The organism is Streptomyces sp. NBC_01635 (assembly GCF_045209715.1).
Lineage (GTDB): Bacteria > Actinomycetota > Actinomycetes > Streptomycetales > Streptomycetaceae > Streptomyces > Streptomyces hirsutus.
Map to the genome: position 1 here is coordinate 3,018,912 of NZ_CP109277.1, position 54,999 is coordinate 3,073,910.

Annotated in this window: 54 protein-coding genes and 3 pseudogenes (2 of these 57 running past the window's edge); 29 read left to right on the top strand and 28 right to left on the bottom strand. The window is 71.3% G+C overall.

Going from position 1 to position 54,999, the window contains the following annotated elements; translation table 11 throughout:
* A protein-coding gene (locus OHB56_RS14220) for a phosphotransferase family protein (protein ID WP_406353615.1) crosses the window boundary here: on the top strand, positions 1-458 show its final stretch. The gene continues 526 nt to the left of window position 1, outside the view; only the last 458 of its 984 coding nucleotides appear in the window; the start codon falls outside the window, past its left edge; it ends in the stop codon at positions 456-458.
* Between the two features lie 121 nt (positions 459-579).
* On the opposite strand, the gene OHB56_RS14225 is transcribed toward OHB56_RS14220, so the two are convergent.
* Positions 580-1,401: a sirohydrochlorin chelatase gene (locus OHB56_RS14225; RefSeq protein WP_406359056.1), complete on the bottom strand. Its 822-nt coding sequence runs from the start codon at positions 1,399-1,401 to the stop codon at positions 580-582.
* 235 nt (positions 1,402-1,636) lie between these two features.
* Between OHB56_RS14225 and OHB56_RS14230 the strand changes: the two genes are divergently transcribed.
* Together OHB56_RS14230 and OHB56_RS14235 are read left to right on the top strand one after the other, a co-directional pair.
* Complete coding sequence (locus tag OHB56_RS14230; RefSeq protein ID WP_055595496.1) at positions 1,637-2,371, top strand: vancomycin high temperature exclusion protein; 735 nt, start codon at positions 1,637-1,639, stop codon at positions 2,369-2,371.
* A 569-nt stretch (positions 2,372-2,940) separates the two neighbouring features.
* On the top strand, positions 2,941-4,146 hold the full coding sequence (locus OHB56_RS14235; protein WP_406353616.1) for an esterase/lipase family protein: 1,206 nt from the start codon (positions 2,941-2,943) through the stop codon (positions 4,144-4,146).
* A 512-nt stretch (positions 4,147-4,658) separates the two neighbouring features.
* Here the strand turns inward: OHB56_RS14235 and OHB56_RS14240 are convergent.
* Both OHB56_RS14240 and OHB56_RS14245 read right to left on the bottom strand, forming a co-directional pair.
* Positions 4,659-6,728: a PA14 domain-containing protein gene (locus tag OHB56_RS14240; RefSeq protein WP_406353617.1), complete on the bottom strand. Its 2,070-nt coding sequence runs from the start codon at positions 6,726-6,728 to the stop codon at positions 4,659-4,661.
* Between the two features lie 501 nt (positions 6,729-7,229).
* Positions 7,230-7,349 (bottom strand): annotated as a pseudogene (locus OHB56_RS14245) (IS5/IS1182 family transposase); the annotation flags it as partial.
* Between the two features lie 275 nt (positions 7,350-7,624).
* Between OHB56_RS14245 and tap the strand changes: the two are divergent.
* Complete coding sequence (gene tap, locus OHB56_RS14250) at positions 7,625-9,781, top strand: telomere-associated protein Tap (RefSeq protein WP_406353618.1); 2,157 nt, start codon at positions 7,625-7,627, stop codon at positions 9,779-9,781.
* Positions 9,782-9,784: 3 nt separating this feature from the next.
* The gene (tpg, locus tag OHB56_RS14255) at positions 9,785-10,342 is read left to right on the top strand and encodes a telomere-protecting terminal protein Tpg (protein WP_406353620.1); all 558 of its coding nucleotides are present in this window, start codon (positions 9,785-9,787) and stop codon (positions 10,340-10,342) included.
* Between the two features lie 382 nt (positions 10,343-10,724).
* Here tpg and OHB56_RS14260 read toward each other — a convergent pair.
* Positions 10,725-10,886 (bottom strand): annotated as a pseudogene (locus OHB56_RS14260) (IS5/IS1182 family transposase); the annotation flags it as partial.
* Between the two features lie 117 nt (positions 10,887-11,003).
* Positions 11,004-11,243, bottom strand: a pseudogene (locus tag OHB56_RS14265) (transposase); the annotation flags it as partial.
* Between the two features lie 269 nt (positions 11,244-11,512).
* Between OHB56_RS14265 and OHB56_RS14270 the strand changes: the two are divergent.
* The gene (locus tag OHB56_RS14270) at positions 11,513-11,659 is read left to right on the top strand and encodes a hypothetical protein (protein ID WP_355304951.1); all 147 of its coding nucleotides are present in this window, start codon (positions 11,513-11,515) and stop codon (positions 11,657-11,659) included.
* A 295-nt stretch (positions 11,660-11,954) separates the two neighbouring features.
* On the opposite strand, the gene OHB56_RS14275 is transcribed toward OHB56_RS14270, so the two are convergent.
* The 5 genes from OHB56_RS14275 to OHB56_RS14295 form a co-directional block, all read right to left on the bottom strand.
* Positions 11,955-12,356: a hypothetical protein gene (locus OHB56_RS14275; protein ID WP_406353623.1), complete on the bottom strand. Its 402-nt coding sequence runs from the start codon at positions 12,354-12,356 to the stop codon at positions 11,955-11,957.
* 108 nt (positions 12,357-12,464) lie between these two features.
* Positions 12,465-12,617: a hypothetical protein gene (locus tag OHB56_RS14280; protein WP_406353625.1), complete on the bottom strand. Its 153-nt coding sequence runs from the start codon at positions 12,615-12,617 to the stop codon at positions 12,465-12,467.
* A gap of 73 nt (positions 12,618-12,690) precedes the next feature.
* The gene (locus tag OHB56_RS14285) at positions 12,691-13,149 is read right to left on the bottom strand and encodes a peptidoglycan-binding protein (protein ID WP_406353627.1); all 459 of its coding nucleotides are present in this window, start codon (positions 13,147-13,149) and stop codon (positions 12,691-12,693) included.
* Between the two features lie 205 nt (positions 13,150-13,354).
* Positions 13,355-13,669 (bottom strand): hypothetical protein, encoded by a 315-nt coding sequence (locus OHB56_RS14290; RefSeq protein ID WP_406353628.1) that lies wholly within the window; start codon positions 13,667-13,669, stop codon positions 13,355-13,357.
* The gene (locus OHB56_RS14295) at positions 13,666-14,148 is read right to left on the bottom strand and encodes a hypothetical protein (RefSeq protein ID WP_406353630.1); all 483 of its coding nucleotides are present in this window, start codon (positions 14,146-14,148) and stop codon (positions 13,666-13,668) included. The genes OHB56_RS14290 and OHB56_RS14295 overlap by 4 nt, the downstream gene beginning before the upstream one ends.
* A 265-nt stretch (positions 14,149-14,413) precedes the next feature.
* Between OHB56_RS14295 and OHB56_RS14300 the strand changes: the two genes are divergently transcribed.
* The 3 genes from OHB56_RS14300 to OHB56_RS14310 all read left to right on the top strand — a co-directional run bounded on the left by OHB56_RS14300 (position 14,414) and on the right by OHB56_RS14310 (position 18,236).
* On the top strand, positions 14,414-16,570 hold the full coding sequence (locus OHB56_RS14300; protein WP_406353631.1) for a molybdopterin oxidoreductase family protein: 2,157 nt from the start codon (positions 14,414-14,416) through the stop codon (positions 16,568-16,570).
* A gap of 287 nt (positions 16,571-16,857) precedes the next feature.
* Positions 16,858-17,457, top strand: a complete 600-nt coding sequence (locus OHB56_RS14305; RefSeq protein WP_406353632.1) for a hypothetical protein — start codon at positions 16,858-16,860, stop codon at positions 17,455-17,457.
* Between the two features lie 113 nt (positions 17,458-17,570).
* Positions 17,571-18,236, top strand: coding sequence for a class F sortase (locus OHB56_RS14310; protein WP_406353633.1), 666 nt, complete (start codon positions 17,571-17,573; stop codon positions 18,234-18,236).
* A gap of 78 nt (positions 18,237-18,314) precedes the next feature.
* Here OHB56_RS14310 and OHB56_RS14315 read toward each other — a convergent pair whose 3' ends face one another.
* Positions 18,315-18,671, bottom strand: coding sequence for a winged helix-turn-helix transcriptional regulator (locus OHB56_RS14315; protein WP_406353634.1), 357 nt, complete (start codon positions 18,669-18,671; stop codon positions 18,315-18,317).
* A 152-nt stretch (positions 18,672-18,823) separates the two neighbouring features.
* Between OHB56_RS14315 and OHB56_RS14320 the strand changes: the two genes are divergently transcribed.
* Complete coding sequence (locus tag OHB56_RS14320) at positions 18,824-19,750, top strand: NAD(P)-dependent oxidoreductase (RefSeq protein WP_406353635.1); 927 nt, start codon at positions 18,824-18,826, stop codon at positions 19,748-19,750.
* An 11-nt stretch (positions 19,751-19,761) separates the two neighbouring features.
* Here OHB56_RS14320 and OHB56_RS14325 read toward each other — a convergent pair whose 3' ends face one another.
* Positions 19,762-19,986, bottom strand: a complete 225-nt coding sequence (locus OHB56_RS14325) for a DUF2283 domain-containing protein (protein ID WP_406353637.1) — start codon at positions 19,984-19,986, stop codon at positions 19,762-19,764.
* 23 nt (positions 19,987-20,009) lie between these two features.
* Entirely contained in the window at positions 20,010-20,966 is a 957-nt protein-coding gene (locus tag OHB56_RS14330; RefSeq protein ID WP_406353639.1) for a DUF4258 domain-containing protein, read from the bottom strand.
* A 268-nt stretch (positions 20,967-21,234) separates the two neighbouring features.
* Here OHB56_RS14330 and OHB56_RS14335 point away from each other — a divergent pair, with 268 nt between their 5' ends.
* Positions 21,235-21,891, top strand: coding sequence for a response regulator (locus OHB56_RS14335; RefSeq protein ID WP_406353641.1), 657 nt, complete (start codon positions 21,235-21,237; stop codon positions 21,889-21,891).
* Complete coding sequence (locus OHB56_RS14340; RefSeq protein WP_406353643.1) at positions 21,891-23,177, top strand: sensor histidine kinase; 1,287 nt, start codon at positions 21,891-21,893, stop codon at positions 23,175-23,177. Before OHB56_RS14335 ends, OHB56_RS14340 begins: the two co-directional genes overlap by 1 nt.
* Positions 23,178-23,204: 27 nt before the next feature.
* Here OHB56_RS14340 and OHB56_RS14345 read toward each other — a convergent pair whose 3' ends face one another.
* Positions 23,205-23,987 carry a sulfite exporter TauE/SafE family protein gene (locus tag OHB56_RS14345; protein WP_055593165.1) on the bottom strand — a complete coding sequence of 261 codons (783 nt, stop codon included), beginning with the start codon at positions 23,985-23,987 and terminating at the stop codon, positions 23,205-23,207.
* 217 nt (positions 23,988-24,204) lie between these two features.
* Between OHB56_RS14345 and OHB56_RS14350 the strand changes: the two genes are divergently transcribed.
* The 3 genes from OHB56_RS14350 to nirD are packed head-to-tail and all read left to right on the top strand — an operon-like array spanning position 24,205 to position 28,393.
* Positions 24,205-25,425, top strand: a complete 1,221-nt coding sequence (locus tag OHB56_RS14350; protein WP_406353645.1) for an NAD(P)/FAD-dependent oxidoreductase — start codon at positions 24,205-24,207, stop codon at positions 25,423-25,425.
* On the top strand, positions 25,422-28,046 hold the full coding sequence (gene nirB / locus OHB56_RS14355) for a nitrite reductase large subunit NirB (RefSeq protein ID WP_406353647.1): 2,625 nt from the start codon (positions 25,422-25,424) through the stop codon (positions 28,044-28,046). Before OHB56_RS14350 ends, nirB begins: the two co-directional genes overlap by 4 nt.
* On the top strand, positions 28,043-28,393 hold the full coding sequence (nirD, locus tag OHB56_RS14360) for a nitrite reductase small subunit NirD (protein ID WP_406353649.1): 351 nt from the start codon (positions 28,043-28,045) through the stop codon (positions 28,391-28,393). Before nirB ends, nirD begins: the two co-directional genes overlap by 4 nt.
* A gap of 28 nt (positions 28,394-28,421) precedes the next feature.
* Here the strand turns inward: nirD and OHB56_RS14365 are convergent, their stop codons facing one another.
* Entirely contained in the window at positions 28,422-29,351 is a 930-nt protein-coding gene (locus OHB56_RS14365; protein ID WP_406353651.1) for an oxidoreductase, read from the bottom strand.
* Between the two features lie 203 nt (positions 29,352-29,554).
* Here OHB56_RS14365 and OHB56_RS14370 point away from each other — a divergent pair, with 203 nt between their 5' ends.
* Both OHB56_RS14370 and OHB56_RS14375 read left to right on the top strand, forming a co-directional pair.
* The gene (locus OHB56_RS14370; RefSeq protein WP_406353653.1) at positions 29,555-30,712 is read left to right on the top strand and encodes an alkaline phosphatase PhoX; all 1,158 of its coding nucleotides are present in this window, start codon (positions 29,555-29,557) and stop codon (positions 30,710-30,712) included.
* A gap of 210 nt (positions 30,713-30,922) precedes the next feature.
* The gene (locus OHB56_RS14375; protein WP_406353655.1) at positions 30,923-31,378 is read left to right on the top strand and encodes an LAETG motif-containing sortase-dependent surface protein; all 456 of its coding nucleotides are present in this window, start codon (positions 30,923-30,925) and stop codon (positions 31,376-31,378) included.
* A 112-nt stretch (positions 31,379-31,490) separates the two neighbouring features.
* Here the strand turns inward: OHB56_RS14375 and OHB56_RS14380 are convergent, their stop codons facing one another.
* The gene (locus OHB56_RS14380; protein WP_326752639.1) at positions 31,491-31,757 is read right to left on the bottom strand and encodes a hypothetical protein; all 267 of its coding nucleotides are present in this window, start codon (positions 31,755-31,757) and stop codon (positions 31,491-31,493) included.
* Between the two features lie 47 nt (positions 31,758-31,804).
* Between OHB56_RS14380 and OHB56_RS14385 the strand changes: the two genes are divergently transcribed.
* Together OHB56_RS14385 and OHB56_RS14390 are read left to right on the top strand one after the other, a co-directional pair.
* Positions 31,805-31,987, top strand: a complete 183-nt coding sequence (locus OHB56_RS14385; RefSeq protein ID WP_326752640.1) for a hypothetical protein — start codon at positions 31,805-31,807, stop codon at positions 31,985-31,987.
* A gap of 223 nt (positions 31,988-32,210) precedes the next feature.
* Positions 32,211-32,879: a hypothetical protein gene (locus OHB56_RS14390; protein WP_326752641.1), complete on the top strand. Its 669-nt coding sequence runs from the start codon at positions 32,211-32,213 to the stop codon at positions 32,877-32,879.
* A 178-nt stretch (positions 32,880-33,057) separates the two neighbouring features.
* Here the strand turns inward: OHB56_RS14390 and OHB56_RS14395 are convergent, their stop codons facing one another.
* From OHB56_RS14395 to ppdK, 4 genes are all read right to left on the bottom strand, one after another.
* A complete protein-coding gene (locus OHB56_RS14395; protein ID WP_406353658.1) occupies positions 33,058-33,198 on the bottom strand; it encodes a hypothetical protein in 141 nt (46 codons plus the stop codon).
* A 303-nt stretch (positions 33,199-33,501) separates the two neighbouring features.
* Positions 33,502-33,699 (bottom strand): hypothetical protein, encoded by a 198-nt coding sequence (locus OHB56_RS14400; protein WP_326752643.1) that lies wholly within the window; start codon positions 33,697-33,699, stop codon positions 33,502-33,504.
* Between the two features lie 14 nt (positions 33,700-33,713).
* A complete protein-coding gene (locus OHB56_RS14405) occupies positions 33,714-34,292 on the bottom strand; it encodes an ArsR/SmtB family transcription factor (RefSeq protein WP_406353660.1) in 579 nt (192 codons plus the stop codon).
* A 209-nt stretch (positions 34,293-34,501) separates the two neighbouring features.
* On the bottom strand, positions 34,502-37,249 hold the full coding sequence (ppdK, locus tag OHB56_RS14410) for a pyruvate, phosphate dikinase (protein WP_406353661.1): 2,748 nt from the start codon (positions 37,247-37,249) through the stop codon (positions 34,502-34,504).
* Between the two features lie 597 nt (positions 37,250-37,846).
* Between ppdK and OHB56_RS14415 the strand changes: the two genes are divergently transcribed.
* The gene (locus OHB56_RS14415; protein ID WP_406353663.1) at positions 37,847-39,694 is read left to right on the top strand and encodes a CDP-alcohol phosphatidyltransferase; all 1,848 of its coding nucleotides are present in this window, start codon (positions 37,847-37,849) and stop codon (positions 39,692-39,694) included.
* A gap of 30 nt (positions 39,695-39,724) precedes the next feature.
* Here OHB56_RS14415 and dusB read toward each other — a convergent pair whose 3' ends face one another.
* The gene (dusB, locus tag OHB56_RS14420; protein ID WP_326752646.1) at positions 39,725-40,915 is read right to left on the bottom strand and encodes a tRNA dihydrouridine synthase DusB; all 1,191 of its coding nucleotides are present in this window, start codon (positions 40,913-40,915) and stop codon (positions 39,725-39,727) included.
* A gap of 78 nt (positions 40,916-40,993) precedes the next feature.
* Here dusB and OHB56_RS14425 point away from each other — a divergent pair, with 78 nt between their 5' ends.
* Together OHB56_RS14425 and OHB56_RS14430 are read left to right on the top strand one after the other, a co-directional pair.
* Positions 40,994-42,439, top strand: a complete 1,446-nt coding sequence (locus tag OHB56_RS14425) for an MFS transporter (protein ID WP_326752648.1) — start codon at positions 40,994-40,996, stop codon at positions 42,437-42,439.
* Between the two features lie 183 nt (positions 42,440-42,622).
* On the top strand, positions 42,623-42,829 hold the full coding sequence (locus OHB56_RS14430) for a hypothetical protein (protein WP_055592244.1): 207 nt from the start codon (positions 42,623-42,625) through the stop codon (positions 42,827-42,829).
* A gap of 109 nt (positions 42,830-42,938) precedes the next feature.
* On the opposite strand, the gene OHB56_RS14435 is transcribed toward OHB56_RS14430, so the two are convergent.
* Positions 42,939-44,321: a glycine--tRNA ligase gene (locus tag OHB56_RS14435; RefSeq protein ID WP_055592243.1), complete on the bottom strand. Its 1,383-nt coding sequence runs from the start codon at positions 44,319-44,321 to the stop codon at positions 42,939-42,941.
* Between the two features lie 184 nt (positions 44,322-44,505).
* On the opposite strand from OHB56_RS14435, the gene OHB56_RS14440 reads away from it, so the two are divergent.
* The 4 genes from OHB56_RS14440 (at position 44,506) to OHB56_RS14455 (ending at position 47,732) form a co-directional block, all read left to right on the top strand.
* Entirely contained in the window at positions 44,506-45,489 is a 984-nt protein-coding gene (locus OHB56_RS14440) for a metal ABC transporter substrate-binding protein (RefSeq protein WP_406353666.1), read from the top strand.
* Between the two features lie 43 nt (positions 45,490-45,532).
* On the top strand, positions 45,533-46,336 hold the full coding sequence (locus OHB56_RS14445; RefSeq protein ID WP_326752650.1) for a metal ABC transporter ATP-binding protein: 804 nt from the start codon (positions 45,533-45,535) through the stop codon (positions 46,334-46,336).
* 6 nt (positions 46,337-46,342) lie between these two features.
* Entirely contained in the window at positions 46,343-47,245 is a 903-nt protein-coding gene (locus OHB56_RS14450; protein WP_055592251.1) for a metal ABC transporter permease, read from the top strand.
* Between the two features lie 64 nt (positions 47,246-47,309).
* On the top strand, positions 47,310-47,732 hold the full coding sequence (locus OHB56_RS14455) for a Fur family transcriptional regulator (RefSeq protein WP_406353669.1): 423 nt from the start codon (positions 47,310-47,312) through the stop codon (positions 47,730-47,732).
* A gap of 67 nt (positions 47,733-47,799) precedes the next feature.
* Here the strand turns inward: OHB56_RS14455 and OHB56_RS14460 are convergent, their stop codons facing one another.
* The 6 genes from OHB56_RS14460 to OHB56_RS14485 form a co-directional block, all read right to left on the bottom strand.
* A complete protein-coding gene (locus tag OHB56_RS14460) occupies positions 47,800-48,636 on the bottom strand; it encodes an isoprenyl transferase (RefSeq protein ID WP_326752652.1) in 837 nt (278 codons plus the stop codon).
* A 34-nt stretch (positions 48,637-48,670) separates the two neighbouring features.
* Positions 48,671-49,417 carry a DNA repair protein RecO gene (gene recO, locus OHB56_RS14465; RefSeq protein ID WP_055592238.1) on the bottom strand — a complete coding sequence of 249 codons (747 nt, stop codon included), beginning with the start codon at positions 49,415-49,417 and terminating at the stop codon, positions 48,671-48,673.
* 57 nt (positions 49,418-49,474) lie between these two features.
* Positions 49,475-51,577 (bottom strand): glycoside hydrolase family 3 N-terminal domain-containing protein, encoded by a 2,103-nt coding sequence (locus OHB56_RS14470; protein WP_406353671.1) that lies wholly within the window; start codon positions 51,575-51,577, stop codon positions 49,475-49,477.
* Positions 51,578-51,673: 96 nt separating this feature from the next.
* Entirely contained in the window at positions 51,674-52,657 is a 984-nt protein-coding gene (locus tag OHB56_RS14475) for a LacI family DNA-binding transcriptional regulator (RefSeq protein WP_406353673.1), read from the bottom strand.
* Between the two features lie 289 nt (positions 52,658-52,946).
* On the bottom strand, positions 52,947-53,162 hold the full coding sequence (locus OHB56_RS14480) for a hypothetical protein (protein ID WP_406353674.1): 216 nt from the start codon (positions 53,160-53,162) through the stop codon (positions 52,947-52,949).
* Positions 53,159-53,377 carry a hypothetical protein gene (locus OHB56_RS14485; RefSeq protein WP_055627470.1) on the bottom strand — a complete coding sequence of 73 codons (219 nt, stop codon included), beginning with the start codon at positions 53,375-53,377 and terminating at the stop codon, positions 53,159-53,161. Before OHB56_RS14485 ends, OHB56_RS14480 begins: the two co-directional genes overlap by 4 nt.
* Positions 53,378-53,503: 126 nt before the next feature.
* Here OHB56_RS14485 and OHB56_RS14490 point away from each other — a divergent pair, with 126 nt between their 5' ends.
* From OHB56_RS14490 to OHB56_RS14500, 3 genes are all read left to right on the top strand, one after another.
* On the top strand, positions 53,504-54,337 hold the full coding sequence (locus OHB56_RS14490) for a helix-turn-helix domain-containing protein (RefSeq protein WP_406353676.1): 834 nt from the start codon (positions 53,504-53,506) through the stop codon (positions 54,335-54,337).
* Positions 54,319-54,531, top strand: a complete 213-nt coding sequence (locus tag OHB56_RS14495) for a DUF397 domain-containing protein (RefSeq protein WP_406353678.1) — start codon at positions 54,319-54,321, stop codon at positions 54,529-54,531. The genes OHB56_RS14490 and OHB56_RS14495 overlap by 19 nt, the downstream gene beginning before the upstream one ends.
* 66 nt (positions 54,532-54,597) lie before the next feature.
* On the top strand, positions 54,598-54,999 hold the start of the coding sequence (locus OHB56_RS14500; RefSeq protein ID WP_406353679.1) for an alpha/beta fold hydrolase. It continues 1,110 nt past the right edge of the window; only the first 402 of its 1,512 coding nucleotides appear in the window; the start codon lies at positions 54,598-54,600; its stop codon lies off the right edge, out of view.

Below are 54,999 nucleotides of genomic sequence, written 5' to 3' on the forward strand. Positions count from 1 at the left end.
CCGAGCGGCCCGAGCTCTGGCAGCGGGCTTTCGACGTCATCCGCCGGGAGCCTCCCGTCCATCGGGGGTGCTTCCTGCACCGGGACTTCCATCCCGGCAACGTTCTCTTCACAGGCACCGGCGGTGATCTTCGGATCAGCGGTGTCGTGGACTGGGTGGAGACCTCTTGGGGGCCGGCCGACCTGGACGTGGCTCATTGCTCGACGGCCCTCGCCCTGCTGCACGGGATTCCCGCAGGCATGCGCTTCGCCGATCGCTACGTCGCCGCGGGAGGGACCCTGGCCGAAGAGGGCACCGCCCATCTTTACTGGCGGCTGCTGGACGCGTTGGGTTTCGCTCCGGACCCGGAGAAGGTCGCTGTCCCCTGGCGTGAGCTGGGCCGCGTCGATCTGACCGTCGGTGTCCTGACGCAGAGGCTGGAGGGGTACATCGAATCCCTTTTCGGCCGCTACGCCTGAACCGTCGCCGCTGGGACGAACGCCTCCGGGCAGGAGTTCCGCGGTGGCGCCGACGCTCCGTCGAGGCATCGTCGCCCCGACGTTCGCGACCGGCCGCGCGGGCGGGTCCTGGGCATCCGGTTCAGACGGGGGCCGGGCTCGTGGGCGCCGGGGCGGGGGCCGTGCGTGCCTGGTGGTAGCGGTGCAGGAGGAGGCGGGCCAGGGCGGGATGGGTGCCGAGGGGGGCCGCGGTGATCCAGGGGGAGGCTGCCGCGCACTCCGTGGCGAAGCGGCCGGGGGCGGTGAAGCAGGAGGCGACGGCCACCCGGTGGCGGCCCCGGCCGGCGAGGGCGCGCAGGGCCTCGGGGACGGTGGGGGCGGCCGCGGAGGCGTAGGCGGGGACGACGGGGACGCCGAGGCGCTGGGCGAGCAGCTCCGCGGTGCGGGCCGTGGCGGCCCGCGACTCGGGGTCGCGCGACCCGGCGGCGGCCAGCACGACCGCGCTCGCGCGGCGGGTCGCCCCGTCGGCCGGGGTGTGCCAGCCGGCCTCCGTCAGGCGGGCCTGCAGGGCGTCGACGAGCAGCGGGTGCGGGCCGAGCGGGGCGGCCACGCGTGTGGGCAGCGGCGACGCGGCGGCCGTCCCGGGGATGTCCTGCTTGACGTGGTGGCCGCGGCCGAACAGCAGCGGCACGAGCACGGCGCGAGCGGTCCCCCGTGCGTGCAGGCCGGTGAGGGTGTCGGTCAGGAGCGGCTCGTTCAGCTCGAGGTGCCCGAGGTGCACCGGCAGGCCGGGGCGGAGTGCGCGGACGCGCTCCAGGAGCGCCCGTACGGTGCTCAGCGCGCGCGGATCACGGCTGCCGTGGGCCACTACGACGAGGGCCGGGGGCGGGAGCGGGCGACGCCGGCCGCTCCCGCCGGGCGCCCCGTGGCCGGGCGGCCTGCTGCTGAGCGAGGTCGAGGTCATGAGGTGCGCCGTCATGCCCCGATCGTCCCCGGGGGACGTTGCCTCCTCGTTGCGCAGGCGTGACGGGTGTTTTCCGGTGGTTCACGGAACGGGCCCCGCGCGGTGTGAGCCCGTTCCGTGAACCGCGGCTTCGCCCCGCCGCGTACCGTGCCGCTGATCACACGGCGCGGCTGAACCGGAGGACGCGCGGGGGCGTCTTCGACGTCGAGGACCGACCGGGGAGGGTGCCCGTCCCATGCTTCACCTGTTGCGCCGTGCGAGGGCGGGCGGGGCCCGATGGCTCCGCCGGCCGCACCTGCCGCGGACCCGGGCCGGCCGGCGGCGGCTGGTGCAGGCGGGGATGGCGGCGTGCGTCCTGGCGCTGCTGCCGGCGACGTGGCTGCGCCTGGCGGCGGACGGCCGGCTGCACACCACCGCCGACGTGCCCCGCACCGAGGTCGCCGTGGTCTTCGGCGCGGGCCTGTGGGAGGGGGAGCCGTCGCCGTATCTCGCGCACCGGCTGGACGCGGCGGCCGAGCTGTACCGGGCGGGCCGCATCGAGGTGGTCCTGGTCACCGGCGACAACAGCCGTGAGGACTACGACGAGCCGGACGCGATGCGCGCCTATCTGACCCGGCACGGCGTGCCCGACGCGCGGATCGTCAGCGACTACGCGGGCTTCGACACCTGGGACTCGTGCGTCCGCGCGAAGAAGATCTTCGGTGTGGAGCGGGCCGTACTGATCAGCCAGGGCTTCCACATCCGGCGCGCGGTCACCCTGTGCCGGGCGGCCGGCGTCTCCTCGTACGGCGTCGGCGTCGACGACCGGCACGACCTGACCTGGTACTACGGCGGCACCCGGGAGATCCTCGCCGCGGGCAAGGCGGCCCTGGACGCGGCCTTCCGCCCGGACCCCCACTTCCTCGGCCCGAGGGAGCCGGGGGTGCGGCGGGCGCTCGACGGCACCCGCGCCCCGTCGGCCGCACGGTGACCGTGCCGCGCATATCGCAGCATGCTCGTGCCATGGCAGACCCGACACGGATCACGGTCGCTCTCCCGGCCGAACGGGCCGCCGAGCCGGGCAGGCCCACCGGCTCCCCATCGGCGGCCTGAAGGCGGAAGCCGACCGCTCGGCCGGTCTGCACGACGAGGGCCCGCCGTCCCGGCCGGCCTTCACCAGTCCGCTCGGCCGCTTCTCCTGTCGCAGCGAAGGTCGAGCGTTCTCGTCGAAGGTTGAGCTCCACGTCACGCGAGACCGGACGGGTGTCGGGTCGACCGGTGTCCTTGTGGCGATCGGGTGCCTCCGGCCCTGCGGCGCGCACGGCGGAGACGTGGTCGCACGAACGGTTCTCCTCGGCTGTGTCATGCCTTCTCGGCGTGCGATCGGTGGAGGACCGACGAGCGATGAGAACAGGCCGGCAGCACATGCCGGGTATGCCAAACACTTCCCGTGCTCGCTCCATCAGATGTGGTGAACCCCGCAGGTCAGAAGAGCAATACGCCCGGATTTACCCCCATGATGACGTCGTCTCACCCACCCCCCACGCAAGGAGGACGAGCATGTCCGAAACGACCGAGCCCAACGTCGGTACGTTCACCCTCGGCGGTTCGCTGACCGCCGAACCCGCCGGACCGGTCGAGGTACCGGAGCACGACGAGTGGACCCTGCCCAACGGCTTCGCCTGGGTCTTCCCCGGCGAGGGCAACCGCGGCGGTCTCGTCCGGCCCGTGATCATGGCCGACGGCTTCAATCTCGGCCGGAGCAGGCTCGACGCGCTCTACCAAGGGCTGGAGAGCGGCTACCCGTTCATCACCGAGCTGCGCCGACGCGGCAGGGACGTGATCCTGCTCGGCTTCGAGGAGCGCAGCGCGTCGATCCTGGACAACGCGCAGGCGGCCGAGGCCGCCATCATGCGGGCCATCGCCGAGCAGCAGGGCGACGCCCGTCTGATCGTCGGCGGTTTCAGCATGGGTGGCATCGTCACCCGCTACGCACTTGCCCATCTGGAGACGCAGCGGATGGACCACCGGACCGCGCTGTACTTCTCCTACGACAGCCCCCACCGCGGCGCTTCCATCCCGGTCGGTGTGCAGGCGTTCTCGCACTTCATCCCGCTCCCGAACAACTTCGCGAAGCAGATGAACAGCCCGGCCGCGCGCCAGATGCTGTGGCAGCACTACGACAAGGACACCGGCAAGATCGGTGTCGCCCCGGAGCGCACGGAGTTCCTGGCCGCCCTGGACCGGGTCGGACGCTGGCCGATGATCCCGCTCAAGGTCGCCGTGGCGAACGGTCGCGCCGACGGGGTCGGCCTGCCGGACGTGAAGCCCGGCGACGTCGCGCTGCGGGTCGACCGGATCTACCCGGGCACCACCTTCTACACCCAGGCCCAGGGCGACGACGTGACGGCCGCCTACCTCAACCGCAGGCTCCCCAAGGCCGAGAAGACCATCACGACCAGCGGCTTCCCGGAACTGGACGGCGCGCCGGGCGGAACCCTGCACACCTACAAGATCCTCGCCGAGGCGATGAAGAAGCTCGGCGGCAAGGCGGACCTGCGGCACGAGGACGTGTGCTTCGTCCCCTCGGTCAGCGCGGTCGCGATCCGCGACATCGAGACGCAGGACGACCTGTACGCGGACATCAACGGACTGGACCTGGACGAGAGCGAGCTGGACGACTTCCTCTGTTCGTCCACGACCACCGCGCACACGGCCATCACCGAGGAGCTGTGCACCTGGCTCATGGACCGGCTCCCCGACTGATCCCTTGTCACCGTCGGCCAGGACCGCCGTCCGCTCACACCAGGCGGACGGCAGCCCCTTCGTCGATCCGCGCTCTGACCGGCCCGCTCAACCTTTCGAGGCGTTTGACAGCGAACCCAGTCGTTGCGGCTTTCTTGCCAGTCAACCTGGTCGTGTGAAGTGAACCCGCTCGGGGTGCCGTGTGTCTGTACCGGCTGGGCTGGGTCGTGGGGTCCCGGTAGTTCTCACCGAAAAAACAATGCCAAGCGGCTGCGGCCCAGTTCAGAGGCCGGATCGAGGCTGAGAATCCCGGTGGGTTCGTCACCGGGCGGGCTCCGCCGTGTGCGCCGTGCGTGGCGCGGGGAGTTCGCCGGTCCGGACGGCGACGAAGTCGGCGTGGCCTGACGAGGATCGAGTGCTGGGGCATGGAGGTCGACGCCGACCGAGCGACCCACACTTGAGCACCCGCTCCTGAAGGACCAGGCACGTGTGCGAAGGGGCCCGGAGATGTTCTCCGGGCCCCTTCGCAGTGCTTACTCGGACTGCTGAGGAGCCAGGGCGGCCCAGGCGTCGCCGGGGGCGGATTCGATGCCGTCGGCATGGAGCGCCGTCACCCAGTAGAAGTGCGTGGTGCCGGCAGTGGCCGTGGTGTCGGTGTACGACAGGCCGGTGACCGGGTCCGCGGTCAGCGGCTCGTACGCGGCGGTGGCCGGGTTCCAGCGGTAGACCCGGTATCCGGTGATGTCCGTCCGGTTGTACGCGGAGGACAGGTCCCAGTCGAGCTGGACCGTGCCGGCGGCGGGATCGGCCTTGGCCTTGACGGAGACCAGCCAGTCGGCCGGCGTCTCCGCGGTGGGCCGCAGGTCGTACTCGGTGACGGTGGTGTGCGCCGTCTCGTAGGGGTCGCCGGCCGAGTTGTGGACGGAGTTGCCCGAGGTGTCCAACGCGTCCACGAAGTACGTGTGGTTCTCGCCGTCCTGGAGGTTCTCCGTGTCGACGAACCGGGTCGTTCCCGGCTTGGTCTGTCCCACCCAGGTGTACTCGGTGCCGTCGTCCTTCGTGCTCTTCCGGAATACGCTGTACTGGGCGAGGTCGGCGGCCGGGCTGTCCTCCCAGTCCAGGACCGTGCCGTACTCGGTGGCGGTGGCCGTGAACCCGGTGACGGCCGGCGGGGCGGTGCCGTCACGGTAGGAGAGCGAGTGGGCGGCGGACGGCCCCGACTCCCGCCCGAGCGCGTCGACGGTGGTCACCCAGTACACGTAGAAGCTTTTGGACGGGCTCGGGGTGGCCGTGGTGTCGGTGCAGGCGTACGTGTGGCGGATGCCGTAGGCGGTGTCGGTGAGCGTCGGGGCGCAGGGCACCACCCGGGAGTCGACGACGTCGAACGTGCCGGTCGCGTCGTCGAAGCGGCGCTCCTCGCGGTGGACCCGGAACTCCGTCGGTGCGTACGGCGACACCTGCCAGGACAGGTCGACGCCGCCACCGTCCTCCGGCCGGTTCTGCGACCTGCTGAAGTAGGGCACGGCGAGCGGCCGGGCGAACGACACCACCGACGAGTACCCGGTGTTGCCCGCCGGGTCGGTCGCTGCGACCTTGTAGTAGGAGGTCTCCCCGTACGGGGCGGTTTCATCGGTCGCCGAGTTGCTCAGATTGCTCTTGGCCACCGTGAACGGCCCGTCGGGCGAACTGGCCCTCAGCAGCTTGTACTTCAGCGACCCCTCGTCGGACATCCACCAGAAGCCCACCCCCTCCAGGGAGGTCTCGTTGAGGACCTTCAGATCACGGACGGTCGGCGCCAGCCGGTCCACCGTGGTGACACCCTGGTCGGCAGTGCCGGTGGACTCGTTGCCCGCCTTGTCGTAGGCGCGGACCTCGTAGTAGAAAGTCGCGCCCGACTTCGGGAGGTTGGTGTCGGTGTACGACGTGGAAGTGGTCGTCGCCAGCGGCATGCCGGGGAAGGAGCCGCCCTTGCCGCGCCGGTAGATCCGGTATCCGGCAAGGTCCATCTCCTTGTTCTTCGCCCAGGTGAGCTTCGCCTTGCCGGTGGCCTGGTCGTACAACACCGAAGTCCCGGTCGGCACCAGCGGCTTGGTCTTGTCGATGGTGGCGGCGGTGCGCGGGGCGTACGTGAACTTGACCTTGGCGCTGCCGGTCCAGTTGACGTAGTCGACGCGGAGGGTGTGCTTGCCGGAGGGGATGGTGACGTCGACGTTCTTGGAGACGGTCGTCGAGACGTTCTTCCAGAGGTCGATCTTGCGGACGCCGTCGAGATAGACACGGATGCCGTCCAGCCCCGAGGCGCTGAAGGAGAAGGGGCCGCCGGAGCCGAAGTCGCGGGTCACGCTCCAGCGGACGCCGAAGTTGTCCCTCGGGAGGCCGGTCACGGGGGCGCCGCTCCAGCTCTGGTCGACGGCCGAGTCGCAGTCGGTCTTCTTCGGCGTACCGGAGAACTTGGTGTTCGCGTAGAACTGCCGCTTGAACACCGGGGAGGTGCAGGTGGTCGCGGCGGAGGCGGGCACCGTGGTCACGGTGAGCAGGCCGCCGGCGGTGGCGAGCACGACGGCGGTCGCGGCCGCGGTGGTCGTGCGTCTGGCTGGGTTCATGAAGATCATGACTCGCGAGGAGCGGAGACGGTTGTACCGCCGGCCCGCACGGACACCCGGCGGCCACCATCGGCGCTGAGCTGGTGCACGGTGACCCACAACCTGTGCCACCATCTGGAAAGGCAGTGAGGTGCTTGGCCGGTCAATCGGTGGAATCTGAGACCTCATCGACCGGGGAGCCGGTCCCGAGGGTCCGGCGAGGGCTCGTCGACCGGGGAGCGGGGGCCAACGACTCCGCACGCTCGGATCTCGTGAAGGTCTGGCAGACGTACGCCAGGGAGTACGTCGAGAAGGTCGGCCTGGGCGGCGCGGATACTGCTTCGCGCGGGAGCCTCGGGGCCGACGCCAAGGGCACGGTGGGCAGTCACGGTGATCATCGTACGGCGGGGTCGCGGGCGCTTTCGGGCCATGAACGAGGCTGCGTGCGCCAGATCTCGCGGAGTCACCTTGACCTGGCATCAACCGCATTGACGCCTGGGCAGGACGGGCGAATGACCTTCACATGGGCTTCAGACCCTGGCTGTCGTGGGTGTTGGCGGCAAAGAGCCCCGCGACCAGGGGCAGTCCGGCCGCGTCGGACAGGACATGCATCTCGGAACCGGGCTTGCCCCGCTCCGATGGCCGGCCCGGCTCGCCGCGGGCCCGTCTGTCCGGATCAGCAAGGAGCTCGGCGTGGCCGTCGAGCCGGCCCGGTCGGGGCACCCGGCCCGACCGGACCGACGGGCCGGACCATCGTCGGGTGCAAAAAAATGGCCCACGTCCGTCTGCCGTGTCGATCCGCACCGCAGACGGACGTTGAGGACCCCGCCACCCTCCCTGCCGCTCGAACGGGTTATATGAGCAGGTTAAACGGGAGGGTAAGGTCCGCTAGGGTCGAGGCGCGGAAGGAGAGCGCCATGGCCACCGAGGAAGAGCTGTTCGCGTCGGTCGACGCGCTGCTGGAGGAGGAGCCTCAGCTCCCGTCCCCGGCGGAGCGCGCCCGGCTGCGCGAGGCCGCCGGCATCACCCAGGCCCGTCTCGCGGCCGCGCTGAAGACGTCGACGCAGAGCGTCAAGAACTGGGAGAACGGCCGTTCCGAGCCCAAGCCGCCCCGCCTGGAGGCGTACCAGCGGCTTCTGAAGGGCTGGGCGGCGAAGTATCCCGCGCCCGGTGTTGCCAGTGCGCCCGGTGTTCCCGGTGTGTCCACCGCCGCGCCCGCCCCGGCCGTCGCGCCGCAGCCGGAGGTGTCGGCCACGGTCGCCGGACCGGCCGCGCCCGGGCCGGCGACCGCCACGCCGGTGGAGGCGCCCCTCGCCCAGGCCGCCCGGACCGCCCCCGCCCGTCCGGCCTCGCGCCCGGCGGTGTCGTCGGGTCGTCCGGCGGCGAAGAGGACCGTGAAGCCCGTCGACGACCCGCGTTTCCCGCACGGCCCGCTCGCGGTGCTGGACGGCGACGGCTCCGCGTACGGCGTCGACGGCATCGTGCTCGACTGCCCGGCGGCCACCGTGCCGGAGCTGGTGGAGTGGACGCTGCGCGAGTCCGGCCTCGGGGCCGCGAAGCTGAACCGCCACGGCAAGGACTCCGACCCGCTGATCGTGCTCACCGCCTCCGCCGCCGTGAAGCTCGGGCTGCCGGAGCGCCTGGAGGGCCACGAGCAGCGCCGCTCCCTGCGTCTGCCCGAGGACCACCCGGTGGTCAAGCAGGTGACGAAGGCGAAGTGGCAACTCACGCAGCGCGGCTTCGGCCCGTGGGCCCGCGTCTACCGCAAGGCGCAGGGCCGCGAGCGGCAGTGCGTGCAGTTGGCCATCCTCTCCTGGGACGCCCTCGACGAGCGGTCCTGGCCCGGCGTCGCGGAGATGGAGCCGGCCGACATCGCCCGCGTCCTCGGGGTGTACGCCCAGCGGGTCATCACCCCGCGCGGCTCCACGGCCGTCTCGGGGCTGGAGTTGATGACGGCGCTGCGCCCGCCCACGAGGGCCGTGCAGGACCGGGGGACCGGGAACTGGGTGCCCGGCCACAACCCCGGCTCGCTGGGCACGGAGCCGATGGACCCGGCGCCGCCGGAGGCCACCCCCGAACACCCCGTGGTCGTGAACAGCGGCTGGACCGGCGGGTTCCTGGACGAGGAGGCGTACCAGTGGGTCCGCGACGTCGATCTGCTCACGGATGAGGAGTGCACGCTGCCGTACGCGGTCGGCCTGGACCTGAACACCGCGTTCCTCGCCGCCGCGAACCGCCTGGTCGTCGGCCTGTCCGCCCCGGACCACTTCCACGCCCCGGCGTTCAACCCGAAGATCCCCGGCTCCTGGCTGGTCGACCTGTCCCCCATCGAGCCGGACCCGCGCCTGCCGTCGCCGTTCACGCCGTCCGGCGAGCGTCCGACCGGGCCGGCCTGGTACCAGACGCACACCGTCGCCTACGCCCAGGAGCTCGGCCACGACGTGCATCCGATCGAGGCGTACCTGCGCCGGGAGACCGGCGCGTACCTGGATCCGTGGCACGACCGGCTCAGGTCGGCGTACGTCGACACGCTCGCCGACCTCGGCGTCACCAAGGACCTGTCGGACACGGAGTTCCTCGCGGCGATGGAACGCCACAAGGACGTCGACCCGGCCCTGACCGCCGTCCTCGCCGCCGTCAAGGCCACGGTCAAGGGCGGCGTGGGCAAGCTGCGCGAGCGTCCGCAGGGCCGCCGCTACCAGGAGGGGGAGCGGTGGCCGGCCCTTCAGCGGCCGACCTGGCGCCCGGACATCCGCGCCGCCGTCATCTCCAGGGCGCGGGTCAACATGCACCGCAAGCTGCGCAACATGGCGGCGATGACGGGCCTGTACCCGCTCGCCGTGCTGTCCGACTGCGTCGTCTACCCCTCGCCGGGCGACAGCCCGCTGGACTTCCTGCCCTACGCCGCCAGCGGCAAGCCGCAGCCCGGCGGCTTCCGCCTCGGGCCCACCCCGGGCCTGGCGAAGCTGGAGGGCGTCCAGTCGATGCTGTGGGCGGTCGGCCTGATGGAGCAGGGCCTCAACCCGGCCCGCCACATCAAGGGCGGCGACGCCGTCCTGGACGAAGGGGAGTGACCGGTGGGGGAGATCGAGGACGCCATCGAGCGGGCCGACCGGGAGAGCTTCACCCGTGAGCCGCCGAAGACGCTCAAGAGCCAGATCCGCTACCTGCTCAAGCAGTTGGGCAGCGCGAAGGCCGTCGCGCAGGAGATCGGCGTCACCGCCGACTCCGTGAACCGCTATCGGCGCGGCGCCCGCAAGCACGCCCGCGCCGACGTCGCCGCGAAGATCGACGACGCGGTGCGGGCCCGCTGGCAGCCGCAGGTGCGTAGGCGCCGGCAGAAGCAGGCCGCCGCCACGGGTGGGATCACGGTGGAGACGAGGGCCCGCTTCGGATACACGGCACCGGTCGGCACGACCGACGACGGACGCTTGCGACGGCTCACCGTGCACCTCCCCCCGGCGTACGCACAGCGCCTGTTCGACGCCCGCGCCGCGGGGGCCGGCGACCGGGAGATGCGCGGGATCATCGCCGAGGGGTTCAAGGACGTCTACTTCCAGGACGGCGGCGGCCGCGCCACGGGACTGTCGGACGTGGCCATCAACGACATCGACTACCTGGACCTGGACTACTGAAGGGACGGACGGCGACGGCTCGACCGCCGGATTCCCGGCGGTCGAGCCGTCGCCGTTGAGCCAAGGCACGGTAGTTGTCACATAGGCAGGCTTGTTGTCACCTGCGAGGTTTCGTTGGTGACAACCAGACTGCTTCGTGCACCAACCTGAACCGACCTACGACGCTCCGGCAAACCGTCACTCGCCTCTACGCGCCTGGCAGTATTCCCGATCACTCCAGGTCCTCCCACGTCCATGAAGCAGCGGCATTCCCATCGGGCTCGCGTCCGAATCTGAAGTGTTCCCGACGGTTAGCGACCTTGGTGTATAGATCGAAATGTTCGGCGGCAGGGAGCCGTTCAGCCAGAGCCACCATCTGCTGATGGGGACTGCTGCAGGGTTCGGTGACACCGCACCTCAAGTGGGCCAGGGCGAGCAGGGCCTGCCGGCCCACCGGCAGCCGCCGCCACCGCGTTCCGATCTCGCGCTGCCGTGTCCGGAGTTGTCCTGTCAGATAGCGCAGGGTGTGGCTGGACAGATCGATCGACGACGGGTAGACAAGCACGCGAAGCTCCTGGCGGACACGGGTGATCTTGGTCGTGAACCCGTCTACCAGGAGCTTCTTCGCGTTGTACAGCAGTCCACCTCGACGACGCCGCCCTCAGATTGGAAAGGGCTCCATGTCCCGGGCCACCGCCAGCGGCAGAGCACCGATGGAGGCCGGCTGGTCGACCACGACGAGCACGGTCCCATGCTTGGCCTGCAGCTTTCCGAAGACCTCACGGAGCTTGGGTTCGCTGTTGGGTAGCCGCTTGTCGAAGGCATTCTTCCCGGCTGGCGTGACGGTGGTGGCGTGGTGCTCGCCCTTGCCGACGTCCAGGCCGAGGAAGGCGCCGATGTCACTGGTGTCGATCACGCGCATCCTCCGGTCGCATTCACCCGGCCGTCCCACGGCACCGATCGCCACATCCACATTACGAAGAGCCTCCCGACCTGCGAAGAAGCCGGTGGTCATGCCCCTAATCAGCGGTCTGTCGATGTCTCCGGAGCTGGTGACACCACCCCCCAGGCCATGCGTTCGACAAGGGGAGAAAGTCATGCCGACTCCGAAGGCCGGGCGCCCCTTTGCGGGGCCACCAAGAAGGTAATGGGGAGCCGGGTCCGGGTGTTCTGCGGTATGAGGGACCGAGCGTGATCCAGTTGGAGGCTCTGGACGACCGGCTCGCCTACCGGGTGACGGTGGCCGAGGGCAGCGCCGGGGAGCACACGTTCCAGTGGCCGGGCCGCGGCTACTACCAGGTGCGCTCGGCCGGGGCATGGAGTCTGTCCGCCGCGTGACGTGAAACGCGGATAGATCGCTGCCCTCCGGCCAATCGTGATGCGCAAAGTGGCCAAGTTACCGAAAGGCGCTGGGCTCGTCGGGATCCTGCACGCCAGTCGCCCGGGTCACGCCGCCCGCAGACAGCGCTCGCGGCCCTGCTCCATCGAAACCGGCGAAGTGGGGCGTCTCCCCCAGGAAACACCCCACTTCGGCTGTCCAGCGTCAGGCCGCTTGTTCGACCTGGAGCAGGAGCAGGTCGTACTCCGGGCCGCCGGGCTCGTTACGGATGGGTAGCCTCCTGCCCTCGCGAAATCAGGCTGCCCAACTCCCGTTGGACAACGCAGCCGAGCGGAAATTGAAGTAGAACTGCGTGCCGGCGTCGACGCGGTACTTGAGCACGTTCCACACACCGCCCTGCACGAGCGTGTAGTCCGAGGGGCAGGAACTACCCCCGGATACCGTCTCGGTGCACACCATGATGTAACGGTTGGTCTTGGGTTTGATGTTGATGTCGGCGCAGTTGCCCGACGCCACGAACAGCCGACCGGCTGGGAGATCGACGTCACCGTCCGGCTTGGAATAGCTGATCGCGCTTCCGTAGCAGGACGCGGCCGTCTCCTCGCCAGCCTGGGCCGTCGGCGCGAGGGCCAGGGCCCCGGTGAGCAGCGCGGCCGCGATCGTGCTGCATGCGAGGCGTTTTCGGACATTCACCATGAGTCCTCCAAGGGGTGGTTGGCTCTTGCATGGCCAGTGAAGGCCCCGCCGCCCGGATCGGCGGCGGGGCCGTAAGCACTGTGGGTGCGCGGTCCCGTCGGGCGTTGCCTACGCGTACGCGACGTCGGAGGCGCAGCGCACCCCGGACTGGTCAGGGCGCTTCAAGCCGAGGCAGACGTAGACACGGACGTAGGTGTTGCCCGTGATCGTGGAGTCCCAGGAGCCCAGGTCCTGGCCGCCGGACGTGGAGGTGTCGTCCACGGCGAGCGGTCCGTGTACCCGAACCGGAGCCGGATTGCGGAGCGAGCTGGACGAGCGGTAGCGACGCCCCGAATCAAGCTGCGCGCAGAGCCCTCCAGGTCTCCGGCCCGACGACACCGTCCACAGTGCCCCTGCCCCAATTTTCCTGAAGCCTTTTGACTGCCCTAGTGGTTGCACTGCCGTACTGCCCGTCGACCGCCACGTCAGGGCCATCGTAGTAGGCATGATTGTTGACGAGGCACTGGATCTCCCGGACCCGGTCGCCGGTGGCTCCCGGACCGACCACGACGTTCCACGCCCAGCTGTAGCCTGCGGTGAATCCATGGTAATTCTCGGTCGTCCGCCAGGTAATGGTGCACGAAGCCTGCGCCGAGACTGCTGCGGAGCTCCCCTCCACCGCCATCGAGGCGACGGCTGCGCCGGGACTTGCCAGCATGGCGCCGAAGGCGAGGACAGAGCAGAGGGCGGCTCCGGTGAACGCGCCACGGAGGCGCATTAAGGACCCGTCACTCCGTTGTACCCGCGTGATCATTAGTACCTCCTGCTTGGTCAGGGTTGTCAGGTGTGACTCAACCGGACTGAGCCCGGCTGATGCGGCAACATGCTGGCCCGGCAAGAAGCTGCACAACAATGGCTTCGGCCTGTCCCGGACAGGCCGAAGACGTCCGGGCTGGTCAGGGCGTTGTCCGGGACAGGCAGCGTGCTGTCTCGGACACGGCCGTAGTCTGACCGGCCACCTACCAGCCGTCGGACTCGCGCAACCTGCGACACGTCCCCCACGGCCGCAACGTGCCCCGCGAGTTCCGGGCGATGGCCGCCCACCGTTCCCGCAGGGAGGCGCCAGCGGCAGGGAGCTCCCAAGCCCGCTCGGTGACCAGCGAGCCGATCGCGGCACCAAGCCCCATCGGCTCGCGCCCGTCGCGCCGCACCGTATGGACCGGCTGCGGCTTCTGCTTCGCCTTCTGGCTGCTGCCGTTCTTCCGCGCCGCCTCCATCGCGGCCCGCAGCGCGACCCGGGCCAGGTCGACCCCGGACGCCTCGCCGCCGCTCATGCCTGCCCCCAGGTGGTGTGCCCGAGGACCAGGTGGTGGGTGCCGGACAGGCGCTGCGCCTGGTTGACCAGCTGGTGGCTGAACAACCGCCTCGCGGACGTCTCGCCGTGCCGGTCGATGTGGTCGAAGATGACCTGGTGGTCCTTCATCCCCCGCACCCGCCAGTCGCGGACCTGCTCGCGGGTCAGCTCCTCGAGGACCAGCTCCTGGTCGTCGTCGACGTCAGCGGTCTCCGTCTCCGGGGCGGGGGTGACGGCGGCCGGGCGGGGTGCGGGCAGCACGACCGGGGCCACCGGCGCGGCCGGGACGACGTCGGCCGGCTGCGCGGCCGCGGCTTCGGCACAGGCCTGAGCTGCGGCGGCCTGCCGGGCGCGGACCTGCTCCCACTCGTACGCCTTCGCCCACGCCCTGGCCGTCACGTCCTGGTGCAGCTGCTGCTCGGTCGCCGCACGGCGCTCGGTCTCGGAGGACCCGGGCATCGCTGCGTCGACGGCGGCCGCGACTGGCGCCCCACAGCGCCGTGCAGCTCAGCTGGCCGACGGGCCACCGGAGCCGCTGACAACTATCGAGCCTCGTCGCGCCAGGACCGCAGGTCAGTGGCCGCCGATGGTGACAACTATCGCGCTTCGGCACAGCCGTCCGCCCCGGCCTCACCGCGCTCCCCCGGCCCGGGGGAGGTGGCCGTACCGGGGGCGTAACAGGGGCCGGTGCGGTGCGTAACACGTGCGGCGCACGCTGGACGGCATGCAGAGCACCGTGACGCCCACGCACTGCCCGTACTGCGCCCTGCAGTGCGGGATGAATCTGACGCCCGCGCCGGGCGGGACCGTCCGGGTGAGCGAGCGCGCGGACTTCCCGGTGAACCGGGGCGCGCTGTGCGGCAAGGGGCGTACGGCACCGGCGGTGCTCGACCCCGGCGTGCGGCTGACCTCGCCCCTGGTGCGGTCCCCGGAGACGGACGCGCTGGTGCCCGCCGGCTGGGACGAGGCGCTGGACCGGATCGCCGAAGGGCTGGGACGGACGCGCACCGGGTACGGGGCGGACGCGGTCGGGGTGTTCGGCGGCGGCGGGCTGACGAACGAGAAGGCGTACGCGCTGGGGAAGTTCGCGCGGGTGGTGCTGGGCACCTCCCAGATCGACTACAACGGCCGCTTCTGCATGTCGTCCGCCGCGGCCGCGGGCATCAGGGCGTTCGGGCTGGACCGGGGGCTGCCGTTCCCCCTGGAGGACATCCCGAGGACCGGCTGCGTGATCCTCGTCGGCTCGAACCCGGCGGAGACCATGCCGCCGGCGCTGCGCTACTTCGCCGAGCTGAAGGAGAACGGCGGCACGCTGATCGTCGTCGACCCCCGCCGTACGAGGACCGCCGAGCAGGCCGACCTGCATCTGGCGCCCCGCCCCGGCACCGACCTCGCGCTGGCGCTGGGCCTGCTGCACCTGGTCGTCGCCGAGGGCCGTACCGACGAGGCGTACATCCGGGAACGCACCACCGGCTGGGAGGAGACCCGGGCCGCGGCGATGGCGCACTGGCCGGAGTACGTGGAGCGGATCACCGGCGTGCCCGTGCCCCTGCTGCGGGAGACCGCACGGCTGTTCTGCGAGCCGGAGGCAGCCATGGTGCTCACCGCCCGCGGACCCGAGCAGCAGGCCAAGGGCACCGACACCGTGGGCGCCTGGATCAACCTGTGCCTGGCGACCGGCCGCGCGGGCCGTCCGTTGTCCGGGTACGGCTGCCTGACCGGTCAGGGAAACGGACAGGGTGGGCGTGAACACGGCCAGAAGGCCGACCAGTTGCCCGGCTACCGCAAGCTGACCGACCCGGCGGCCCGCCGGCACGTGGCGGGGGTCTGGGGCGTGGACCCCGACGCGCTGCCCGGCCCGGGGCGCAGCGCGTACGAGCTGCTGGACGCGCTGGGTACGGACATCCGCTCGCTGCTGCTGATGGGCTCCAACCCGGTGGTGTCGGCACCCCGCGCGGCGCACGTCGAGGAGCGCATCAGGTCGCTGGACTTCCTGGCGGTCTGCGACGTCGTGCTGTCGGAGACGGCCGCGCTCGCCGATGTCGTCCTGCCGGTGACGCAGTGGGCGGAGGAGACGGGCACGACGACCAGCCTGGAGGGCAGGGTGCTGCTGCGGCGGCGCGCGCTGCCGGCCCCGGACGGGGTGCGCAGCGACCTGGAGGTGCTGCACGAGCTGGCCGCCCGGCTCGGCGGCGGGCCGAGTCCGGAGAAGAGGTTCCCGACCGATCCCGAGGAGGTCTTCGAGGAGCTGCGGCGGGCGAGCGCGGGCGGGCCGGCGGACTACTCCGGGATCAGTTACCGGCGGCTCGCGGAGGAGAACGGCGTGTTCTGGCCGTGCCCGGCGCCCGAGCCCGAACCCACGCCGGTGGCGGCGGTCGCGGCGGCACCGGCACCGGTGGCAGCGGACAGCGCCGTGCACCCCGGTACCCCCCGGCTGTTCCTCGACCGGTTCGCCACCGAGGACGGGCGGGCCCGGTTCGTGCCCGTCGCGCACCGCGCGAACGCCGAGGAGCCCGACGACGACTACCCCGTCCTGCTGACCACCGGCCGGGTGGTGGCGCAGTACCAGTCCGGCGCGCAGACCCGGCGCGTGGACGAACTGAACGCGGCCGCGCCCGGCCCGTTCGTGGAACTGCATCCGCGGCTCGCGGAGCGGCTCGGTGCGGCCGAGGGCGATCCGCTGGCCGTGGTGTCCCGGCGGGGCCGGGCGGTGGCACCGGCCCGGATCACCACCGCGATCCGTCCCGACACCGTGTTCATGCCGTTCCACTGGGCGGGCGAGGGCCGCGCGAACACCCTCACCCATCCCGCTCTGGACCCCACGTCGCGGATGCCGGAGTTCAAGGTGTGCGCGGTGCGGGTGGAGCCGGTCCGGTCCTGAGCCCCGTCCCGATCGGCGGCCGCTCCCGCCTCACCCGTTCACCGCCGGCGGCGCACCCATCGGGTTCTTTCCCCCGGCCGGGCCCGCGGCACGGCGTTGACCTGCTGAAACGGGCGCGGAAGGGGCTTCCGCCGGGGCCGGCCGACACCCGTTCACCGCATTTCTGACGCCCCTTCAGAGAGCGAGCCGCGCCCGCCGGCCTTTACCTCGGACCAGTGGGGACGCGACTGACGGCGGCACATGGGGGTGCCGCGGGCGTGTCCCCTTCGTGAGCCCGAGGAGCATCGATGCGAGGTACCGCCCGGCGGCTGCCCGGCCCGACCGCCCTGATCGGACCCGCGCTCGCCGTGGCCGCCGCGGGACTGCTCATGGCGGCCGCCGCACCAGCCGCGTACGCCGAGGAGTCCGCCGCCCCCGCGGGCCCCCCTTACGACGCGCCGGCCGGGAGGCCCGCCGGGAGCCTGGAACTGCACCCGGACATGGTCGTGGCCGGTGCGCAGGTGACGGTGAACACCGCGGCGTGCAGCGACGACGACACGGTCGCGGGCGACGCCACCGCCGTGGGCGCCGGCCGTTTCACGCTGGCTCCGGGCTCGGACGAGCCGGACTCGACCGGACGGTTCCGGGTGCCGCCGGGGGCGCAGCCGGGCACGTACGAGATCACCGCGACGTGCGAGGCGGGCGGGCAGCGGGTGACCGGCGACCTGGTGGTCAGTCTGACGCCCGCGGCGCAGCAGGTGCATCCCCGGGGCAGTGTGAAGACGGGGGTCGGTGGCGCTCTGGGTCCCGATCCCGTGCAGACCACGGCCGGTGTGGCGGCTCTCGCCGTCGCCGCCGCGGGCGGTACCTGGCTCCTGCATCGCCGGGCGAGAGGCGACGGGTTCTGACGGGCGCCCTCCACCGCCCGTCCGCCGTACCGCATGTCCCCTCCCCCTCCGGGTCCGACGCCCCTCGCGGCCCGGAGGGGCATGGGGGCCGACTCCGGAGAGGTCAGTCCGCGATGCGCCGCATACGCCGCAGGTCCAGCCGGGTCGGGAGCCCGGGCAACACGGTCATAGGGTCGGTGAGCGTGTTCGCCCTGTGCTGCGGCCTGTGGCTGCTGGGCGACGGGGCCGCGACGGACGCCCCGCCCCAGCCGTCCACCGCCCAGGCGTACTCCGCGCCCGACGGACGCGGCTCCGGGCGCCCCTCCGAGCAGGCCGCCGCGCTGCCGCCCTCCCCACCCGACCGGATCCGCGTCCCCGCGATCGGCGTGGACGCGCCCCTGACGGGCCTCGGGCTGACCAGTACCGGCAGCCTCGACGTACCGCCGCCCGAGCGGACGAACCTGGCCGGCTGGTACGAGGCCGGCACCACTCCCGGCGAGACGGGCACCGCGGTCGTCGCGGGCCATGTCGACAACGCCGAGGGCCCCGCCGTCTTCTACTCCCTGGGCGCCCTGCGCAAGGGCGACACCGTCGAGGTGGGCCGGCGCGACGGCGGCACCGCCGTGTTCACCGTGCACGCCGTCGAGGTGTACGACGCCCGGGACTTCCCCGACGAGAAGGTGTACGGCGCGGCGAAGCGCCCGGAACTGCGGATCATCACCTGCGGCGGAGGCTACTCACGCACCACCGGCTACCGGGGGAACGTCGTCGTCTACGCCCACCTGACGGACAGCCGCTGAGCCTTGAGCAGCCGGGCCCTCAAGCGGCCGGTTCTTCGAGCGGCCGAACCGTCCTGCGCGGCCGGCCGGCACCGCGCCTCACGCCACCCGGTGCGGGTCGGGCTCCGTCTCCCCCAGCACGTTCGTCCTCCCCCACGCGCCCAGCGGTTCCAGCGCCTCGTTGAGCGCCGTCCCCTTCGGCGTCAGCGAGTACTCGACGCGCGGCGGGTTCTCGTCGTACTGCTCCCGGTGCACGATGCCGTCGGACTCCAGCTCCCGCAGATGCGAGGCGAGCACCTTCTCGGTGATCCCGGGCAGCTCCCGGCGCAGGGCGCCGAAGCGGTACGGCCGTTCGTGCAGCGCCCAGAGGATCAGCACCTTCCACTTGCCGCCGATCACGTCCATCGCCGCGTCGATCCCGCACAGATACGCCCCCGGCCGCCGTGCCCTCCCCATGCCCGTCATCCTGTCCTCCGCTTCGTCGTCGCCACCGCTGCCACCACCACGGCTGCCGCCACCGCCCGCACGCCGGATGCTTTCCCCTAGGTGAGCACCCACTTCGAAGTACGTACTTGAGCGGGTTCCTCCCCGGGGCGAGCCTGGGGAGCATGACCGACAACACCCGCTCCCCCGTTCCTGTTTCCCTGACCCTGCTCGGCGCCGGCGCCATGGGCACCGCCCTCGGCCGCGCCTGGCTCGCCGCTGGCCGTGCGGTGACCGTCTGGAACCGTACCCCCGCCCGCACCGCGGCCCTCGCCGCCGAGGGCGCGGCGGTCGCCGCGACCGCCGCCGAGGCGGTGGCCGCGAACCGTCTGGTGGTCGCCTGCCTGCTCGATGACGACTCAGTCGGCGAAGCGCTCGAGGACGCCGACCTCACCGGGCGGGACCTGGTGAACCTCACCACCGGGACCCCGGCCCAGGGCCGTGCCCGCGCCGCCTGGGCCACGGCGCGCGGTGCCCGTTTCCTGGACGCCGGGATCATGGCGGTGCCGCCGATGGTCGGGGCCCCGGAGTCCGGGGCATACGTCTTCTACAGCGGCTCGCGCCCCCTGTTCGAGGAGCACCGGGACACGCTTGCCGTCCCGGCCGGTACCCGGTACGTGGGCGAGGACCCGGGGTTCGCCTCGCTGCACGACGTGGCGCTGCTGAGCGCGATGAGCGGGCTGTTCGCCGGGATCACGCACGCCTTCGCGCTGATCGGCGGGGAGGACATCGCCCCCAAGGACCTCGCACCGCTGCTCGCCTCCTGGCTCACCGCCATGACCCCGGCCGTGCACGAGACCGCTGAGCGGCTGCGCAGCGGCGACTACACCTCGGGGGTGGTGTCCCACCTCGCCATGCAGGCCGCGGGCAACGGCACGCTGCTGCGCACGGCCGAGGAACAGGGCGTGAGTGCCGAACTGCTGCTGCCGTACATGGACCTGATGGCCCGCCGCGTCGCCGCCGGACACGGCGACGAGGACGGCGCGGGCCTGGTCGGACTGCTCCGCCTCCCGCGGGCGGCGACGCGGGAGGAGGGCGCCGACCGGGTCTGAGCCCCGTCGTCTCAGCCGGTGGGAGCGGCCCGGTCGAGGAGCTCGGCCGGGAGGCCGGCGCGGGCGCCGATGACCTCGAATCCCAGCAGCCGGCCGGCCTCGTCCACGTCGAGGACCACCTCGGCCTCCGCCGCCAGTCCCTCGACGGTGACCTGACGGACGGCGGCACCGTCCGGGATCCGCGCGACGAGGGAGACGTACGCGGTGTCGCCGTCCCGGTCGTATGAGATGTGCATGGTGTCCCTCCGAGGGATCGAGGTCAGTTGCGGCCGACGGACACGACGTTTCCGGCCTTGTTGACCACGACCCAGATCTTGCCGCTGACGTACTTCCACGTGCCGGCCGTCTTGCCCTTGGTCTTCTTGCCGTTCTTCACGGTACGCGCGACCATCTCCTGGCTGATGCCACGCTGTGCCATGCGCTGTGCGGCGTGCTTGGAAATGCTCTTCACACCGGTGGAGAGCAGGAGGCGTCCGGCGACGATCGCGAGGGGGATGAACCACGCGGGGTCGGCCACCACCGGGAAGACGGTGTCCGGTCCGGGCCGCACGCTCTGGACGAGAACGCCGCCCTCGATGCGGTAGCCGGTCGGTACGGCCTCGCCACGCGCGTCCTTCGCCCACGGCGCGTCGAAGGTGCCGAGGTACTCCTCGCCCCTGCCGACCAGGATGGTGCCGTCCTCCATCGGCTCGGTGGTCGCGTCCGCGGGCAGCCCGAGGGGGAACCGGTACTCGGTCGGAGCCTTCGCGTCCTTGAGCGTGACCAGGGTGCGCACTCCGTCCCGGTTGGGCTGGACGGCCAGGTCGACGTCATCACCGGCGCCGGGATACACGACGGTGCCGTTGGCGCTGGGGGCGGCCGTGGAACCGGCGTTGCCGGGCAGGGTGAGGCGAAGCACCTCGTCGCCGTAGGCGAATTCCACGGTTCCGTCGGCGGCGGCGGGCGCGGTGATGCGTGCGGCGGACGTTCCGGTGGTCACCTCGGCGCGGGTGGCCCCGTCGCCGAGGAGGGTTCCGGGCACGAGGTCCGCGGTTCCCGTGACGCGCTCGACCGTCTCGGCCGCCTGCGCCGCACGGGCGGACCGCGCCTCCCGGTCACCCGAGTCCGCGTGGGCGGACGCGGTGGTCAGGAATACGGCTCCGGCGGTGCAACCTGCCACCAGGATGCGGGCGGTGGCGCGGTGGCGGCGGGCGGAGCGGTTCTGGGTGGGATGCATCTGCGTCCTTGCTGACGGCCCGGCAACGGGCGCGGTGATCGGCAACGCATCGGATCGTCGCAGCGGGACACCGGCCCGGAACATCCGTCCGGCGGGCCGACTCGCCCCCGCCGGACGGCGGGGTGGGGGCGCCGTTCCGGGCCGGTGCCCGGACACCGCCGAGGCGTTCTGTCGTGTGGCAGGCGGCACACTTCCTTCGGGCAACGCCGCGCAACGGGTGGCCGTCGTAGTGAGGGTGGCGGGAGTTCAGGCGGGCGAGGAGCAAGGGTTGATCCGTGTCGTGGTCGTGGACGACGAGCCCTTGGTCCGCGCCGGGCTGCGCGTGATCCTCGAGTCGGCGAAGGACATCGTCGTGGTGGCCGACTGCGGAGGTGCGGACGCCGTCGAAACCGTACGGAGCCGGGGCGCGGACGTCCTGCTGCTCGACATCCGCATGCCGGTGGTGGACGGCCCGACGGTGCTGCGGCAGGTCCTCGGGCTGCCCGATGCTCCCGCGGTGTCGATGCTGACCACGTTCGACGCCGACGGGTTCGTGGACGAGGCTCTGTGGCTGGGCGCGGCCGGGTTCCTGATGAAGAACACCTCGCCCGAGCAGTTGATCCACTCGGTGCGGGTCCTGGCCGCCGGCCGCCGGGTGCTGGCACCCGAGGCGTTGGAGGAGGTGGTCGGCGGCTATCTGACCGCCGGCCGTGACGACGAGGCCGCGCGACGCGTCCGCGCCCTCAGCGAGCGCGAACGGCAGGTACTCGCCCTGGTCGGAGCCGGGCTGAGCAATCGTGCCGTCGCACACCGGCTGCATCTGGCGCACAGCACGGTCAAGGACCATGTGAGCTCGGTACTGGCGAAGCTCGGCGGCCTCAATCGTGTGCAGGCCGCGGTGCTCGCCGACCGGGCGAACCTGATCGATCCCGTGCCGGACCGGTGATGAGCACGTATCCGGCCGCGCGGTGGTCACCCGGAATGCCGCCCGCCACGGACCGGCCCGGACGACGGGACGGTGACGCGGCGGCGGACCTGACGGGCGTGACGGACCGTCCGCCCGCTCCGGGGGGCCGGTCCGCCACCTCGGTGGTACGGCGCACCGCCTCGCGGGCGCTTCCGATGGTGGTCGCCGTCCTCGACGGCCTCGTGGTCAACGGGGTGTCCACCGGTCACGGGACCTGGCTCGCGTTGGCCGCCGCAGCCGCGCTGCTGGTGCGCCGGAGTGCCCCCGAGGCGGCTCTGCTCACCGGAGTGCCGGGGCTGTACCTCGGACACATCGCCTTCGCACCGCTGATCGCGCTGTACTTCGTGGCCATGCGGCGCCGCCGTGCCCTGGCGGGCTCGGTGGGAGCGGTGGCGGTTGTCCTGGCCTGGTCCCTCCCCCACCCGGTGACGGATCTCGCGTCCCTCCCGGTCGACCGGGAGACCGCCCTGACGGCACTGGACTGCTGTGTGGTGACGGGGGGCGCGCTCGTGCTCGGCCGGTCCGCCCGGTCACGGCGAGAACGGCTGAAGGAGGCGAGCACCAGGAAGGCACGGGAGAAGCAGGCCCTCACCGAGCGGGTGCTGCGCGCGGAACGCAACCGGCTCGCCCGGGAGATGCATGACGTGGTCGCCCACAAGGTGAGCCTGATCAGCCTGCAGGCCGGGGTCCTCCAAGTCGGCCGGCCCGACGATCCGGACGTCCAGGAGAGCGCCCGGCTGATCCACGACCTGTCGGCGCAGACCGTCACCGAACTGCGGCACCTGGTGGGAGTGCTGCGGACGGCCGGGGGCACCGGCCCGGAGGGCGTCCCGCGACCGCGCGTGACCGACATCGCCGACCTGGTCCGCATGAGCGGCGTTCCGGCCGACCTCGAACTGCCCGCAGCCCCCTTCGAGCTGCCCGAAGCCCTCGAGCGGGCCGCGTACCGCACCGTGCAGGAGGCCCTGACCAACATCCGGAAGCACGCTCCCGGCGCGCGGGCGAGCATACGGGTACGGGTGCGGACGCGTGCGGGAGCCCGAAGTCTCTGCGTCGAGGTGCGCAGTTTTCCCGACGCGCAGGCCGTGCCCGACTCCACTCCGTGCGCCCCCGGCGGCGGGCACGGTCTCGTGGGACTGCGGGAACGGGCCCACCTCCTCGGCGGCGGGTTCCATGCCGGGCCCACGGCCGACGGCGCCTTCGTGGTGCGCGCGTACTTTCCCGTCGGTCGTTCGCCGGCCGGCCCGCCCCCTCCGCCTGGCTGAGCCGCACGAGGCGTCAGGTTCCGGCCCTCAGGCCAGCCACTGTTCGTACGCCATGTTCGCCACCAGGGCGAAGACGACCGTCAGCAGGACGACGCGGACGAAGCCGCTGCCCTTCTTCAGGGCCGTGTGGGCGCCGAGGGTGCCGCCCGCCAGGTTGAACACGGCCATCAGGCCCGCCAGCTGCCACAGCACCGCGCCCTGCCAGGCGAACATCGCCAGCGCGCCGGCGTTGGTGCAGCAGTTGACGATCTTCGCGGTGGCGGACGCGGTGACGAGGTCGAGGTGGAGCAGGGCGGTGAGCGCCAGGACGAGGAACGTACCGGTGCCGGGGCCGATGAGGCCGTCGTAGAAGCCGATGCCCAGGCCGCCGAACCCGATCGCGGCGAGGACGCGGCGGCGGGAGACCGGGCCGGGCTTCGGTGCGGTGCCGAAGCTCGGGCGGAGGATGACGAAGGCCGCGACGGCGAGCAGCACCACCATGATCACCGGCTTGAGGACCTCGGTGCTCATCCCGGCGGCGAGGAAGGCCCCGCCCGACGATCCGGCGAGGGCGGCCAGGCCGATGCGTACGGCGGTCCGTACGTCGACGGGTGCCTTGCGGGCGTAGGTGATCGCCGCGCCGGTGGTGCCGACGATGGCGACCGCCTTGTTGGTGCCCAGGGCGTGCGCGGCGGGGGTGCCGGCGGGCAGGCCGAGCAGCAGCGCCGGCAGCAGCAGGAGTCCGCCACCACCGACCACCGCGTCGATCCAGCCTGCCGCCAGTGCCGCGAGGCAGAGGAGAACGACCGTGGTCAGGGAGATGTCGGGCATAGGCGTGACCCTACGAAGCGGATAGTTGTGCCGTCCATCAAGATGAGCGTTTCCTGAGGTTGAGGCTCCTCACAGTGCCTCCTCGCAGTGCCCCTCGCCCCCTCCGGCGCGTGCCCCGCACCCTCACAGCCGCCCCCGGCCCCCGCTGAGGGCAGCGTTCCGAGCGGGAAACAGAGGGGATGCCGCCGGGTAACACCCGCACCGCACGCTCGGGGACATGACCTCGAACTCGCGTGTGGTGGTGATCGGCGCCGGCCTGGCGGGCGTGACGCTCGCCCGGCGGCTCGGCGAGCTCGGCACGCCGGTGACGCTGATCGGCGAGGAGGAGCACCGCCCGTACAACAGGGTGCTGCTCGCCGAGGTGCTGGCCGGGCGGTACGGCCCCGAGGTGATCGCACTGCCGGCGCCCGCCGGGCTGACCCGCGCCCGGGTCACCGGCATCGACCGGGCCGGGCGGACCGTCCAGTGCGCCGACGGCCCCCCGATCGCCTACGACACGCTGGTCCTGGCCACCGGTTCCCACGCCGTACTGACTCCCCTGCGCGGCCTGTTCACCCCGGACCACGAACTGCCCGAGGGCGTGCACGCGTTCCGGACCATGGACGACTGCCTGGGACTGTCCGGGGCGGTCCGTCCGGGAATCCGGGCGGTCGTCATCGGTGGCGGGCTGCTCGGGGTCTCCGCGGCCCGCGCGCTGGCCGTGCGCGGCGCGCAGGTCGTCCTCGCCCAGCAGTCCGAGCGGCTCATGGAACGCCAACTCGACCCGGCCGCCTCGCGGCTCGTCCGGCGGCATCTGGAGGACCTGGGCGTCGAGGTGCACACCGAGTGCCGGGTGCGGGACGTGCGCTCGGCCGGCGGCGCGGTGCGGTCGGTGGAGATGGCCGACGGCTACGCCCTCGGAGCCGACCTGGTCGTCCTCGCGTGCGGGGTCCGCCCGCGCGTCGGCCTCGCGCGGGCGGCCGGCCTGGAGATCCGCACGGGCGTGGTCGTCGACGACGGGCTGCGCACCTCTGACCCGCGCATCCACGCGATCGGCGACTGCGCCCAGCACGCGGGGCAGATCTACGGGCTGGCCGCGCCCGCCCTCGAACAGGCCGACGCCCTGGCCGGGCTGCTGGCCGGCGACCCCGCCGCCCGCTACACCGGCACCCGGTCCCTGACCCGGCTCACGCTCACCGGGCCCCACGGCCCCTTCGACCTCGCCGCGTTCGGCGAGACCGATCCCCGCCCCGGCGACGACGTCGTGCAGCTCGCCGACGCCACCCGGGGCACCTACCGCAAGGTCGTCGTCCGCGACCACCGGCTGGTCGGCGGGGTCCTGGTCGGCGAACTCGGCACCGTCGGCGCGCTCGCGCGCGCCTGGGAGGGAGCGGAGCCGCTCCCCTCCGACGGCGGCCCCCTGCTCCACCTGCTCACCAACGAGGGAGACTCCCGATGACCACCGCCCCGGAGGCCACCCCCACGATCGTGCTCGTCGGCCACGGCATGGTCGGCCAGCGCTTCCTCGAGGCGCTCGCCGAGCGCGGCCTGACCGCCACGCACCGCGTGGTCGTGCTGTGCGAGGAGCCGCGTCCGGCGTACGACCGCGTCCGGCTCACCTCGTACTTCTCGGGGAGGACCCCCGAGGACCTGTCCCTGACGGACCTGCGGTTCGTCGAGGACCACGGCATCGAGCTGCACGTCGGCGACCCGGCCGAGAGCATCGACCGCGAGGCCCGCGAGGTGACCGCCCGCTCCGGGCTGGTCGTCGGCTACGACCTCCTCGTCCTGGCCACCGGCTCCTCCCCCTTCGTTCCGCCGGTCCCCGGCAAGGACGCCCGGGGCTGCTTCGTGTACCGCACCCTCGAGGACCTGCTCGCCATCGAGGAGTACGCGAAGAACGCGACGACCGGCGCGGTGGTCGGCGGCGGGCTCCTCGGCCTGGAGGCGGCGGGCGCGCTCGACGGGCTCGGACTCACCACGCACATCGTGGAGTTCGCGCCGCGCCTGATGCCCGTGCAGGTCGACGACGGCGGCGGCAGCGCGCTGCTGCGCACCATCGAGAACATGGGCCTGACCGTCCACACCGGCACCGGTACCCAGGAGATCGTGGCCGGCGACGACGGCGCCGTCACCGGCATGAAGCTGTCCGACGGCTCCGAACTCGCCACCGACCTGGTGGTGTTCAGCGCCGGCGTCCGTCCCCGTGACCAGCTGGCCCGTGACTGCGGCCTGACGGTCGGCGAGCGCGGCGGCATCGCGGTGGACGAGCAGTGCCGCACGGTCGCCGATCCGCACGTCTTCGCGATCGGCGAGTGCGCGCTGGCCGCGGACGGCCGGGTGTACGGCCTGGTCGCCCCCGGCTACGAGCAGGCGCAGACCGCCGCGGCGACGATCGCCGACGACGAGACCGGCCGGTCGACGTTCACCGGCGCCGACCTGTCCACCAAGCTGAAGCTGCTCGGCGTCGACGTGGCGTCCTTCGGCGACGCGCACGGCACCACCGCCGACTGCCTGGACGTCGTCTACTCCGACTCCCGCGCCGGCCTCTACAAGAAGCTGGTCATCGGCAGCGACGGCACGCTGCTCGGCGGCATCCTGGTCGGCGACGCGGAGGCGTACGGCACGCTGCGCGCCTTCACCGGGTCGGTCCCGCCCGTCCCGCCCGAGTCCCTCGTCCTGCCCGCCGGGGCCGGGGCCCCGGCCCCGCTGGGCCCGTCCGCGCTGCCGGACGAGGCCCTCGTCTGCTCCTGCCACCACGTCACCAAGGGCACCGTCCGCGGCGCGGTCACCGAGCACGGCTGCACCACCGTGCCCGAGGTGAAGAAGTGCACCAAGGCCGGTACGGGCTGCGGCAGTTGCGTGAAGGTGCTCGGTCAGCTCGTCACCGCCGAGCTGGAGGCGAGCGGCCTCGAGGTCGACAAGGGCCTGTGCGGCTGCTTCGCGCAGACCCGCGAGGAGCTGTACGAGATCGTCCTCGCCCTGCGCGTCGCCTCCCACCGGGACCTGCTGGACCGGTACGGCCGCGAGGAAGCCCGGGGCGGCGACGGCTGCGAGGTCTGCAAGCCGACGGTCGGCTCGATCATCGCCTCCCTCGCCCCGGTGATCGGCGCGAGCGGCTACGTCCTGGAGGGCGAGCAGGCCGCCCTCCAGGACACCAACGACCACTTCCTCGCCAACCTCCAGAAGAACGGCTCGTATTCGGTCGTCCCCCGCATCCCCGGCGGCGAGATCGCCCCGGAGAAACTGATCGTGATCGGCGAGATCGCCCGCGACTTCGGCCTCTACACGAAGATCACCGGCGGCCAGCGCATCGACATGTTCGGCGCCCGCGTCGAGCAGCTCCCGGTGATCTGGGCCCGGCTGGTGGACGCCGGTTTCGAGTCCGGCCACGCGTACGGCAAGTCGCTGCGTACGGTGAAGTCCTGCGTCGGACAGACCTGGTGCCGTTACGGCGTCCAGGACTCCGTGCGCATGGCGATCGACCTGGAGCTGCGCTACCGGGGCCTGCGCTCCCCGCACAAGCTGAAGTCGGCGGTCTCCGGGTGCGCCCGCGAGTGCGCCGAGGCCCGGTCGAAGGACTTCGGCGTGATCGCCACCTCCAACGGCTGGAACCTCTACGTCGGCGGCAACGGCGGCGCCACCCCGCGCCACGCCGACCTGCTCGCACAGGACCTCTCGGACGCCGAACTGGTCCGTCTCGTCGACCGGTTCCTGATGTTCTACATCCGCAGCGCCGACCGGCTGGAGCGCACCTCCACCTGGCTGGAGCGGATCCCCGGGGGCCTGGACCACGTACGGGACGTCGTCGTGCACGACTCGCTCGGCATCTGCGACGAGCTGGAGGCCCGGATGCGGGCCCATGTGTCGCACTACCGCGACGAGTGGGCCGAGACCGTCGACGACCCCGGGAAACTGGCCCGGTTCGTGTCCTTCGTCAACGCGCCCGACACCCCCGACCCGGTCGTGGGCTTCGTGCCCGAACGCGACCAGATGAAGCCCGACCTGCCGCTGCTGGACATCGGCAGACGACCCGCGCAGTCCGAGGAAACCGCCCTGGAAGGGAGCGCCCAGCGATGACCCCGGCCCTCGAGACCACGGACCTGAAGGTTCGCATCCGGCTGACCGACGCCTGGTTCACCGTCTGCGACCTGAGCGTCCTGCTCCCCGGCCGCGGTGTGGCGGCCCTGCTGCCCGACGGCCGGCAGGTCGCCGTCTTCACCGACCGCACCGGCGGGCTGTACGCGGTCGACAACCGTGATCCCTTCACCGGCGCGGCGGTCCTCTCCCGCGGCCTGACCGGCACCCACCGGGGCCGCCCGTTCGTCGCCTCCCCGCTGCTGAAGCAGCGCTTCGACCTGGAGACGGGCCGGTGCCTGGACGACGAGACCGTACGGGTCACGGCCTACCGGGTGAAAGCAGCCTGACGGGACGGGCCCGGCGGGGCCCGGGGGCTCACCGGACGCCGGGCACGTCGTACGTCACCCCCGTCAGCTCCTCCGAGGCCGCCCAGAGCCGCTCCCCCATCGCGTCGTCGAGGGTCCAGGGTGCCCGCCAGGACGGTGCGGGCGCCCCGCGCCACAGGGCGAAGGACGGGCCGATGAACGCGTCGGGGCGTACGCCGGGCCTGGTCGCGGCGTACAGCAGGGGCAACGCGCCGGCCTCGGCGGACTGGGCGACGATCCGGTTGCCGAGCCGCATCACCCGCTCGGCGATCCGGCGTCCCTCGGCCCGCGGCCCCGCGGTCTGGAGGTTGGTGGCCGCGTACCCGGGATGAGCGGCTGCCGCCACCACCTCACTGCCGTGCGCCGCCAGCCTGCGGGCCAGTTCGTGCGTGAAGAGCAGGTTGGCCGACTTGGAACGGGCGTAGGCGACCCAACGCCGGTAGCCGCGCTCGCTGTTGAGGTCGCGCGCATCGATGTTGGCCATCACGTGGGTCATGCTGGACACGGTCACGATCCGCGCGCCCGGCACCGCGAGCAGCGCAGGCAGCAGCAGTCCGGTGAGGGCGAAGTGCCCCAGGTGATTGACCCCGAACTGGGTCTCGAACCCGTCCGCGGTCGTCCCGTAGGGCAGCGCCATCACCCCGGCGTTGTTGAGCAGCAGATCGACCCGCTCGCCCGAAAGGGCGGTCGCGAACTCCCGCACGGAGGCCAGGTCCCCGAGGTCCAGTCGCCGCACCTCGGCCTCGGCGCCCGGTACCTCGCCGCGCAGCAGGTTCAGGGCGTCCCGGCCGCGCGCCTCACTCCGGCAGGCGAGCACCACCCGCGCCCCCGCACGGGCCAGTTCCCGCGCCGCGACCTGACCGAGCCCGCTGTTGGCCCCGGTGACGACGGCCAGACGCCCGCCCTGATCGGGAATGTCGTTCGCGTTCCATCCGGACATGACCGGACTCCCTCCGCCGGCGTCGCACCTGCACGGACCTCCGTGGTCACCCTACGAGAGCCGGGTGCCCGCCGCGCGGCAGCCGGTCATCCCCCCGTACGACCACATCCATGGCATGTTCATTCCATACGCCTAGGTTCCCCACCGCACGCTCCCGTCACCGACCGGTGGCGGGACGGTTCACGGCACCTCTGGGAGCGACAGTGGAACGTCGTACCTTCCTTCGCGCGAGCGCCATGGGCGGAACCTCCGCGGTCCTCGGCGGCGCGCTCTGGCACAGCGCCGCGTACGCGGCGCCCGCCCAGCCCGGCACGGGCCCGTACGGGGCGCTCGGCTCGGCGGACGCCAACGGAATCCGGCTGCCGGCCGGGTTCACCAGCAGAGTGATCGCCCGCTCGGGCCAGCAGGTCCCGGGCACGTCGTACACCTGGCACAACGCCCCCGACGGCGGCGCCTGCTACGCGGACGGCAGCGGCTGGATCTACGTCTCCAACTCGGAGATCGACCCCTCCGGCGGCGCGGGCGCCGTCCGCTTCTCGGCCACCGGCGGCGTCACTGGCGCGTACCGCATCCTGTCCGGCACCCGGCAGAACTGCGCGGGCGGGAAGACCCCGTGGAACACCTGGCTGTCCTGCGAGGAGGTGGACCGCGGCTACGTCTACGAGACCGACCCGTGGGGGACGAAGGCGGCGGTCCGCCGGGACGCGATGGGCCGCTTCAAACACGAGGCGGCGGCCGCCGACCCGGTCCGCAGGGTCGTCTACCTGACCGAGGACGTCTCGGACGGCTGCTTCTACCGCTTCCGGCCGACGACCTGGGGCGACCTGTCCTCCGGCACGCTGGAGGTGCTGGTGGCGGGCAGCGGCACGAGCGGCCCGGTGAGCTGGGCGAGCGTTCCGGATCCGTCCGGGGCCACCGCGACCCGCAACCAGGTCTCCGGCGCCAAGCGCTTCAACGGCGGCGAGGGCTGCCACTACGCGAACGACACCTGCTGGTTCACCACCAAGGGCGACAACCGCGTCTGGCAGTACAACGCCGCCGCCCAGACCATCGAACTCGCCTACGACGACTCCCTGGTGACGGGCGGCTCGGCTCCTCTGACCGGCGTCGACAACGTCACCGGCTCCGCCTCGGGCGACCTCTTCGTGGCCGAGGACGGCGGCAACCTGGAGATCTGCGTGATCACCCCCGACGACGTCGTGGCCCCCTTCCTCCGGGTGGACGGCCAGTCCGGCTCGGAGATCACCGGCCCGGCCTTCTCCCCGGACGGCACCCGCCTGTACTTCTCCAGCCAGCGCGGCACGAGCGGCAGCTCGTCGGGCGGCATCACGTACGAAGTAAAAGGCCCGTTCCGCACCTGACGGCTCCCCGCTCTCCGCTCGTGCCGGTGTGTTCTGCGCACCGGCACGAGCGGAGAGCTACCGCCCGGTCACGTCACGTTCGCATCACGGGTCCACCAAACCTCCACACCCTCCCCCAATCCCTCCCCTACCGTCAGCAGCTCACACCCGGCAGACCCTCCCGGACGGGGGCACGCTGCCGGAAATCCGCACATAGCTGGGGGATCCCCTGTGAACCTGTCCTGCAAGTCCGCCGCCGTGACCGTCGCCGCGCTCGCCCTGGCCACGCTGCCCGTCACCACCGCCGTGGCCCACGAGGGCGTGTTCAAGAACTGCGACGCGGCGTACGCCGCCGGGTACTCCGACATTCCAGCGAGCAGCGAGCACTACGGCAAGCACCTGGACCGCGACGGCGACGGCATCGGCTGCGACAACGCGCCCGCGGGCTTCGTCCCCGCCGCCGACAAGGACGCCGGCAAGGACAAGGACACCGGCTCGGACGACGACGCCACCGAAACCGGCTCCGGCTCCGACGAAAAGGGCGCCACCGAACAGGACGGTGGCACCGACCTCGCCGAGACCGGCGGCAACAGCGCGACCCCGTACATCGCGGCCGGCGGCGCGGCCGTTCTCCTGGCGGGCGGCGGCGTCCTGCTCGCGGCCCGTCGGCGTCGCAGCACCGACTGAGAATCTCCGACAGCCACGAGGTGGGCGACACCCGCACAAGGCGTCGCCCACCTCGGACACGGACCGGCGACACGCGACCTCATGACGCCGCGAGGCCGCAGGTGCGGCCATGTCAGAAAAAGCCGAGCTCAGCCGACTCGACGGCGCCCAGCATGCGGCACCTCCCGGTCTCTCCGTCGACGCACACGTAGCCCGCGCCGACGGACATGTCCCGAATGTCCCCACTGCGGAGGTAGGCGACCGACTGGCAGTCGAAGTAGAAGTTGCTGCCTGCCCGGACGCTCTTTCCTTCGACGAGCGCGAAAGTCATGCCCTCATGACTGACTTCCTCGTCCAGGAAGCGCTGCGCCAGTCTGGTCGCCTCTTCGACGTCCATCATCAGTCCGTCCTCAGAAGTGAGAAGTTCCGCCATGGCCGGAGATCGGCATGCCTCGACTGGCCGTCCAGGAAAACGACATCTCCCTGCCCGCATTGCTCGACCAGTGCGGCACCGGCCTCCACCGGTGGCAGACCCTGCTGAAAGCCCTGGACTTCGACGACGACAAGGTCCCCTTCGGGGAGTTCCTCGACGCACTCTCGGCCCAGCCGGCCCCCACCGTCCCGGCATGATGTGCACGGCGGCTGCGGCGCAGTCCGTCAGGGCCGAACCCAACATCCGCTGAGGGCGGCACCGTCGGCACTGAGGCCCAAGACAGAGCGAAGGCCGCCCGGGTGATCCGGGCGGCCTTCGACTTGAGGTCTGAACCCTGGGGGTATGGCCTGCCCACTTTCGAGGGCTACCAGGGACGATTCCAGGGTCTTCGTCGCCCAGTGTACCTACGATTGCCCCACCATGCACAGCACGCCGCCCACCAGCATCAAGCCGCCCGACGACAAGGCCGTCATCGAGCTGATCAGCTCCGACCGGCTGAACCCCTACCTGACCGCGTGCACCGGCGACACCGCCGCCGCTCTCGCGCTGTATCGGTGGAACAGCGACCTCGCCGCAGCGTTCTTCGAACCGCTGGGCCACCTGGAGATCATGCTGCGCAACGCGCTCGATGCCCGGCTCGTCGCCCGCCAGCAGCGCCGGGGCCGCATCGCAGAGTGGTACGTCGACACGGCGGTCCCGCTCAGCGGCAACGCCCGCAGCGACATCGCCCAGGCCCGGCAACGCGCCGGCAGGAACACCCCGGTCGTCCCACGCGGAAAGATCATCGCTGAGCTGAGCTTCGGCTTCTGGCGCTTCCTGTTGGCCCGCCAGTACCGGGCCAACCTCTGGCCCGACCTGGCCGGCGCCTTCCCCCACGCTCCCAACCGCGCCCTGCCCACGGTGGAAGATCCGGTCAAGCGGCTGCACAAGTTCCGCAACCGCATCGCCCACCATGAGGGCATCTGGCACCTGCCGCTCGAAGCCCGCCGGGACGACATCCAGACCGTGCTCGGCTTCGTAGCGCCGGCCGCCGCGGCCTGGGTCGTCGACGCCTCCCGCGTCAACGACGTCCTCGCCCGTCGGCCCTGACCCCGTGGCGGCACAACCACCGCCGCTCTCGTCACCGTCCTTGCCTGGGAACCTCAGACCAGGAACAGTATCCGTGCTCTGGCTCCAACCAGCCGACGTTGAGCATCTCCTGGTCCGACTCGTCGTAGGAGTATCGCGTCAGGTCGGGGTAATAGGTCGTTCGTTGCTCCTCAGCCCGTCAGACCGAGACCCGCAGGGGACGGGCGTCCGCACGGCCGTAGGCGAGAGCCTTCACCAGGATCTCACGGAATCGGGCAATGGCCTCGGCCGGTGCGTCGAGGACAGCCTCGATCTCCGGGTCGTCCAGACCCAGGTCCAAAAGCGCGGCCGGGTCCAGAGATACACGGAGAACGTTGCCGGTCAGCTCTGCCGCCCGCACTCATCCGTACGCGGTCCCCTGGTCCGCCGTGACCAGGCAGTGCGTATCGAAGCCGAGGGACACCTCCTGCTCATCGGGCTCGTCCCCACCGCACTGGAACACATGACGAAGCCGTCCGGATCTGCGATGCCGGCCTCGATGAAGTAGCCGTCGGGATCTGCCTCCGCGCCGACATCGCATGCGACGAAACGATAGGTTATGACGTCGTTTTAGCAGCCCTTCAACAGCGGCGGAGAACAGGGGCTACGGCACAGCGACTGCCGATCTGGGTGCGGCGGCCAGGCGTAGGCCGACCTCCACCAGGGTCCAGCCGAGGCGGGTGCGGAGAGGCCGGGGGTGCCGAGCCGGCCGGGCTGCTGCGGCGAGACGGTACGCGTCGGCTTCGGCACGGAGTTCGGCCGCGCGGATGCGGTGCAGGGCGAGGCGGGTCTCGGGGTGCATCGGGTCGTGGCCTTTCAGTCCGTGGCGAGGGGGAAGGCGTGGGTGTGGATGCGCACCTGGGCGGCGTCGTCCTCGTCGACGGCCCGGTCGCGGTAGGTCTCGACGAGCGCGTGCATCTTCTCGACGAGTTCCCGGGTCAGTTCGGGTGTCAGCCGCAGCGTCGCGCTGCTCATGTCCCAGGTGCGGTTCCACTCCTCCGGCCAGGTCGAGCGGTTGCCGAGCCAGGTCGAGAGGTCCCGGGTCTGGGTGGTCGCGACTTCGTGGAGGTACAGGTCGGCAGCCCCGCGTACCTCCGGGCTGGCGTCGGTGAGCAGTGCGTCGTCGAAGCTCAGGCCCTTGTGGACCGCCTTCCACCACCGTTCCCTGCCCTTGCCGCGCTCGGGGGCGTCCTCGATGAAGCCGTGTGCGGCGAGCTGGCGCAGGTGGTAGCTGGTCGCGCCGCTCGACTCGCCCAGTTTCGCGGCGAGCTGGGACGCGGTGGCCGGGCCACCGAAGCGCAGGGCGTCCAGCAGCCGCATACGCAGCGGGTGGGCGAGCCCGCGCAGGGAGCGGGCGTCGAGACTGCGGACCTGCGGTTCCTGGGGCTCGTTCATGCATACAAAGATAGTTTTGCAAAGAAGTGCTTGCAAGGGTTTCTTTGCAACTTGTTCGGACGGCATGGGTTCGGACGACATGAGAAACGGCGGCACCCCCGCACGGGTGCCGCCGTTCTCTTTGTGGTCCGGAGCCGTTGCCGATCGGTGAGGGTGGTCGGGTGACAGACAACGGCTCCGGGGCTTGATGCGCCCCGGAGGGGCAGGGCTCAGCGGTGGTCGCTGCCCTTCGAGGTGACCGCCGCGCGGCCGGCCTCCAGGCGGGCGATCGGGATGCGGAACGGTGAGCAGGAGACGTAGTCCAGACCCACCTCGTGGAAGAAGTGGACGGACTCCGGGTCGCCGCCGTGCTCGCCGCAGACGCCGAGCTTGAGGTCGGGGCGGGTGGCGCGGCCGGCCTCGGCGGCGAGCTTCACGAGGGAGCCGACGCCGTCCCGGTCGATGGTCTCGAACGGCGACACCCCGAAGATGCCCTTCTCCAGGTACGCGGTGAAGAAGCTGGCCTCCACGTCGTCCCGGCTGAAGCCCCACACCGTCTGGGTGAGGTCGTTGGTGCCGAAGGAGAAGAATTCGGCGGCCTCGGCGATCTGGCCGGCGGTCAGGGCGGCGCGCGGCAGTTCGATCATCGTGCCGATGGCGAGCTTCAGCTTCGTGCCGGTGGCCTCCTCGACCTCCGCGATGACCTGGTCGGCCTCCTCGCGGACGATCTCCAGCTCCTGGACCGTGCCGACCAGCGGGATCATGATCTCGGCGCGCGGGTCGCCCTTGGCCGCCCGGCGCTCGGCCGCCGCCTCGGCGATGGCCCGTACCTGCATGGTGAACAGGCCGGGGATGACCAGGCCGAGCCGGACGCCGCGCAGGCCCAGCATCGGGTTCTGCTCGTGCAGCCGGTGCACCGCCTGGAGGAGGCGCAGTTCGTTCTCGTGCGGTTCCTGGCGGGACTCGGCGAGGGCCACGCGGACCGACAGTTCGGTGATGTCGGGCAGGAACTCGTGCAGCGGCGGGTCGAGGAGCCGGACGGTGACCGGGAGGCCGTCCATCCCCTCGAACAGCTCGACGAAGTCCTTCCTCTGGAGCGGCAGCAGCGCCTTGAGGGACTCCTCGCGCTCGTCCTGGGTGTCGGCCAGGATCAGCCGCTCCACCAGCTCGCGCCGGTCGCCGAGGAACATGTGCTCGGTACGGCACAGGCCGATGCCCTGGGCGCCGAAGCGGCGGGCGCGCAGCGCGTCCTCGGCGTTGTCGGCGTTGGCGCGCACGCGCAGCCGGCGCTTGCGGTCGGCGAAGGCCATCATCCGGTGGACGGCCTCGACCAGCTCGTCGGCGTCGTCGGCGCCCGGGTGCATCCGGCCCTCGAAGTACTCCACGACCGGGGACGGCACGACCGGGACCTCGCCGAGGTAGACCTTGCCGGTCGAGCCGTCGATGGAGATCAGGTCGCCTTCCTCGACGATGTGTCCGCCGGGGACGGTCATCCGGCGGCGCTTGGTGTCGACCTCGAGCTCCTCGGCGCCGCACACACAGGTCTTGCCCATGCCGCGGGCGACGACGGCGGCGTGCGAGGTCTTGCCGCCGCGGGAGGTGAGGATGCCCTCTGCGGCGATCATGCCGTCCAGGTCGTCGGGGTTGGTCTCGCGGCGGACCAGGATGACCTTCTCGCCGGAGCGGGACCACTTGACGGCCGTGTACGAGTCGAAGACGGCCTTGCCGACCGCCGCGCCCGGCGAGGCCGCGATGCCGCGCCCGACCTTCTCGACCTTCGTGTCCTCGTCGAAGCGCGGGAACATCAGCTGGGCGAGCTGTGCGCCGGTGACGCGGATGAGCGCCTCGGCCTCGTCGATCAGCCCCTGGTCGACGAGCTGGGTGGCGATGCGGAAGGCCGCGCCCGCGGTGCGCTTGCCGACGCGGGTCTGGAGCATCCACAGCTGGCCGCGCTCGATGGTGAACTCGATGTCGCAGAGATCCTTGTAGTGGTTCTCCAGCGTCTCCATGATCTGCATCAGCTGGTCGTACGACTTCTTGTCGATCTGCTCCAGCTCCGCGAGCGGCACGGTGTTGCGGATGCCCGCGACCACGTCCTCGCCCTGGGCGTTCTGCAGGTAGTCGCCGTAGACGCCCTGGTGGCCGGAGGCGGGGTCGCGGGTGAAGGCCACGCCGGTTCCGGAATCGGGGCCGAGGTTGCCGAAGACCATGGAGCAGATGTTGACGGCCGTGCCCAGGTCGTGCGGGATGCGCTCCTGGCGGCGGTAGAGCTTGGCCCGGTCGGTGTTCCAGGAGTCGAAGACCGCGTGGATGGCGAGGTCCATCTGCTCGCGCGGGTCCTGCGGGAAGTCCCGGCCGGCCTCGGTCTTGACGATCTTCTTGAACTTGGTGACCAGCTTCTTGAGGTCGGCGGCCTCCAGCTCGGTGTCGACCGTGACCTTCTTGGCCGCCTTCGCTGCGTCCAGCGCGTCCTCGAACAGCTCGCCGTCGACGCCGAGGACGGTCTTGCCGAACATCTGGATGAGGCGCCGGTAGGAGTCCCAGGCGAAGCGGTCGTCGCCGGCCTGCTTGGCCAGTCCCTGCACGGACTTGTCGGAGAGGCCGATGTTCAGGACGGTGTCCATCATGCCCGGCATGGAGAACTTGGCTCCGGAACGGACCGACACGAGGAGAGGGTTGTCGGGCTGGCCGAGCTTCTTGCCCATCGCCGCTTCGAGGGCGTCGAGGTGCGCACTCACCTCGTCACGCAGTGCCGCCGGCTCCGTGCCGCTCTCCAGGTAGACCTTGCAGGCTTCCGTGGTGATGGTGAAGCCGGGAGGGACGGGAAGACCCAGATTGGTCATCTCCGCGAGGTTCGCACCTTTTCCGCCGAGGAGGTCCTTGAGGTCCTTGTTGCCCTCGGTGAAGTCGTAGACGAACTTCACGCCCTCAACGCTGTGACCCTGCTGGCCTACGTGGGGATCTTTGTTTTCCGACACGGGTCTCGACTCCTCGAGGACGCGGTGGCTGCCCTGACGAGCAGGAACATACCCAGATCAAAGGCTTCTGGGTACGCCCGCACGTGCGTCATGCGCCTGCGACCACTCCGCCGCCACGGGATCGAAAGTCAAGGCTTGGCAAGCCGCCACAACCGCATGTGTTCACTTCTTGAACGCACCAATCCCGGATTGAGCCATCCGGCCGCTCAGGTGAGCATGGATCGACACGTTTGATTTTGCTCGATGAACGATCAAGGGGTGGCACCGAGTGCCATCCTTTGAGAAGTGCAGCCGCTCATAATCCGCTCATCTGAGCGCAACCCTTATCAGGGGTGGCGAGAATCACGCTGCCACAGTCGCCGGGATTTCACCATGCGGACGCGCCCCGTACGCCTCCCCCGGCGGCCGCGCGGGCGGTTGTGCAGGCACCTCACCTGCGCTCCACGGACGGCATGCCCGGCCTTCGCCCCCTGTTTTCCGAACGTACCTCCGCCGCGCTGAACGCGCCGGTCGGCGGACCCGTACGGAACTACGGCGGATCCGGACCCCCACACCGGGTCCGCCACCTCACCGGGTTTTGCACGGAAGGACCTCCGGGTGCCCGTCTTCACACGCCTGCGCCGACCGGCCCGCACGACCGAACCTCCGCGGACGGCCGAAGAGAATCCACGGGGAGAAGGGCACCCGCACCCGCCCCCTGAGGAAGAGACGGAAGCACGGCGTGGGGAAGAGACCTCGAAGAAGCCCGCCCTCCGCCTCCTCCGCACCCTCCGCACCCGCTGCGCCCGCCTGCGCGCCGAGCACCCCCGCGCCGCGCGTGCCGCCCGCTGGACGCTGCACGGCCTCTCCGCCGCGCTGATCGTCGGCGCGCTCCTGCTGCCGAACACCGCCGGCGCCCTGCGCCCCAACCGGTTCACCCGGATTCCGGCCGAGGCGATCATCGGCGCGGTGCTGCTGCTCGCCCTGCCGCGCCGCCCGCGGATCGTCGCGGCGGCGCTGTACGGGTCCGGCATCGCCGTACTGACCGTGCTGAACGTGCTGGACATCGGCTTCAACGAGTATCTGGGCCGGGGCTTCAACGTGGTGCTCGACTGGGGGCTGCTCGACGACGCGCAGCACTACGTCGAGGACTCGATGGGCGGTGCCACCGCCACCGCCGCCGCCGTCGGCGCGGTCCTCCTCGCCCTGCTCCTGGTGGTCGTCACGGCACTCGCCGCGGTCCGGCTGAGCTGCCTGCTGGACCGGCACCGTGCGCGGGCCGCCCGGGGCGCGCTGATCGCGGGCACCGTGTGGATCACCTGTGCCGCCCTCGGCGTGCAGATATCCGGTGTGCCGGTCGCCTCCGACCGGGCGGCGGCCGCGCTGAAGGTGCAGGGCAAGCGGGTGCGGGACACGCTGCGCGACGAGGCGGCGTTCGAGAAGGTGGCGCGCACCGACCCGTTCGCGGGCACGCCGTCCGGCCAGCTCCTGCCCGGCCTGCGCGGCAAGGACGTCCTCATCACGTTCATCGAGAGCTACGGCCGGACCGCCCTGGAGGACCCGGTGATCGCTCCCGGCGTCACCGGCACCCTGGACGCCGGCACCGAGTCGCTCGCCGAGGCGGGGTTCGCGGCGCGCAGCGGCTGGCTGACGTCGTCGACGTTCGGCGGCAGCAGCTGGCTCGGCCACTCGACGGCGCTGTCCGGCCTGTGGATCGACAACCAGCAGCGCTACCGCACCGCCACCGCGAGCGACCGCCTCACGCTCACCAAGGCGTTCGGGAAGTCCGGGGCCTGGGACACCGTCGGCGTCATGCCGGGCGTCCAGAAGGGCTGGCCCGAGGCCGAGTGGTACGGCCTCGACACGGTCTACGACGCCTTCGAAATGGGCTACCGGGGGCCGAAGTTCAGCTGGTCGACGATGCCGGACCAGTACGCGCTCGAGGCCTTCCAGCGCCTGGAGCACGGCAGGAAGCGCGAGGGGGGCAAGAACCTGATGGCGGAGATCATCCTGACCTCCAGCCACCAGCCCTGGGCGCCGCTGCCCGAGATGGTCGGCTGGGACGAACTCGGCGACGGCTCCGTCTTCGGCCCCATCCAGAAGGCGGGCAAGGAGCCCGGCGCCCTCATGACGGATGCCACCAAGTCCCGTCAGGAGTACGGCAGGTCGGTCGAGTACTCGGTGACCGCCCTCACCCGGTGGCTGGAGCGCTACGGAACCGAGGACACCGTCCTCGTCTTCCTCGGCGACCACCAGCCCATCGCCCGGGTCAGCGGCCTGCGGGCGAGCCGGGACGTGCCGGTGACGATCGTCGCCAAGGACCCGGCGGTGCTGGACCAGGTCGCCGACTGGAACTGGACGGAGGGGCTCAGGCCGGACCGGGACGCGCCCGTGTGGCGCATGGACGCCTTCCGGGACCGCTTCCTGAAGGCGTACGGCTCCGTCCCGCACCCCGCCGGAGACTGAACCGGCGCCCCGCCCCCGCCCCGGACCGGCTCAGCCGCCGGACGTGTCGAGTTCGGCGTCCTCGCCGACGCCCGCGCACTCGTACGGGTCCTTCAGCCAGCCGTCCGGCAGCGCCACCCGGTTGTTGCCGGACGTACGGCCGCGGGGGCCGTCGGCGCCGGTCGGCCAGGGCTGGTCCAGGTCCAGTTCGTCCAGCCCGGCCCGCAGCGTCTCGAGGGACGAGGTGATCGCGAGCCGCTTGCGCATCTCGGAGCCGACCGCGAAGCCCTTCAGGTACCAGGCGACGTGCTTGCGGAAGTCGATCACTCCGCGGGCCTCGTCGCCGATCCACTCGCCGAGCAGGGTGGCGTGCCGGACCATGACGTCGGCGACCTCGCGCAGCGTGGGCCGGAGGAAGTCGTCGCGGCCCTCGAAGGAGGCGACCAGGTCGGCGAACAGCCACGGCCGGCCCAGGCAGCCACGCCCCACCACGACCCCGTCGCAGCCGGTCTCGCGCACCATCCGCAGCGCGTCGTCGGCGGACCAGATGTCGCCGTTGCCGAGCACGGGGATCTCCGGCACGTGCTCCTTGAGCCGGGCGATGGCGTCCCAGTCGGCGGTGCCGCCGTAGTGCTGGGCGGTGGTGCGGCCGTGCAGGGCGACGGCGCTCACGCCCTCTTCCACGGCGATGCGGCCGGCGTCCAGGTAGGTCAGGTGGTCGTCGTCGATGCCCTTGCGCATCTTGATCGTGACCGGCAGGTCCCCGGCTCCGGCGACCGCCTCGCGCAGGATGGAGCGCAGCAGGTTCCGCTTGTAGGGCAGGGCCGAGCCGCCGCCCTTGCGGGTCACCTTCGGTACCGGGCAGCCGAAGTTGAGGTCGATGTGGTCGGCGAGGTCCTCCTCGACGATCATGCGGACCGCCTTGCCCACGGTCACCGGGTCGACGCCGTACAGCTGGATCGAGCGCGGTGTCTCGCTCGCGTCGAAGTGGATCAGCTGCATGGTCTTCTCGTTGCGTTCGACCAGCGCCCGGGTGGTGATCATCTCGCTGACGAACAGCCCCTTGCCGCCGCTGAACTCCCTGCAGAGCGTGCGGAAGGGGGCGTTGGTGATCCCGGCCATGGGGGCCAGCACGACGGGCGGCCGGACCGCGTACGGGCCGATCGTCAGGTCCGACGGGGCCGGGGCCGGGGCGGGGTGCGGAGCCGTGGCCGGGTTCGGGGCGGAGGGGGGCGTGGACATTCCCCCATTGTCGCGCATACCGAGCACGCACAGGTCATTAGTTAGCCACACTATTGAACCGCGCGTACGATGGCGTGCATGTCCGAGCTCAGCCCGCGCCGGCGTCTCCTCGTACTCGCGATCTGCTGCATGAGCCTGCTCCTCGTGAGCCTGGACAACACGGTCCTGAACGTCGCCCTGCCGTCGCTCCAGAGGGATCTGGACGCGAGCACCTCGGGCCTGCAGTGGACCATCGACGCGTACACCCTCGTCCTGGCGTCGCTGCTCATGCTCGCCGGCTCCACGGCCGACCGGATCGGCCGCAGACGGGTCTTCACGGCGGGCCTGGTCGTCTTCACCCTCGGCTCGCTGCTGTGCTCGCTCGCGCCGAACCTGGACGCGCTGGTCGCCTTCCGCATGGTGCAGGCGGTGGGCGGTTCGATGCTCAACCCGGTCGCCATGTCGATCATCACCAACACCTTCACCGACCCGCGCGAGCGCGCCCGCGCGATCGGCGCGTGGGGCGCGGTCGTCGGCCTGTCGATGGCGGCGGGACCCCTGGTCGGGGGCCTGCTGGTGGACTCCGTCGGCTGGCGCTCCATCTTCTGGATCAACCTGCCGGTGGGCCTCGCCGCCCTCGTCCTCACCCTGCGCTTCGTCCCGGAGTCCCGGGCGCCGAAGGCCCGCCGCGCCGACCCGGTGGGCCAGCTGCTGGTCATCGCCCTGTTCGGCTCGCTGACGTACGCGATCATCGAGGCACCGCACGCGTCGCTCTCCACCACGGTCCCCTTCGGCGCCGTCGCGCTCGCGTCGCTGGTCGCCCTGCTCCGCTACGAGTCCCGGCGCCACGAACCCCTTATCGACCTGCGCTTCTTCCGCTCGGCACCGTTCAGCGGGGCCACCGTGATCGCGGTGAGCGCGTTCGCCTCGCTCGGCGGGTTCCTGTTCCTGTCGACGCTCTATCTGCAGAACGTACGGGGCCTGAGCGCCCTGGAGGCCGGGCTGTGGATGCTCCCCATGGCCCTCCCGACGTTCCTGTGCGCCCCGCTCTCCGGCCGGCTGGTCGGCAACCGGGGACCCCGGCTTCCGCTGCTGATCGCGGGCGGCGCGATGACGGCGGCCGGACTCCTGTTCGCCCTCTTCGAGGCCGAGACGTCCAACACCACGCTGGCCGTCGGGTACGTCCTGTTCGGTGTCGGCTTCGGCTTCGTCAACGCGCCCATCACCAACACCGCCGTCTCCGGCATGCCCCGCGCCCAGGCCGGGGTGGCCTCGGCGGTGGCCTCCACCAGCCGGCAGCTGGGCCAGGCGCTCGGCGTCGCGGTGATCGGCGCGGTGCTGGCGGCCGGGGTGGGCTCCTCGTCGTACGCGGAGAGCTTCACGGAGGCCTCGCGGCCCGGCTGGTGGATCCTCACCGCGTGCGGGCTCGCGGTGCTGGTGGTGGGCGCGGCGACCTCGGGCCGCTGGGCCCGCGCGACCGCGCGGCGGACGGCCGAGCGGCTGGAGTCGGCGGAGATCCGCGAGGCGGCCGGAGCGGACGCCTGAGCACACGGCCCCGGGTGAAGGCGCGCTCGCGCGTCACCGGACGCCCCCTCCCGTACGGGCCGGGTCTCCACCGAATTCGCCCGCGGAGAGCCCCCGTTGATGTTGTTCTTGCCGCAGACTCCTTGTCGTCCCCGATCGGGGGCGACAGGTACCGCGACGACGACCACGGATGCCGGAGGCCTCATGCCCCAGATCGACACGAGCAAGGTCAGCCGCTGGGACCAGCACGGCCGGGAACACGTCGTACGGGTCCGGCGCACCGGTGTGCAGCGCACGATCAGCTGCGAGACCTGCGACTGGCGCCGACGCGCCCAGTTCCTGCCCTGGCTGAAGGCGCAGGAACACCTGGTGGAGGCCCACCAGGCGACGGTGGACCCCACGGAGAGATGAGCCGCCCCGGACCGCGCGGGAAGCGCGGTCCGGGGCGGCTCGACGAAGTCGACGGTGTCGACCGTGTCAGGGTCCGTCCGGCGGATCACGCCGGACCGGGCCTACGGCGTCAGCAGCCGACCAGGCGGCTCGCCAGGTAGCCCTCGATCTGGTCGAGGGAGACCCGCTCCTGCTTCATGGTGTCGCGCTCGCGCACGGTCACCGCGTTGTCCTCGAGCGTGTCGAAGTCGACCGTGACGCAGAACGGCGTACCGATCTCGTCCTGGCGGCGGTAGCGGCGGCCGATGGCGCCGGCGTCGTCGAACTCGATGTTCCAGTTCTGCCGCAGCGCCTGGGCGAGGCCCTTGGCCTTCGGCGACAGCTCCGGGTTGCGGGAGAGCGGGAGCACCGCGACCTTCACCGGGGCCAGGCGCGGGTCGAGACGCAGCACCGTGCGCTTCTCCAGCTTGCCCTTGGCGTTGGGCGCCTCGTCCTCGACGTAGGCGTCGATCAGGAAGGCGAGCATCGCCCGGCCGAGACCGGCCGCCGGCTCGATGACGTACGGCGTCCAGCGCTCGCCGGCCTCCTGGTCGAAGTAGGAGAGGTCCTGTCCGGAGGCCTTGGAGTGGGCGCCGAGGTCGTAGTCGGTGCGGTTGGCGACGCCCTCGAGCTCGCCCCACTCGCTGCCGCCGAACTGGAAGCGGTACTCGATGTCAGCGGTGCGCTTGGAGTAGTGGGAGAGCTTCTCCTTCGGGTGGTCGTACCACCGCATGTTCTCCTCGCGCATGCCGAGGCCGGTGTACCAGTTCCAGCGCTGCTCCATCCAGTATTCCTGCCACTGCTCGTCCTCGCCCGGCTTGACGAAGAACTCCATCTCCATCTGCTCGAACTCGCGGGTGCGGAAGATGAAGTTGCCGGGCGTGATCTCGTTGCGGAAGGACTTGCCGATCTGGGCGATGCCGAACGGCGGCTTGCGGCGCGAGGTGGTCTGCACCTGGGCGAAGTTGGTGAAGATGCCCTGGGCGGTCTCGGGGCGCAGGTAGGCGACGGAGCCGGAGTCCTGCGTCGGGCCGAGGTGGGTGGAGAGCAGGCCCGAGAACTGCTTGGGCTCGGTGAACTGGCCCTTGTTGCCGCAGTTGGGGCAGTTGATGTCGGCGAGGCCGTTCTCCGGGGCGCGGCCCTTCTTCTCCTCGTACGCCTCTTCCAGGTGGTCCGCGCGGAACCGCTTGTGACAGGCGGTGCATTCGGTGAGCGGGTCCGAGAAGGTGGCGACGTGACCGGAGGCGACCCACACCTCGGGGGCCAGGATCACCGACGAGTCGATCCCCACGACGTCCTCACGCGACGTCACCATGTAGCGCCACCACTGGCGCTTGAGGTTCTCCTTGAGCTCGACACCCAACGGCCCGTAGTCCCAGGCGGCACGCTGGCCGCCGTAGATCTCACTGCAGGGGAATACGAAGCCTCGGCGCTTGCTCAGGCTGACGATGGTGTCGATCTTGTCGGCGGCCACGGTGCTCTCTTCATTACGACGACGGGCGACGAAGCGAGATTGCTTCCAGCGAAGCACTCAGGCTACCGGCGGGCCCCGCCCCCCGACCAATTCGGGGCCCTCGCCAAGGGCCCGGGGTCCTCCGACGCGGGCCCTCCACCCCCCTTGTTGACAACGGTTTCCATATTAGTTGAAAATGGGAGTCATGAACGTACGACGACGCCTCATACCCGCGAGCGCGGTGACCGCGGTCACCGCGCTCGCCCTGGGCACCCTGTCCGCCTGCTCCTCCGGCAGCGCCGCCGCGGGCAACACCGGGAAGTTCGACGTCGTCGCCTCCTTCTACCCGATGGCGTTCCTGGCCGAGCAGATCGGCGGCGACCACGTGAACGTCACCAGCCTGACCCAGCCCGGCCAGGAACCGCACGACCTGGAGATCAGCGCCAAGCAGACCGCGCAGCTCGAGGAGACCGACGCGGCGCTCTACCTCAAGGGCCTGCAGCCCAACGTCGACGAGGCCATCCGCCAGTCCGGGGTGAAGACGAAGATCGACGCCGCCACCCTGACCACCCTGGAGACGCACGGCGCCGAGGACGGCCACGGGGACGAGGACCACGCCCACGAGGACGAGGGCGGGCACGAGGGCCACAGCCACGAGACCGAGGGCGGCAAGGACCCCCACGTCTGGCTCGACCCGGTCAAGTACGCCGAAGTCGCCGAGGGCGTCGGCAAGGCCTTCGAGAAGGCCGACCCCGACCACGCCGCCGACTACCGGAAGAACACCGACACCCTCGTCGGCAAGCTGAACGAGCTGGACACCACGCTCGAGGCGGGCCTGAAGGACCGGAAGACCGACGTCTTCATCACCACCCACGCCTCCTTCGGCTACTTCGCCGAGCGCTACGGCCTGACCGAGGAGGCCATCAACGGCCTCGACCCCGAGTCCGAGCCCAGCGCGGCCCGCGTGAAGGAGCTCACCGAGACGGCCGGGGCCGACGGCGTGACCACCGTCTTCTACGAGACACTGGTGAGCGACGACACCGCGAAGACGGTCGCCAAGGACGCCGGACTGAAGACGGACGTCCTCGACCCCCTCGAGGGCATCACCGACAGCTCCCGCGGCGCCGACTACTTCGAGGTCATGGAGTCCAATCTGAAGGCCCTGCAGACGGCTCTGGGATCCGCATGACCGGCCGCCCGGCCGGCCGACCGACCCACCGGAAGGCGGCAGCATGACGACGAACACCGAGCCCGCCCTGTCGACGCCGAGGACCGAGCCCGTCATCTCCCTGCGCGGCGTCCACGCCGAGCTGGGCTCGCGCCCCGTGCTGCGCGGCATCGACCTCACCGTGCGCCGCGGCGAGGTCGTCGCCCTGCTCGGCGCCAACGGCTCCGGCAAGTCGACGACCGTGCGCAGCGTCATCGGCCAGGTGCCGGCCGGCACCGGCGAGATCGAGCTGTTCGGCACCCCGCAGCGCCGCTTCCGTGACTGGGCGCGCGTGGGATACGTCCCGCAGCGCACCACGGCCGCGGGCGGCGTGCCCGCCACCCTGACCGAGGTGGTCGCCTCCGGCCGTCTCTCCCGCACCCGCTTCGGCGTGTTCCGCAAGGCCGACCGCGAGGCCGTACGCCGCGCGCTGGACCTCGTCGGCATGGCGGACCGGGCGAAGGACTCCGTGGACGCGCTCTCCGGCGGCCAGCACCAGCGGGTGCTGATCGCCCGCGCGCTCGCCGCCGAACCCGAGCTGCTGATCCTGGACGAGCCGATGGCGGGCGTCGACCTGGCCAGCCAGGAGGTGCTCGCGCAGATCCTGCGCCAGCAGGTCGACCGGGGCACCACCGTCCTGCTCGTGCTGCACGAGCTGGGCCCGCTGGAGCCCCTGATCGACCGGGCGGTCGTCCTGCGCGACGGCTGCGTGATGCACGACGGCCCGCCCCCCAAGGCCGTCGGCCAGCACGCGCTGCCCGGCCACGACCACGTACACCCGCACGCACCGGCGGGCGCCGAACCGATCCGCACGGGACTGCTGAGCTGATTGCTGATGGACCTCCTGAACTACGCCTTCATGCAGCGGGCCCTGCTGGCGGCCGTCCTGGTCGGCATCACCGCCCCCGCGGTCGGCATCTACCTCGTCCAGCGCCGCCAGGCCCTCATGGGCGACGGCATCGGGCACGTCGCGATGACCGGCGTCGGCCTCGGCTTCCTGCTCTCCTGGTCGCCGGTGTGGATGGCGACCCTGGTCTCCGTCCTCGGCGCCGTCCTGATGGAACTGATCCGCTGGTACGGCAAGGCCCGCGGTGACATCGCCCTCGCGATGCTGTTCTACGGCGGTATGGCGGGCGGCGTGATGTTCATCAACCTCGCCCCGACCGGCTCCAACGCGAACCTCACCTCGTACCTGTTCGGCTCCCTGTCGACGGTCTCCGAGTCCGACGTGACGGCCATCTGCCTGCTGGCCGCGTTCGTGGTGCTGGTCACCGTCGGTCTGCGCCGCCAGCTGTTCGCGGTCAGCCAGGACGAGGAGTTCGCGCGGGTCACGGGCCTGCCGGTGCGGTTCCTGAACCTGCTCACCGCGGTCACGGCGGCGGTCACCGTCACCGTCGCGATGCGCGTGGTGGGCCTGCTGCTGGTGAGCGCGCTCATGGTCGTGCCCGTCGCCGCCGCCCAGGCGCTCAGCCGCAGTTTCGCCGCCACCTTCGCCATCGCCGTCGCGATCGGCGTGAGCGTGACCATCGGCGGCACGGTCACCTCGTACTACCAGGACGTGCCGCCCGGGGCGACGATCGTGCTGCTGACGATCGCCGCGTTCATCGCGCTGACCGTCCTGGCCACTCCGCTGGCCCGCCGCCGCGCCCGCGCGCTGGCCGCCGCGCAACCCGTGCCGGACCCGGCCGAGTGCGCCGTACCGGCCGGCCGGAAGCCGACCGGCGAGGCCGGCGTCTGACCGCCTTCTGTCCGGCCTGGCACAATGGCCGCGGCAGAGCAGAGGCAGACTGAGGAGGAAACCGGTGACCACCGCTGGACCGCCTGTGAAGGGCCGCGCCACCAGGCAGCGGGCCGCTGTGGCGGCTGCGCTCCAGGACGTCGACGAGTTCCGCAGCGCGCAGGAGCTGCACGACGTGCTCAAGCACAAGGGCGACTCGGTGGGACTCACCACGGTCTACCGCACCTTGCAGTCCCTCGCCGACGCCGGCGAGGTGGACGTGCTGCGCACTGCCGACGGCGAGTCCGTCTACCGCCGCTGCTCCACCGGCGAACATCACCACCACCTGGTCTGCCGCAGCTGCGGCAAGGCGGTCGAGGTCGAGGGCCCGGCCGTGGAGACCTGGGCGGAGGCCATCGCCGCCGAGCACGGCTACGTCAACGTGGCCCACACCGTGGAGATCTTCGGGACCTGCGCGGAGTGCGCGGCGGCGGCGAGCGGCAGCTGAGACCCCGGACACGGAGAGGGGCGCGGAGGTGACCTCCGCGCCCCTCTCCGGGTTCACGCCTGCTCCCTCACTGTTCCTGCTTGCCCTCCATGGCGAGCAGTTCCTCGTTCGGGATCGCGCCGCCGAAGCGCCGGTCCCGGGAGGCGAATTCGAGGCACGCGCGCCACAGGTCCCGGCGGTCGAAGTCCGGCCACAGGACGTCCTGGAAGACCATCTCCGCGTAGGCGCTCTGCCACAACAGGTAGTTGGACGTGCGCTGCTCACCGCTCGGCCGCAGGAACAGGTCCACGTCCGGCATGTCCGGGTAGTACATGTAGTTCTGCAGCGTCTTCTCGTTGACCTTCGCCGGGTCGAGACGCCCCGCCTTCACGTCCTCGGCCAGCGCCTGCGCCGCGTCGGCGATCTCGGCGCGGCCGCCGTAGTTCATGCAGAAGTACAGGGTGAGCCGGTCGTTGTCCTTGGTCTGCTCCTGCGCGATCTGGAGTTCCTTGGCGACCGACTTCCACAGCTTGGGCATCCGCCCCACCCAGCGCACCCGCACGCCCAGCTCGTCGAGCTCGTCGCGGGACTTGCGGATGAAGTCGCGGTTGAAGTTCATCAGGAAGCGCACCTCGTCCGGCGAGCGCTTCCAGTTCTCGGTGGAGAAGGCGTACAGCGAGATGGCGCCGACGCCCATCTCGATCCCGCCCTGGAGCACGTCCAGCACGCGCTCGGCGCCGACCTTGTGGCCCTCGGTGCGCGGCAGGCCCCGCTCCTTGGCCCAGCGGCCGTTGCCGTCCATCACGATCGCCACGTGCTTGGGGACCAGCTCACTGGGAAACTTCGGAGGCCGCGCGCCGGAGGGGTGCGGTACCGGCGTCTTGTACTCCCTGCGCTGACGCCCCAGGAACCCGCGTACGTCCATGTGCTTCTCGTCTCCTCGTACTGACGTGTCGTGCTTATTTTTCGACGTACCGCAGGGAGCGCAACCCGCGCTCCAGGTGCCAGTGGAGGTACGCGGACACCAGCCCGCTCCCCTCCCGGACGTACCGCGCCTCGGACGCGTCCGCCGTCTCCCAGTCTCCCGCGAGCAGCGCGCCGAGCAGTTCCAGGGCCTGCGGCGAGGGCACGACGCTGCCGGGCACCCGGCAGTCGGCGCAGACGGAACCGCCGGAGGCGACCGAGAAGAACCGGTTCGGTCCGGGCAGCCCGCACTTCGCGCAGTCGCCGAAGGTCGGGGCGTAGCCGTTGACGGCGAGGGAGCGCAGCAGGAACGCGTCGAGGACGAGATGCGGTGCGTGCTCGCCGCGGGCGAGGGTCCGCAGGGCGCCGACGAGCAGCAGATACTGCTGGACGGCCGGCTCGCCCTCGTGGTCGGTGAACCGCTCGGCGGTCTCCAGCATGGCCGTTCCGGCGGTGTAGCGGGCGTAGTCGGTGACGATCCCGCCGCCGTACGGCGCGATGGTCTCGCTCTGCGTGCACAGCGGGAGGCCGCGCCCGATCAGTTCGCTGCCCTTGGAGAAGAACTGCACGTCCACGTGGGAGAACGGTTCGAGGCGTGCGCCGAACTTGGACTTCGTCCGGCGCACGCCCCTCGCCACGGCACGTACGCGCCCGTGACCGCGCGTGAGCAGAGTGATGATCCGGTCCGCTTCACCCAGCTTCTGGGTGCGCAGCACCACGCCGTCGTCGCGGAACAGACTCATGCGCCCATTCTCGCGTACGCGCCGGGCTCCCGTGGCACCGCGTCGGGGCGGGCCGGCTCAACCGCGTCGGGGCGGGCCGGGTCGGTCGAGGCCCAGGCCCAGTCCGAAGCCGTAGGAGTACCTGTCGCCCGCCGCGTTCCGGTACGCGTAGTCGTAGCCCTCGTCGTAGCTGGGCACGTCCGAGGCGTTGCGCTCCACCGCCGCCAGGTCGGCCGGGATGCCGAACGGCAGCTTGCCGGACGGGTCGAAGCGTCCCCGGATCACGTCGAGGGCGGCCTCGTGCGTGGTGTGGAAGGTGGCCAGGACCGCGTCGGCGCCCGGCTCGATCTCGTGGATCAGCCACGGGTTGACCATGTTGACGTTGAGGACGACGGTGTCGATCTGCTCCTGGAGGGCCAGGATGCGCTCGGAGTCGATGCCGGTGTCGGAGTCCTTCCGCAGCTCGATGGACGGCCCGTCGTCCTCCGTGTCGTCCTCGCTCCAGGCCAGGCTGGGCGCCACGTGGAGGTAGGCGTGGGTGGCGTCCGCCGGGTCGTCGACCAGCGTGAGGGCCGGGTCGTACTCGTGGATCAGCTTGCGCAGTGCCGTGGTCTGCGTGTCGGAGTCCCGCTCCTGGAAGACCTCGACGTAGAGCTTGACGGCACCGGCCTGCTGGTCGGTGAGGGGGAGCACGGACCGGCCGCCGCGCCGCTCGTCGTTGCGCAGCAGCACGACGGACTTGCGGTGCGCCTCGTCCGCCCTGGCCTGCGAGGCGGGGTCGTCGGCGATGCGCTGCGCGCGGTCCGGGTCGGTGTAGGGGTCCTCGAACAGGCCGAGGTCGAACATCTCGGTGAGCAGGTAGGTCACGGAGCGGTCGATCTGCTTCTTCGTCACGAGCCGGGTCTCGATCGCCTCGATCAGCGGGGCCACGTCGGATCCGCCGGAGAAGAGGTTCGTGCCGGCGTGGATCGCCTTGGCGTACTGCTCGGCCTCGGTGAGGTGCTCGACGCCCCAGGCCCGGTCGCCAATGACGCCGGTGTCGGAGTTGATGTAGCCGTCGAAGCCCATCTCGTCGCGCACCAGGTCCTGGAGGATCGGCTTGTTGAAGGCGAAGCCGACCTCCTCGAACTGCTGTTTCTCGGTGTACCAGAGCTTCTTCGGCAGCTGGGGCGCGCTGCCGTCGTTCTCCGGGCGGGCGTAGTACGGCATGACCGACGTCGAGCCGGCGTCGATCGCGGCCTGCATGGGCGGCAGGTGGTACTTCGCCAGGCTGCCCGCGGTCGGGTACTCGTTGGTCTGGCCCCAGGGGTGGTGCGGGTCCTTGCCCTCGACCCGGGGGCCGCCGCCGGGGGCGTGCTTGGTGGTCTGCGCGACGCTGTGCGGGCCGAGCTCCTTGCCCTGGAAGCCCTTCACCACCGCGCTGATCATGTCCGCCGCGAGCCGCGGGTTCTCGCCGAACGTGCCGTCGGTCCGCGTCCAGCGCGGCTCGGTGGCGATGTCGGCCATGTACATGTAGCCCTTCTGGATGCCGACGGCGCGCCATTCCCTGGCGGCGGTCCGAGCGAAGTCCCGGACGATCCGCGGGTCGCGGGTGGCGGCCAGACCCAGTTCGCCGGGCCAGGTGGAGAGCTGTCCGCCGGCCTCGGCGTGGCCGATGGTGCGGCTGGGGTTCACATGGTTGCGGGGGTTGGACGTCATCACGACCGGGATGCCGAGCCGTGAGGCTTCTGCGAGCTCCTGGAACTCGTTGTTGCGCTGCGCGAGGTCCTTCGGCTCGGGATCGTCGCGCACGATGAAGTAGCGCAGGTGGTCCTCGCCGAGCCCGGTGCGGCTCGTGGTGTCGTCGAAGGTGGAGATGAGCATCGTCCCCGCCTTCTCCTCGGTGGTCATCCGCCCGACGAGATCGTGGGCGCGCAGCTTCGAGGGCAGGCGCCAGTTCTCGTACGGGTCCAGGCGGCCGTTGTCGTTGAGGTCCCGGAACCGGTCGCCACCCCGGCTGAGGAGGTCCTTGACCCGGGATTCGACGGACGGCTTCCCGCCCTTACCGGACCCTCCGTGACCCCCGGCGTTCCCGGCGGCGGCGGTGCCGTGCGGGACGATCGCCAACGGGAGGACGGCGACCAGGGCCAGCCCCAGCCTCCGGGCGGTTCCGACCTTTCGGACATGCGGCGACGAACGCATCGCTGAACTCCTTGCCATGGGGTGATGAGTGCTGCCGGTCACGACCGCGGCGGCTGCTCGTACACGGTCGGGGCGGGGGCCTGCTTCTTGCGGGGCCTACTTCTTCTCGGGCGTGCTGCCGGGGACGCTGCCGGTGGAGTCGCGCACGACAAGGTGGACGGGCAGCTCGCGGCGGTGGGCCGCCGGCTGCTCCGGGTCCCGCAGGCGGTCGAGCATCAGGTCGACCGCGGCCCGTCCCACCGCCTGCGCCGGGACCTGGACCGTGGTCAGGGCGGGGTGGGCCATGCCCGCCATCGGGATGCCGTCGATGCCGACGACGCTCAGCTCCCCGGGGATGCGGACGCCCCGGGCGTGCAGCCTCGCCAACAGACCCAGGGCCATGGTGTCGTTGTACACGACCGCGGCGGTGGCCCCGGAGGCGAGGACCAGGTCGGCCGCCGCCACGCCGCCGTCGTAGTACGGCGGGAACCACCCCACCTCCGCGAGTTCCAGCCCCAGCCGCTCCGTCGCGGCCCGCAGGCCCGCCGCGCGCCGACGGTTCGACCACGACGCGGCCGGGCCGCCGACCCAGACGAGCCGGCGGTGCCCGAGCGCCGCCAGATGCTCGACGATCTGCCGCGTGCCGTCCGCGTCGTCCACGGTGACCGCGGGGATCCCCTCCACCCTGCGGAACACCGTGACCAGTTCGGTCCCGGCGGCCAGCTGCGACAACTGCGCCTCGTCCGCCCGGGGTGCGCACAGGATGACGCCGTCGACCTGCTGGGCCAGCGCGCGGACCAGGTCCCGTTCCGCCGCGGCGTTCTCGTCGGTGTCGGCGATGAACACCGCATAGTCCGTCTCGCGGCCCCGCGCCTGGATCGCCTTGATCACGCTGGGGAAGATCGGGTTGAGCAGGTCGGGCACGACCAGTCCCACGTTGCCCGTACGGCCCGTGATCAGGCCGCGCGCGGCCCGGTTGGGGGCGTAGCCCAAGCGGGCGGCCACGGCGCGCACACGCTCCCGCGTCGCCGGCGTGACCAGCTCCGACATGCCCAGCGCACGGGACACGGTGGCCGGCGAGACCCCCGCGGCCTTCGCCACGTCCCGGATCGTTGTTGGCACCTGACCCTCCGATCTGCGTGGGAGGAGTCTGAAATCCTTTGTGGATCCGGGTCAACACCTGTGCCGTAGAAATTTCATACACCTGTGAAGCGCTGCGAGTTTCCCCAGGTCAGCGCATCCTCACTGAACTGGTTCGGCCAACTCCGAAGCGATGAAAAGCTTTTCATCGTGTTTCATTCGTTTCATCGCCCGGCGCACACCCGCGGGGCGTGGGGTCCGACGCACACCGGACCCCACGGACGGACATGCGCGGCAGGCCCTGCCTACGTCAAGGCAGCTCCCCCCGGCTGCGCGCGTTGGCGTACGCGGTCGCCGCGCGCAGCCGCTCGGCGGGCGTCGCCCGGCGCACCTCGACCGGCTCGGCGTCCCACTCCCGGCCGCCGCCGTACGGCCTCAGCTGGACGTAGGGCCCCTCATGCCCCATCACGATGCCGATCCTCTCGGTCCGGATGTCCACGACGTACACGCCGACCGGCGGCTTCATCGCGCTGCCACGGCCATCACGGCCGCGAGCCGCCGTGCGGTCTCCACGGAACATCGCCCCAGGTCGACGAGCGGACAGGGCGCCTCCCGCGCAAGACTCACCGGGTCCAGCCCCAGTGACGGCAGAGCAATTCCGGTCTTCGCGAGTAACGCCCGCAATTCTTTCACCACGTCCTCCGCTTCTTCGACGCAGAGCGCCGAGTGCCGTTCCTTCACCCTGGCCCCCTTCTCTTCGGCTTTCACGCTTCCTGTCCTTAATGTGCCCTCCGGAACCTACACTCGGAAGAGTTTTGCGCCCTACAAGTAACGGGCTGCACAAATGGGTTGGGAAAGGGGTCAGCAATGGCCAACGGTTCACGCCAAGCGGCATGGGAGTTCTTCGGCACGGAACTGAGGAGACGCCGGGAGGAGTCGGGGTTCACGCAGGTGGAGCTGGGGGCGCGGGTGTTCGTGTCGGGGGGCTACATCGGCCAATTCGAACAGGCTATTCGGAAACCTCAATTGGACGTGGCTCAGCGGATCGACGAGACACTCCAAACCGACGGTATTTTCGAGCGGCTGTGCAGGAAGCTGATCGACGACCGCCGGTATGCGGATTATTTCGCCAAGGCGGCGGAGCTGGAGACACTGGCAACGAAGATCTGCGAGTTCGCTCCGGCGCTGATTCCCGGACTGTTGCAGACACCGGCCTATGCGCGGGCGGTCACGCTGGCCATGACCCCCTTCGCGCCGGAGGAGTCGGTCGACGAAAAGGTATCGGGACGCATCGAACGAGGGCGGCTCCTCAAGGACGCCACACGGCCGGTCTACTGGGCGATCCTGCACGAGAACGTGCTGCGCATCCCGGTGGGCGGGGCGGCAGTCATGGCAGAACAACTGGGGCAGGTCGCGGGGCTCGCGCGCGAGCGGTCGGTGCTGGTGCAGGTGCTGCCCTATACGGCTGGCGCGTACCCCGTGATGACAGGGGATCTTCGACTCATGGAGTTCGATGATGCACCCGCCACCGCCTATACAGAAGCCGTGTATTCGGGGAACCTGCTGGACGATCCAGCCGTGGTGCAGCGAGCACAGTCGGCATACGATCTGCTCAGGGCGGACGCGCTGTCACCAGAGCTGTCCCTGGACCTGATCCACTCGGCGGCGGAGGGCTTCAGACGATGCGCGAGTACGACCTGAGCGAAGCACGCTGGCGCAAGAGCACCTACAGCGACGGGAACGGCGGCAACTGCGTCGAAGCCGCCTACGACTTCCCCGGCATCGTCCCCGTCCGGGACAGCAAAGTGACCGCCGGCCCCGTCCTGGTCATCGGCGCGGCGGCCTGGACGGAGTTCATGAGCGCCGTCACTGAGGGGCGTCCGGCCCGGGGGTAAACCCCCGTAGGAACACGCCCGTTGCCCGGATGTGGGTGGTGACGGGAGTCCGGGACGCTCGTACGCATGCCACACACCACACGTCACACCGGAGTCCTCACTGCCGTACCGGCAGCCGTCCTGGTCGCCCTGGCGCCCTCCTTCACCGCCTCCGCCGAACCCGTACCGTCGCCCGACTCCTCCCCCTCCGCCCTCTCCTGGGAACCCTGCGAGGGCGAGGCCGCAGAGGGCGCCGAACCGGTCCCCGAGTGCGCCACGCTTCCCGTCCCCCTGGACTACGCCGACCCGGACGGCCCGGTCGTCTCCCTCGCGCTGTCCCGCCTCCCCGCCGAGGATGGCCGTGCTCGGCGGGGCGCGCTGTTCCTGATCCCGGGCGGACCGGGCGGCTCGAGTCTGGGCGACCCGGCCGGGAAGGGGCGGAAGCTGCCGCAGGAGGTGCGCGACCAGTACGACCTCATCGGCTTCGCA

What these genes read in the sequence shown, in the direction of transcription:
- OHB56_RS14225 (WP_406359056.1), bottom strand. Translation starts at nt 1,401, where the DNA reads ATGACCTCGACCTCGCTCAGCAGCAGGCCGCCCGGCCACGGGGCGCCC.
- OHB56_RS14230 (WP_055595496.1), top strand. Translation starts at nt 1,637, where the DNA reads ATGCTTCACCTGTTGCGCCGTGCGAGGGCGGGCGGGGCCCGATGGCTC.
- OHB56_RS14235 (WP_406353616.1), top strand. Translation starts at nt 2,941, where the DNA reads ATGTCCGAAACGACCGAGCCCAACGTCGGTACGTTCACCCTCGGCGGT.
- OHB56_RS14240 (WP_406353617.1), bottom strand. Translation starts at nt 6,728, where the DNA reads ATGAACCCAGCCAGACGCACGACCACCGCGGCCGCGACCGCCGTCGTG.
- tap (WP_406353618.1), top strand. Translation starts at nt 7,625, where the DNA reads ATGGCCACCGAGGAAGAGCTGTTCGCGTCGGTCGACGCGCTGCTGGAG.
- OHB56_RS14275 (WP_406353623.1), bottom strand. Translation starts at nt 12,356, where the DNA reads ATGGTGAATGTCCGAAAACGCCTCGCATGCAGCACGATCGCGGCCGCG.
- OHB56_RS14285 (WP_406353627.1), bottom strand. Translation starts at nt 13,149, where the DNA reads ATGATCACGCGGGTACAACGGAGTGACGGGTCCTTAATGCGCCTCCGT.
- OHB56_RS14290 (WP_406353628.1), bottom strand. Translation starts at nt 13,669, where the DNA reads ATGAGCGGCGGCGAGGCGTCCGGGGTCGACCTGGCCCGGGTCGCGCTG.
- OHB56_RS14295 (WP_406353630.1), bottom strand. Translation starts at nt 14,148, where the DNA reads ATGCCCGGGTCCTCCGAGACCGAGCGCCGTGCGGCGACCGAGCAGCAG.
- OHB56_RS14300 (WP_406353631.1), top strand. Translation starts at nt 14,414, where the DNA reads ATGCAGAGCACCGTGACGCCCACGCACTGCCCGTACTGCGCCCTGCAG.
- OHB56_RS14305 (WP_406353632.1), top strand. Translation starts at nt 16,858, where the DNA reads ATGCGAGGTACCGCCCGGCGGCTGCCCGGCCCGACCGCCCTGATCGGA.
- OHB56_RS14310 (WP_406353633.1), top strand. Translation starts at nt 17,571, where the DNA reads ATGCGCCGCATACGCCGCAGGTCCAGCCGGGTCGGGAGCCCGGGCAAC.
- OHB56_RS14315 (WP_406353634.1), bottom strand. Translation starts at nt 18,671, where the DNA reads ATGGGGAGGGCACGGCGGCCGGGGGCGTATCTGTGCGGGATCGACGCG.
- OHB56_RS14320 (WP_406353635.1), top strand. Translation starts at nt 18,824, where the DNA reads ATGACCGACAACACCCGCTCCCCCGTTCCTGTTTCCCTGACCCTGCTC.
- OHB56_RS14325 (WP_406353637.1), bottom strand. Translation starts at nt 19,986, where the DNA reads ATGCACATCTCATACGACCGGGACGGCGACACCGCGTACGTCTCCCTC.
- OHB56_RS14330 (WP_406353639.1), bottom strand. Translation starts at nt 20,966, where the DNA reads ATGCATCCCACCCAGAACCGCTCCGCCCGCCGCCACCGCGCCACCGCC.
- OHB56_RS14340 (WP_406353643.1), top strand. Translation starts at nt 21,891, where the DNA reads ATGAGCACGTATCCGGCCGCGCGGTGGTCACCCGGAATGCCGCCCGCC.
- OHB56_RS14345 (WP_055593165.1), bottom strand. Translation starts at nt 23,987, where the DNA reads ATGCCCGACATCTCCCTGACCACGGTCGTTCTCCTCTGCCTCGCGGCA.
- OHB56_RS14350 (WP_406353645.1), top strand. Translation starts at nt 24,205, where the DNA reads ATGACCTCGAACTCGCGTGTGGTGGTGATCGGCGCCGGCCTGGCGGGC.
- nirB (WP_406353647.1), top strand. Translation starts at nt 25,422, where the DNA reads ATGACCACCGCCCCGGAGGCCACCCCCACGATCGTGCTCGTCGGCCAC.
- nirD (WP_406353649.1), top strand. Translation starts at nt 28,043, where the DNA reads ATGACCCCGGCCCTCGAGACCACGGACCTGAAGGTTCGCATCCGGCTG.
- OHB56_RS14365 (WP_406353651.1), bottom strand. Translation starts at nt 29,351, where the DNA reads ATGTCCGGATGGAACGCGAACGACATTCCCGATCAGGGCGGGCGTCTG.
- OHB56_RS14380 (WP_326752639.1), bottom strand. Translation starts at nt 31,757, where the DNA reads ATGATGGACGTCGAAGAGGCGACCAGACTGGCGCAGCGCTTCCTGGAC.
- OHB56_RS14385 (WP_326752640.1), top strand. Translation starts at nt 31,805, where the DNA reads ATGCCTCGACTGGCCGTCCAGGAAAACGACATCTCCCTGCCCGCATTG.
- OHB56_RS14390 (WP_326752641.1), top strand. Translation starts at nt 32,211, where the DNA reads ATGCACAGCACGCCGCCCACCAGCATCAAGCCGCCCGACGACAAGGCC.
- OHB56_RS14400 (WP_326752643.1), bottom strand. Translation starts at nt 33,699, where the DNA reads ATGCACCCCGAGACCCGCCTCGCCCTGCACCGCATCCGCGCGGCCGAA.
- OHB56_RS14405 (WP_406353660.1), bottom strand. Translation starts at nt 34,292, where the DNA reads ATGAACGAGCCCCAGGAACCGCAGGTCCGCAGTCTCGACGCCCGCTCC.
- dusB (WP_326752646.1), bottom strand. Translation starts at nt 40,915, where the DNA reads ATGTCCACGCCCCCCTCCGCCCCGAACCCGGCCACGGCTCCGCACCCC.
- OHB56_RS14425 (WP_326752648.1), top strand. Translation starts at nt 40,994, where the DNA reads ATGTCCGAGCTCAGCCCGCGCCGGCGTCTCCTCGTACTCGCGATCTGC.
- OHB56_RS14430 (WP_055592244.1), top strand. Translation starts at nt 42,623, where the DNA reads ATGCCCCAGATCGACACGAGCAAGGTCAGCCGCTGGGACCAGCACGGC.
- OHB56_RS14440 (WP_406353666.1), top strand. Translation starts at nt 44,506, where the DNA reads ATGAACGTACGACGACGCCTCATACCCGCGAGCGCGGTGACCGCGGTC.
- OHB56_RS14445 (WP_326752650.1), top strand. Translation starts at nt 45,533, where the DNA reads ATGACGACGAACACCGAGCCCGCCCTGTCGACGCCGAGGACCGAGCCC.
- OHB56_RS14450 (WP_055592251.1), top strand. Translation starts at nt 46,343, where the DNA reads ATGGACCTCCTGAACTACGCCTTCATGCAGCGGGCCCTGCTGGCGGCC.
- OHB56_RS14460 (WP_326752652.1), bottom strand. Translation starts at nt 48,636, where the DNA reads ATGGACGTACGCGGGTTCCTGGGGCGTCAGCGCAGGGAGTACAAGACG.
- recO (WP_055592238.1), bottom strand. Translation starts at nt 49,417, where the DNA reads ATGAGTCTGTTCCGCGACGACGGCGTGGTGCTGCGCACCCAGAAGCTG.
- OHB56_RS14470 (WP_406353671.1), bottom strand. Translation starts at nt 51,577, where the DNA reads ATGCGTTCGTCGCCGCATGTCCGAAAGGTCGGAACCGCCCGGAGGCTG.
- OHB56_RS14480 (WP_406353674.1), bottom strand. Translation starts at nt 53,162, where the DNA reads ATGAAGCCGCCGGTCGGCGTGTACGTCGTGGACATCCGGACCGAGAGG.
- OHB56_RS14490 (WP_406353676.1), top strand. Translation starts at nt 53,504, where the DNA reads ATGGCCAACGGTTCACGCCAAGCGGCATGGGAGTTCTTCGGCACGGAA.
- OHB56_RS14495 (WP_406353678.1), top strand. Translation starts at nt 54,319, where the DNA reads ATGCGCGAGTACGACCTGAGCGAAGCACGCTGGCGCAAGAGCACCTAC.